The organism is Stenotrophomonas sp. GD04024 (assembly GCF_029837545.1).
GTDB classification, from domain to species: Bacteria; Pseudomonadota; Gammaproteobacteria; order Xanthomonadales; family Xanthomonadaceae; genus Stenotrophomonas; species Stenotrophomonas forensis.
Genome location: NZ_JAOEDV010000031.1, coordinates 1 through 46,760, shown reverse-complemented (window position 1 = coordinate 46,760; position 46,760 = coordinate 1). Strand labels below are relative to the sequence as shown.

40 protein-coding genes are annotated in these 46,760 nt (G+C 66.9%); 12 read left to right on the top strand and 28 right to left on the bottom strand.

The window, feature by feature from the left end; genetic code table 11:
• Positions 1-35: 35 nt before the first annotated feature.
• Genes N7590_RS11975 through N7590_RS11950 form a run of 6 tightly spaced genes read right to left on the bottom strand, consistent with a single transcriptional unit; the run spans position 36 to position 5,842 of the window.
• A complete protein-coding gene (locus N7590_RS11975) occupies positions 36-1,031 on the bottom strand; it encodes a phosphatidate cytidylyltransferase (RefSeq protein ID WP_164241341.1) in 996 nt (331 codons plus the stop codon).
• Positions 1,028-1,657 carry a lysophospholipid acyltransferase family protein gene (locus N7590_RS11970; protein WP_053450957.1) on the bottom strand — a complete coding sequence of 210 codons (630 nt, stop codon included), beginning with the start codon at positions 1,655-1,657 and terminating at the stop codon, positions 1,028-1,030. The genes N7590_RS11975 and N7590_RS11970 overlap by 4 nt, the downstream gene beginning before the upstream one ends.
• Before the next feature lie 13 nt (positions 1,658-1,670).
• Positions 1,671-2,108, bottom strand: coding sequence for a hypothetical protein (locus N7590_RS11965; protein WP_053450958.1), 438 nt, complete (start codon positions 2,106-2,108; stop codon positions 1,671-1,673).
• A complete protein-coding gene (locus tag N7590_RS11960; protein ID WP_164241340.1) occupies positions 2,105-3,439 on the bottom strand; it encodes a phosphatase PAP2/dual specificity phosphatase family protein in 1,335 nt (444 codons plus the stop codon). Before N7590_RS11960 ends, N7590_RS11965 begins: the two co-directional genes overlap by 4 nt.
• A complete protein-coding gene (locus tag N7590_RS11955) occupies positions 3,439-5,190 on the bottom strand; it encodes a bifunctional alpha/beta hydrolase/class I SAM-dependent methyltransferase (protein ID WP_164241339.1) in 1,752 nt (583 codons plus the stop codon). Before N7590_RS11955 ends, N7590_RS11960 begins: the two co-directional genes overlap by 1 nt.
• A 34-nt stretch (positions 5,191-5,224) precedes the next feature.
• The gene (locus N7590_RS11950; protein ID WP_164241338.1) at positions 5,225-5,842 is read right to left on the bottom strand and encodes a CDP-alcohol phosphatidyltransferase family protein; all 618 of its coding nucleotides are present in this window, start codon (positions 5,840-5,842) and stop codon (positions 5,225-5,227) included.
• Positions 5,843-6,051: 209 nt separating this feature from the next.
• Here N7590_RS11950 and purH point away from each other — a divergent pair, with 209 nt between their 5' ends.
• From purH to purD, 3 genes are read left to right on the top strand one after another with little or no spacing between them, the layout of a single operon-like run.
• Positions 6,052-7,635 carry a bifunctional phosphoribosylaminoimidazolecarboxamide formyltransferase/IMP cyclohydrolase gene (purH, locus tag N7590_RS11945; protein WP_053510962.1) on the top strand — a complete coding sequence of 528 codons (1,584 nt, stop codon included), beginning with the start codon at positions 6,052-6,054 and terminating at the stop codon, positions 7,633-7,635.
• 16 nt (positions 7,636-7,651) lie between these two features.
• A complete protein-coding gene (locus tag N7590_RS11940) occupies positions 7,652-8,530 on the top strand; it encodes a hypothetical protein (protein ID WP_164241337.1) in 879 nt (292 codons plus the stop codon).
• Between the two features lie 58 nt (positions 8,531-8,588).
• Positions 8,589-9,872, top strand: a complete 1,284-nt coding sequence (purD, locus tag N7590_RS11935) for a phosphoribosylamine--glycine ligase (protein ID WP_164241336.1) — start codon at positions 8,589-8,591, stop codon at positions 9,870-9,872.
• A gap of 85 nt (positions 9,873-9,957) precedes the next feature.
• Here purD and N7590_RS11930 read toward each other — a convergent pair whose 3' ends face one another.
• From N7590_RS11930 to rpoH, 3 genes are all read right to left on the bottom strand, one after another.
• Entirely contained in the window at positions 9,958-10,290 is a 333-nt protein-coding gene (locus N7590_RS11930; protein ID WP_164241335.1) for a DNA-binding transcriptional regulator, read from the bottom strand.
• A complete protein-coding gene (locus tag N7590_RS11925; protein WP_164086853.1) occupies positions 10,274-10,663 on the bottom strand; it encodes a type II toxin-antitoxin system RelE/ParE family toxin in 390 nt (129 codons plus the stop codon). The genes N7590_RS11930 and N7590_RS11925 overlap by 17 nt, the downstream gene beginning before the upstream one ends.
• A 166-nt stretch (positions 10,664-10,829) precedes the next feature.
• Positions 10,830-11,705 (bottom strand): RNA polymerase sigma factor RpoH, encoded by an 876-nt coding sequence (rpoH, locus tag N7590_RS11920; RefSeq protein WP_006473441.1) that lies wholly within the window; start codon positions 11,703-11,705, stop codon positions 10,830-10,832.
• Positions 11,706-12,062: 357 nt separating this feature from the next.
• On the opposite strand from rpoH, the gene N7590_RS11915 reads away from it, so the two are divergent.
• The 3 genes from N7590_RS11915 (at position 12,063) to N7590_RS11905 (ending at position 15,630) form a co-directional block, all read left to right on the top strand.
• Entirely contained in the window at positions 12,063-12,455 is a 393-nt protein-coding gene (locus N7590_RS11915) for a BlaI/MecI/CopY family transcriptional regulator (RefSeq protein WP_164241334.1), read from the top strand.
• Positions 12,452-13,972 carry a M56 family metallopeptidase gene (locus N7590_RS11910; protein WP_164241333.1) on the top strand — a complete coding sequence of 507 codons (1,521 nt, stop codon included), beginning with the start codon at positions 12,452-12,454 and terminating at the stop codon, positions 13,970-13,972. The genes N7590_RS11915 and N7590_RS11910 overlap by 4 nt, the downstream gene beginning before the upstream one ends.
• Before the next feature lie 122 nt (positions 13,973-14,094).
• Complete coding sequence (locus N7590_RS11905) at positions 14,095-15,630, top strand: serine hydrolase domain-containing protein (RefSeq protein WP_239544241.1); 1,536 nt, start codon at positions 14,095-14,097, stop codon at positions 15,628-15,630.
• Positions 15,631-15,667: 37 nt separating this feature from the next.
• Here N7590_RS11905 and ung read toward each other — a convergent pair whose 3' ends face one another.
• The 5 genes from ung to rhlB all read right to left on the bottom strand — a co-directional run bounded on the left by ung (position 15,668) and on the right by rhlB (position 20,750).
• Positions 15,668-16,381, bottom strand: coding sequence for a uracil-DNA glycosylase (ung, locus tag N7590_RS11900; RefSeq protein ID WP_005419723.1), 714 nt, complete (start codon positions 16,379-16,381; stop codon positions 15,668-15,670).
• Positions 16,378-17,220: a response regulator gene (locus N7590_RS11895; RefSeq protein ID WP_006473442.1), complete on the bottom strand. Its 843-nt coding sequence runs from the start codon at positions 17,218-17,220 to the stop codon at positions 16,378-16,380. Before N7590_RS11895 ends, ung begins: the two co-directional genes overlap by 4 nt.
• Positions 17,221-17,227: 7 nt before the next feature.
• On the bottom strand, positions 17,228-18,175 hold the full coding sequence (gene ftsX / locus N7590_RS11890) for a permease-like cell division protein FtsX (protein ID WP_164241331.1): 948 nt from the start codon (positions 18,173-18,175) through the stop codon (positions 17,228-17,230).
• Positions 18,176-18,178: 3 nt separating this feature from the next.
• A complete protein-coding gene (ftsE, locus tag N7590_RS11885; RefSeq protein WP_006473446.1) occupies positions 18,179-18,865 on the bottom strand; it encodes a cell division ATP-binding protein FtsE in 687 nt (228 codons plus the stop codon).
• 163 nt (positions 18,866-19,028) lie between these two features.
• A complete protein-coding gene (gene rhlB / locus N7590_RS11880) occupies positions 19,029-20,750 on the bottom strand; it encodes an ATP-dependent RNA helicase RhlB (RefSeq protein WP_164241330.1) in 1,722 nt (573 codons plus the stop codon).
• Positions 20,751-21,261: 511 nt separating this feature from the next.
• Between rhlB and trxA the strand changes: the two genes are divergently transcribed.
• Together trxA and rho are read left to right on the top strand one after the other, a co-directional pair.
• On the top strand, positions 21,262-21,591 hold the full coding sequence (gene trxA / locus N7590_RS11875; protein ID WP_005411275.1) for a thioredoxin: 330 nt from the start codon (positions 21,262-21,264) through the stop codon (positions 21,589-21,591).
• 228 nt (positions 21,592-21,819) lie between these two features.
• Positions 21,820-23,589, top strand: coding sequence for a transcription termination factor Rho (rho, locus tag N7590_RS11870; protein ID WP_279935530.1), 1,770 nt, complete (start codon positions 21,820-21,822; stop codon positions 23,587-23,589).
• Between the two features lie 112 nt (positions 23,590-23,701).
• On the opposite strand, the gene N7590_RS11865 is transcribed toward rho, so the two are convergent.
• A complete protein-coding gene (locus tag N7590_RS11865; RefSeq protein ID WP_164241328.1) occupies positions 23,702-26,233 on the bottom strand; it encodes a glycoside hydrolase family 3 protein in 2,532 nt (843 codons plus the stop codon).
• A gap of 341 nt (positions 26,234-26,574) precedes the next feature.
• Between N7590_RS11865 and N7590_RS11860 the strand changes: the two genes are divergently transcribed.
• Positions 26,575-27,582: a LacI family DNA-binding transcriptional regulator gene (locus tag N7590_RS11860; protein ID WP_053510646.1), complete on the top strand. Its 1,008-nt coding sequence runs from the start codon at positions 26,575-26,577 to the stop codon at positions 27,580-27,582.
• Positions 27,583-27,599: 17 nt separating this feature from the next.
• On the opposite strand, the gene N7590_RS11855 is transcribed toward N7590_RS11860, so the two are convergent.
• On the bottom strand, positions 27,600-28,796 hold the full coding sequence (locus tag N7590_RS11855; RefSeq protein WP_239544243.1) for a sugar MFS transporter: 1,197 nt from the start codon (positions 28,794-28,796) through the stop codon (positions 27,600-27,602).
• 488 nt (positions 28,797-29,284) lie between these two features.
• On the opposite strand from N7590_RS11855, the gene N7590_RS11850 reads away from it, so the two are divergent.
• The 3 genes from N7590_RS11850 (at position 29,285) to N7590_RS11840 (ending at position 35,045) form a co-directional block, all read left to right on the top strand.
• Positions 29,285-32,275, top strand: coding sequence for a TonB-dependent receptor (locus N7590_RS11850; RefSeq protein ID WP_040006978.1), 2,991 nt, complete (start codon positions 29,285-29,287; stop codon positions 32,273-32,275).
• A 64-nt stretch (positions 32,276-32,339) separates the two neighbouring features.
• Positions 32,340-33,356 carry a cupin-like domain-containing protein gene (locus N7590_RS11845; RefSeq protein WP_164241327.1) on the top strand — a complete coding sequence of 339 codons (1,017 nt, stop codon included), beginning with the start codon at positions 32,340-32,342 and terminating at the stop codon, positions 33,354-33,356.
• A 114-nt stretch (positions 33,357-33,470) separates the two neighbouring features.
• Positions 33,471-35,045: a sensor domain-containing diguanylate cyclase gene (locus N7590_RS11840; RefSeq protein ID WP_164241326.1), complete on the top strand. Its 1,575-nt coding sequence runs from the start codon at positions 33,471-33,473 to the stop codon at positions 35,043-35,045.
• A gap of 34 nt (positions 35,046-35,079) precedes the next feature.
• Here the strand turns inward: N7590_RS11840 and N7590_RS11835 are convergent, their stop codons facing one another.
• The 12 genes from N7590_RS11835 to queF form a co-directional block, all read right to left on the bottom strand.
• Positions 35,080-35,970 (bottom strand): TonB-dependent receptor, encoded by an 891-nt coding sequence (locus N7590_RS11835; RefSeq protein WP_053510637.1) that lies wholly within the window; start codon positions 35,968-35,970, stop codon positions 35,080-35,082.
• Positions 35,971-36,031: 61 nt separating this feature from the next.
• Entirely contained in the window at positions 36,032-37,762 is a 1,731-nt protein-coding gene (gene aceK, locus N7590_RS11830) for a bifunctional isocitrate dehydrogenase kinase/phosphatase (protein WP_164241325.1), read from the bottom strand.
• 146 nt (positions 37,763-37,908) lie between these two features.
• Positions 37,909-38,268, bottom strand: a complete 360-nt coding sequence (locus N7590_RS11825) for a hypothetical protein (protein WP_006473505.1) — start codon at positions 38,266-38,268, stop codon at positions 37,909-37,911.
• 54 nt (positions 38,269-38,322) lie between these two features.
• A complete protein-coding gene (locus N7590_RS11820) occupies positions 38,323-38,739 on the bottom strand; it encodes a roadblock/LC7 domain-containing protein (protein WP_164241324.1) in 417 nt (138 codons plus the stop codon).
• Positions 38,732-39,280 (bottom strand): ATP/GTP-binding protein, encoded by a 549-nt coding sequence (locus N7590_RS11815; protein ID WP_164241323.1) that lies wholly within the window; start codon positions 39,278-39,280, stop codon positions 38,732-38,734. Before N7590_RS11815 ends, N7590_RS11820 begins: the two co-directional genes overlap by 8 nt.
• Positions 39,273-40,238, bottom strand: a complete 966-nt coding sequence (locus tag N7590_RS11810; protein WP_164241322.1) for a hypothetical protein — start codon at positions 40,236-40,238, stop codon at positions 39,273-39,275. The genes N7590_RS11815 and N7590_RS11810 overlap by 8 nt, the downstream gene beginning before the upstream one ends.
• Before the next feature lie 282 nt (positions 40,239-40,520).
• On the bottom strand, positions 40,521-42,743 hold the full coding sequence (locus tag N7590_RS11805) for an NADP-dependent isocitrate dehydrogenase (protein ID WP_164241321.1): 2,223 nt from the start codon (positions 42,741-42,743) through the stop codon (positions 40,521-40,523).
• A gap of 230 nt (positions 42,744-42,973) precedes the next feature.
• Positions 42,974-43,399: a hypothetical protein gene (locus N7590_RS11800; RefSeq protein ID WP_239544236.1), complete on the bottom strand. Its 426-nt coding sequence runs from the start codon at positions 43,397-43,399 to the stop codon at positions 42,974-42,976.
• Positions 43,400-43,529: 130 nt separating this feature from the next.
• Positions 43,530-44,402: an RHS repeat-associated core domain-containing protein gene (locus N7590_RS11795; protein ID WP_080375990.1), complete on the bottom strand. Its 873-nt coding sequence runs from the start codon at positions 44,400-44,402 to the stop codon at positions 43,530-43,532.
• A gap of 134 nt (positions 44,403-44,536) precedes the next feature.
• Positions 44,537-45,049: a hypothetical protein gene (locus N7590_RS11790; protein ID WP_006473548.1), complete on the bottom strand. Its 513-nt coding sequence runs from the start codon at positions 45,047-45,049 to the stop codon at positions 44,537-44,539.
• Positions 45,050-45,095: 46 nt separating this feature from the next.
• Complete coding sequence (locus tag N7590_RS11785) at positions 45,096-45,389, bottom strand: LysM peptidoglycan-binding domain-containing protein (protein ID WP_006473550.1); 294 nt, start codon at positions 45,387-45,389, stop codon at positions 45,096-45,098.
• Between the two features lie 197 nt (positions 45,390-45,586).
• Positions 45,587-46,405 carry an NADPH-dependent 7-cyano-7-deazaguanine reductase QueF gene (queF, locus tag N7590_RS11780; RefSeq protein WP_164241320.1) on the bottom strand — a complete coding sequence of 273 codons (819 nt, stop codon included), beginning with the start codon at positions 46,403-46,405 and terminating at the stop codon, positions 45,587-45,589.
• Positions 46,406-46,760: the final 355 nt, after the last annotated feature.

Genomic DNA, 46,760 nt, shown 5'->3' with positions numbered 1-46,760 from the left:
AGATCCACGCCATGCGTGGACGGCGCGTCCCCGAATCAACCGCCGCCGCCCGCCTTCCAGTAGTAGCGGACCACATGGAAGAACACCGGCGCGGCGAAGCACACCGAATCCAGTCGGTCGAGCATGCCCCCGTGGCCCTCGATCATGTGGCCCCAGTCCTTGATGCCGCGGTCGCGCTTGATCGCCGACATCACCAGGCCGCCCCAGAACCCCATCAGGTTGATCAGCAGCGACAGGCCAAACGCCTGCAGCGGCGTGAACGGGGTGATCCACCACAACGCCGCGCCCAGCGCGCTCGCACTCAGCACACCCCCCACGAAGCCCTCCACCGTCTTCGACGGCGACAGCTTCGGTGCGATCAGGTGCTTGCCCAGCAGCTTGCCCCAGATGTACTGCAGCACGTCCGAGGACTGCACCACGATCACCAGGAAGGCAAACAACAGCACGTTGCGCGACGGGTCATGCCCCGGCACGTGCAGGTTCAGCAGCAGCGGGACGTGCGAGATGCAGAACACGCAGATCATCAATCCCCACTGCACCTTCGCCGTGCGCTCCAGGTAGTGGGTGGTGTCGCCGCCGATGGTCGACAGGATCGGCAGGAACAGGAACGCGTAGACCGGAATCAGCAGCGTGTACATGCCGTACCAGTCGATCCACACCAGGTAGTACTGCCAGGGCAGCACGATGTAGAACGCGGCCAACAGCGCGTAGTAGTCGCCCGAGCGGGTCGGCGCCAGGGTGATGAACTCGCGCAGCGCGAACAGCGAGATGATCGCGAACAGCACGATCACCCCGGCACGGCCGAAGAACAACGCCAGCCCGACCACGATCGCCATCACCCACCACGCGCGGATGCGCGAGACCAGGTTGGCGATCACCGCGCTGGGCTGCCCGCGCCGGCGCCAGCGCAGGGTCTCGGCCACCAGTGTGGCCAGCACCAGCACCGCGCCGACACCGGCAAACAGCAGGCCGGTCTGCTGGCCTACGCTCTGCGTTGCCAGATCGCCGGAGACATCCAGCACGAAGCTCATGCGCGGCCTCCATTCGGTGCCAGGTCCAGCAGCGCCTGCCGGCTGCGCGCCAGGAAAGCGGTCTTGTCCTCATCGGCCTGCAGCCGCAGCGGCGTACCGAAGGTCGCCGTGCACAGCAGCGGCAACGGCAGGAACCGGCCCTTGGGCATCACCCGCTTCAGGTTGTCGATCCACACCGGCACGAACTCCAGCTCCGGCCGTTGCCGCGCCAGGTGGTAAATGCCGCTCTTGAACGGCAGCAGCGGTTCGTCGCCGACATTGCGCGTGCCCTCCGGGAACAGGATCAGCGAACACCCTTCATCGACCGCTTCGCGCAGTACCTGCAACGGATCCTGCTGGCGATGCCCGGCCTCGCGCTCGACCAGCACGCCGTTGAACACCGCATCGATCAGGTAGCGGCGCAGGGCATCGCCCTGCCAGTACTCGGCCGCCGCCACCGGGCGCACCTGGCGGCGCAGCGCCGGTGGCATCGACGACCAGATCAGCACGAAGTCACCGTGGCTGGCATGGTTGCCGTAATAGACGCGGTGCTCACTGGATGGTGCACAGCCGATCCACAGCGCACGTGCGCCGGTCACCACATGGATCGCGCCACTGCAGGCGCGGGCAATCAGTCTGGCGAACATCGGTTCCTCCCGTTCACGTCTGCGGCCACAGCACCGCCAGCAGCAGCACCGAAAACTGCAGCAGGGTGGCCACGTACTGGCACACCAGCAGGCGCCGCATGCCGATCCAGCGCGCGTCCCAGCCACGCATTGGCGCCTGCGCATCGCGACGACGCAGGCCGGCGGTGTGGAGGGCGGCATCCACCCGTGCGGCGGCCGCATCCCCCTGCAGGTGTTCGCGCAGCAGCAGCTGCAGCAGGCTGGCATCAAGCTGCACGCGCACCGCGTAGTACGCCTGCACCACGCCCATCGCCACGCTCAGCAACAGCAGGCCGGCGGCCATCATCGCCAGCCCCGGCTCACTACCCAGCAACAGCAGCGCCACCAGCAGCAGGCCCAGTGACAGCACGGCTGGCAGGCGGCCCTGGCGCAGCAGCAGGTGCATCATCGGCAGATCGGCAGCGTTGCTCATGCTGTACTCTCCGGTGCTACGGCGGCCGCGATGGCCTGTAGATGACTGTCATGCAGGACGATCGACGGCCGTGCGGTGCGCACGATCGCCACCGCAGCGTCGACATCGGTGGCACGACCACTGCGCAGCAGCCACGTCGCGACGCTGGCGGCACTGCGCGAATAGCCCAGCGCACAGCACACGAGCAGCGGCCCCTGCGCACGCAGCCGCTCGATCGCCTCGGCCGCCTCGCGCAGCTGGGCCGGCGTGGGCACCACCAGGTCCAGCATCGGCACGCGGGCATACGCCGCCCCCGGTGCACGGCAGGACAATTCGGCACAGACGTCCACAACGCCCCGCAGCGGCGGCGGCAACGCGGCGCTGGGAATGCGGCCCAGCCACACGCCGTCCATCACCGCGACCGGCTGCGGCGCACGGCGCGTCCACGCCCGTGAGTTGATCCAGGCCGCGACCAGATACGGCGCCAGCAACCCGCGCGCCGCCATCGTCAGGCGCCCGTCGGCGCGCTTCTGGAACACGGCCGTGCCCAGCCCGGCGTAGGCCAGTGCCACCAGCAGCAACGATGCCACCGGCCACAACAGCCACAGCGCTGCACCGCGCAGCAGCACCACCGGCACCAGCAGCGCCGCCGCCCCCAGCAGATAGAACAGCGCCATGCGCCAGCGCCTGGGGTCGCATGCGGTGCGCCAGGCGCGCAGCGGCGGCGTGCCCTGCTCCGGCCACAGCCAGACGCACAGCCATCCCGCCAGCAGGCCGGTCGGGATGTCGATGAAATGGTGCTGGAACGTGGTCAGTACCGAAACGCCGATCAGCAGCGCCCACCCATGCAGCACCCAGCGCCAGGCACCGTGCAGGTACTGCGCGAACTTCACCCACAGCACGATCAGCAGCACGATGTGCAGCGACGGCGCCTGGTTGAACGGCCTGTCGAAGCCCAGCAGCACATCGAACAGCCAGCCGAACACACCGCCGATCTCCGGCCGTTCGAAGCTGAAACGCAACGGCCACAGCAGGAAACACGCCACCGCGATGACCTGCGCGCTGAACAGCCGCAGCGCGTGCCGGTCCAGTTCTAGCCGTTGCCGGCACAGGAAGAACGAGATCGCATAGAACAGATCGATCGACCAGTACGGCACGATCGTCCACGGCACGAACGGAATGCGTGTCTCCCAGGCGAACGCCATCACCGGCAGCGCAGCATGGCGGCTGGCCATCCAGTTGGCGAAGCCGTAGCTGGCGAAGAAGAACGGGCCCAACAGGGCCAGCCACAACAGGGCGCGCCGCCAGGGGCGCCCCTCTGCGGCCCGCGGGGCGGCGGCGAGCGTCGCCATCACGCGGTCCGGCGTGCCAGCGACACGGTGAAGATGCCGAAGTCATCAATGCGCTGCGCCACCTTCTCGAACCCGGCCAGTCGCACCAGCTCGTCCATCTCCTGCTGGGTACGACGCCGCATCACCCACGCCGCGCCACCGCGGTGGCTGGTCAGCGCGCGGGCGATGAACTCCAGCTGCGGGTGCCAGGGCTGGCCGGTGTAGGCCAGATAACCGCCGACCGGCACCGTCGCGGCGATGCCCTGCAGCGAGCGCAATACCGCATCGTTGTCGGGGAACAGTTCGTACAGGCCCGAGACCACGGCCAGCGTCGGCGCCGGGTCCACCCTGGCCAGCTGCGCCGGATCGAACGCATCGCCCTGCTCGAAGCGGGCGATGTCGGCCGCCCCGAGCCGCTCGATCAGCGCCTGGCCCTGGGTGACATTCAGGTCGCTGAAATCACGCAGCACGATGTGATCGGCGCGCTGTTCGCCCTGGCCCAGCGCTTCCAGCACGTAGCGGCCATGGCCGGCAGCCACGTCCAGCACGCGCACCGGCGTGCCCTGCCCGCGCAGGCGCTGGGCAGCATCGCGCAGCAGTTCCTGCAGGTGCTGGCCACGCACGCGGATGCCGCGCCAGCCGATCGCATCCAGATAGTTGCGATCGACCATGCGCCCCAGCGGGCCCTTGCCACGGGCTTCGTCGCGGTAGATGTAGTCCAGCGTGCTGCCCGAATCGAAACCGGTCTGCAGCCCCAGCGCGATGCCTTCGGACAACGTGCCGCCGAAGCGCAGGCCACCGCGCACCACGCGCCAGCGCAGGTCGGCCAGGCTGTTGCGCTCTGGCGGCCACGCCAGGATTTCCGATTCCTCGAAGGTCGGCCCATGGCGGTGCGCATCGCGTCGCGACAGCTCGCGCAGCGGTTCGGCGAAACGCGCCTGGATGAAGCTGCGGATGCGTGCCAGCGCAGGCGCGCGGTCGCGCTCGCCCAGCGTGTCGTGGAAGAAGCCCGGCAGGTGCACGCGCTCCTTGACCGGGCTGGACAGCCGCTCGTAGAAGCGGTCCTGCGGGCCGCGATGCACGACGAAATCCGAACCGGACACCAGCAGCTGCACCGGCACGCTGATCGCCTGTGCGTCGGCCACGACGCGGTCGGCGGCCTCGTACAGGCCCAGCAGCACGCGCACCGAGATCGGCCGGGTGATCAGCGGATCGGTGCGGTAGCTCTGCACCCGCGCCGGGTCGTGGGTCAGCCATTGCGGCTTGACGTAGCTGTTGACGAAGAAGTTGCCGCGCAGCTTCTGCATCAACGCCAGGCCCGGGCGTGCGAACGGCACGTACAGCTTCACCTTGAACGCCGGCGAGGCCATCACCAGCGCACGCAGGCGCGGCGCATAGTCATGCACCCAGGTGGCGGCGACCACGGCGCCCACGCTCTGCGCGATCACCACGATGTCTTCCACCGCGATGCCGTGCTCGGCACCGATATGGGCGATGAAGCTGTCGAGATCGCGCACCAGCGCCGGGAAGCCCGGTGCATCGCCACGCGCACCCGGCGAACGGCCGTTACCGCGCGCATCCCAGGCGAAGAAGGCGGTGTCGGGCAGGTCCAGCTCATCGACCAGGTGGGTGACGCGCCCGGAGTGCTCGTGGCCGCGGTGCAGCAGCACGATGGCCTTGGTGGCCGGCGTTGCGGTGGTGCCCGCCCAGTACCGGTAGAACAGCGCTACCTGGTCGAAGCTGTGGAATTCCCGTTCCTGCGCCTGACGCATGCAATCTCCTGATTGTCTTTTTGTATCTGCTTGATTAACTAGGCGAAACCGCCGCTTCCCGCAGTCCGCGACGGACGCGGTTGATCATGGTCAGCATGCACAGCGCCGCCATGGCCGCAGCCACGCCAGTGACCGCCATCGCGCCAACCCACTCAAACGCCAGCAGCAGGCCCAGCGCACCGATCACGAACGCGCGGTCGCTCTTGCCCATCGGGCCGTCGTAGCGGCGGCTGGCACCAACCATCAGCCCCAGCACGCCGGCGTACTCGCTCAGCGCCGCCGTCCAGGCCAGCAGCCACAGCGCTTCCGGGCGCACGCCCGGCACGCTGAGCAGGCTCAGGTACATCGCGGCGTCGGCGACCACATCGCACAGTTCGTTCAGATAGGCACCCAGCCGCGACTGCTGGCCGAACTCGCGGGCCAGCATGCCGTCCACCGCGTTGAGTGCCATGCGCAGCAGCATCCACAACGGCAGCAGCAGGTACAGCAGCGGCTGGGCCGGGGCGCAGCACCACACCGCAGCGGCCACCAGCAGCGAGACCACGGCAGCGGCCACGGTCACCGCGTTGGCGGTGACCCCCATGCGGTACAGGCCGCGTACGGCTGGACGCAACAGGTCCTGGAAACGTCCCTTCAATGCATAGATCGACATGATCCGAAGCCGCTGATCCTTGGCAGTTCGGGCACAGCCTACCCGATTGCGGCAGTGCGCCCCATCCAATTGCTTGCAGGCCGCCCCGGCCCAGGGTGTGCTGAAGGCGGCCGCAGGGCCGTCGGCGCCAGCCGATTTTGCCCGCCAGCGCCCGCCACCGGCCCCCACCGCCTACAATATCGGCCCCGCTCCGCTGCCGATTCTGTCCCATGACTGCTGATCTGTTGCCCGTCCGTCGGGCCCTCCTCTCCGTTTCCGACAAGACCGGCCTGGCCGAGTTGGCCACTGCGCTGGCTGCACGCGGCGTGGAGCTGCTGTCCACCGGCGGCACCGCCAAGGCCATTCGCGACATGGGCTTGGCCGTGAAGGACGTGGCCGACGTTACTGGCTTCCCGGAGATGATGGACGGCCGGGTCAAGACCCTGCACCCGATGGTGCACGGCGGCCTGCTCGGCCGATCCGGCCTGGATGATGCGGTGATGGCCGAGCACGGCATCGGCGCCATCGACCTGCTGGTGCTGAACCTGTACCCGTTCGAGTCGGTCACCGCCAAGGCCGACTGCACCCTGGCCGACGCGGTCGAGAACATCGACATCGGCGGCCCGGCGATGCTGCGTTCGGCAGCCAAGAACTTCGCCCGCGTGGCGGTGGCCACCGATCCGTCGCAGTACGCCGAACTGCTGGCCTCGCTGGACGCCAACGACGGCCAGCTGAGCGCCGCCACCCGCTTCGCGTTCTCGGTGGCCGCGTTCAACCGCGTCGCCCAGTACGACGCGGCAATCAGCAACTACCTGTCGGCGGTCACCGCCACCGACGCCGCGGTACCGGCGCGTGCCGAGTACCCGGCGCAGATGAACTCCACCTTCGTGAAGGTGATGGACCTGCGCTACGGCGAAAACCCGCACCAGAGCGGCGCGTTCTACCGCGACCTGTACCCGGTGCCGGGCACGCTGGCCACGTTCCAGCAGCTGCAGGGCAAGGAACTGAGCTACAACAACCTGGCCGATGCCGATGCAGCGTGGGAATGCGTGCGCCAGTTCGACGCGCCGGCCTGCGTCATCGTCAAGCACGCCAACCCGTGCGGCGTGGCCGTCGGTGCCGGCAACGGCGATGCCTACGAGCTGGCCTACGCCACCGACCCGACCAGCGCCTTCGGCGGCATCATCGCCTTCAACAAACCGCTGGACGCCGCCACCGCCAAGGTGATCCTGGACCGCCAGTTCGTCGAAGTGCTGATTGCCCCGGACTACGAGCCGGCCGCGCTGGAATACGCGCAGAAGAAGGCCAACGTGCGCGTGCTGCGCATCCCGCACGGCGATGGCCTGAACAACTTCGACAGCAAGCGCGTCGGCTCGGGCCTGCTGCTGCAGTCCTCGGACAACCGCGGCATGACCCGTGATGAACTGAAGGTGGTCAGCAAACTGGCGCCGACCGACAAGCAGTTCACCGACCTGCTGTTCGCCTGGAAGGTGGCCAAGTTCGTGAAGTCCAACGCGATCGTCTATGCCAGGGACAACCGCACGATCGGCGTGGGTGCCGGCCAGATGAGCCGTGTGTACTCGGCGCGCATCGCCGGCATCAAGGCCGCCGATGCGAACCTGGTGGTCGAGGGCTCGGTGATGGCCTCCGACGCGTTCTTCCCGTTCCGCGACGGCATCGACGCCGCCGCTGCCGCTGGCATCAAGGCGGTGATCCAGCCGGGCGGTTCGATGCGCGATGCCGAAGTGATCGCCGCCGCCGACGAACATGGCCTGGCCATGGTGTTCACCGGCGTGCGCCACTTCCGTCATTGATCCTGGAGCGACACGGATGTCCGCAGTTTCGATGAAATCGCTGGCCGCCCTCGCCCTCGCGGGTGCGGCCGTACTGGCGGGCTGCAAGCCTGCGGGCGAGCCCAGCGTGGCGCCGAAGGTGGATGCGCCTTCGGTCGCCCCCGCTTCACCGGCACAGCATGTCAGCCGCACCGCACGACTGCAGGCTTTCCTCGTCCAGCGTTACGGCAGCAACGCCAAGCTCTCCGGTGAATGGCGCGGCAGCTGGACCGACGATGGCGACACCCATGCGATGGACTGGCAGGTCTGCGCGGAACAACCGGTAGTGAGCGGTGACAGCTGGCAACAGCTGCTGGCCGTGTGCGGTGCGCTGGTCGATGGCGCGCACATCGACCCGGGAACCATCGAATTCTTCGTGCTGCGCCCCAAAGGCGAGGGCTTCGAAGTGAGCAGCGAACTGACCGGCGAGCGTTTCGGCAGCGGCGGCCAACCCGGCACCGCCAGCATCATCCGCGCCGGTAGCGACTTCTATGGCTTCCGTGTCGAGGACGGCTGGTTCGGCCAGGGCTTCTCGCTGCTCTCGCAATCGCTGATCCTGCCCGGCCCGAACGGCCTGGTCGCCAGTGGCAGCGTGCGCAACCATATCGACAATGACGCCCAGTACGAGTGCGACGACGTCGACGCCAATGCCGATCCTGAAACGTCGGAAGACTGCCGCAGCCGCCGCTTCAGCATCGATTTCGCACTGCGTTTCGACGACAGTGACCGCAGCGCGCGCACCTGGCCGCTGCTGATCGAGGAGACCGGCACCACCTGTGGCGGCAAACCAGTCCGCCAGCAGCACCGCTTCACCCTGGACAGCAAGACCTGGACCTATTCCCTCCCCGAAGCGCTGCGACGCGAAGGCTGCGAGTGAGCCACGCGCGCCGCCGGGGATACCGATCTTCCCTTCCCACGCAATCTGGAATCTCGTGATGAACGTACTTGTCATCGGCTCTGGCGGCCGCGAACACGCCCTGGCATGGAAGCTGGCCCAGTCCTCCCGTGTCACCGAAGTGATCGTGGCGCCCGGCAACGCCGGCACCGCCAACGAAGACAAGTGCCGCAACGTGGCGGTGAAGGTCACCGACATTGATGGCCTGCTCGCGCTGGCCCAGGCCGAAGGCGTGGCGCTGACCGTGGTCGGCCCGGAAGTGCCGCTGGTAGCCGGCGTGGTTGACCGCTTCCGCGCCGCCGACCTGCGCATCTTCGGGCCGACCGCCGCCGCCGCGCAGCTGGAAGGCAGCAAGGCCTACGCCAAGGACTTCCTGGCCCGCCACAACATTCCCACCGCGTTCTATGCCGTGCACACCGAGGTGGATGCCGCGCTGGCCTACATCCGCGAGAAGGGCGCACCGATCGTGGTCAAGGCCGATGGCCTGGCCGCCGGCAAGGGCGTGATCGTAGCAATGACGCTGGCCGAAGCCGAGGACGCGGTGCGTGACATGCTCTCGGGCAACGCGTTCGGTGATGCCGGTGCACGCGTGGTCATCGAGGAATTCCTCGACGGCGAGGAAGCCAGCTTCATTTCGATGGTGGACGGCGTGCATGCGCTGCCGATGGCCACCTCGCAGGACCACAAGCGCGTCGGCGACGGCGACACCGGCCCGAACACCGGCGGCATGGGCGCGTACTCGCCGGCCCCGGTGGTCACGCCGGAGGTACACGCACGGGTGATGCGCGAGGTGGTGAACCCGACCGTGCAGGGCATGATCGCCGACGGCATCCCGTTCACCGGCTTCCTCTATGCCGGCCTGATGATCGACGCCAGCGGCGCGCCGAAGGTGATCGAATTCAACGTGCGCTTTGGCGACCCGGAAACCCAGCCGGTGATGCTGCGCCTGCAGTCGGACCTGGTGGAGCTGGTGGAAGCGGCCATCGACGGCCGCCTGGACCAGATCGAAGCACAGTGGGATGCACGGCCGTCGCTGGGCGTTGTGATGGCCGCCAGGCCGTACCCGGAATCGCCGGTTACCGGTGACGTCATTTCCGGCCTCGGTGACGTGCCGGCCAGTGCCAAGGTGTTCCATGCCGGCACCACGCTGGACGCGCAGGGCCAGGTGCTCAGTGCCGGCGGTCGCGTGCTGTGCGTGGCGGCACTGGGCGACAGCGTGCGTGATGCACAGGTCAACGCCTATGCCGGCGTGGCCAAGGTGACCTGGGCGAACGAGTTCCACCGCAACGACATCGGCTGGCGCGCGATCGCACGCGAGGGCTGAGGCAGCCACGGCATCGGGACATCCACGCATGGCGTGGATTGAATAGCGCCGAAACGAACGGGCCCGGCGATGCCGGGCCCTTGCTTTACAGGACTGCTTCGAGTCCCTTCCGATCAATCAGGTTCAGCAGTTTCAATGAGGGCCCGCTGGGCTTCTTCTCGCCTTGCTCCCAACTGCGCACCGTGGAGACGCTGGTGTTCAGCACCCCGGCAAACACTGGCTGGCTGAGCTGCAACGATGTACGCAGCGCGCGGATCTGGGCACTGCTGTATTCGGGAACAGGCTCAAGGCACAGCGCCTCGTAGCTGCTCAACCGACGTTTGTCGATGAAGCCGTGCGCATGCAGATTCACGGCCGCATCGTGCACCGCCTCAAGCAGCAAACTTTTTGCGCGCCTTCGCTCAGGGGCCTTTGCCATGGCAGATCTCCTGTAGATCCCCGTACTCCACGGCACGCTTCAGCTGTGCCGGACTCATTTTCAGGAACTCCGATGCATACAACTGCAGTGCATCTCGTTCCGCATTCGTGATCGCGGCGCGTTCGTTCTTTTCATATCCGAAAAGAAAGAACCAATGCCCGCCTCGCTGTGTTGCGACGATGGTTCGAGCGCTTCCGCGCTTTCCTCGTCCCGGCAACGCGACGCGCTTCTTGAAGAGGCCTCCGCCAAGATCTGCATCCACCAGACCCGCTTCCATTTCCCTTACCGACTGACACAAGGCAGCGTCAGACAGCACGGTCCTGCGCATGCTGCGGTTGAAACTTCGGGTGCGGAAAACGCGTGGCATGATCATACCGTGCCACCCAGTGGTACGGCGTGAACATCAGGATCCAGCGCAGGACCCGGTCGGCGCAATCACCGTCCTGGCGTCAGGGCATCCACGCATGGCGTGGATGAGCCCCACAAACGTGAAAGGCCCGGCATTGCCGGGCCTTTCTGCATTCCAACGCCACCCCGCCTTACGCGGTGAACAGCGCCTTCATCTTCTTCAGCGCGTTCGCCTCAACCTGGCGGATGCGCTCGGCCGACACGCCGTACTCGTCGGCCAGCTCCTGCAGCGTCACCTTGCTGTCGGCATCCAGCCAGCGGCGGCGGATGATGTCGCGCGAACGGGCATCCAGCTCGGCCAGGCCTTCGCGCAGCAGCTGCATCTGGTTGTCTTCGCTGTCGGCACGTTCGTAGGCCATCGACGGGTCTTCGTCGTTGGCAACCAGGAACGCGGCCGGCGACGGCGGCGCGTGTTCGTTGTCCTCGTCGGTCGGCGCATCGAAACCGATATCGCGACCGGACAGGCGCGATTCCATTTCCATGACCTCACGCTCGGACACGTTCAGGTCCTTGGCCACCGCGCTGACTTCGGCCGCGTTCATCCAGCCCAGGCGCGTCTTCGACTTGCGCAGGTTGAAGAACAGCTTGCGCTGCGCCTTGGTGGTGGCGACCTTCACGATGCGCCAGTTCTTCAGGATGAACTCGTGCATCTCGGCACGGATCCAGTGCACGGCGAAGGACACCAGGCGCACGCCCATGTCCGGGTCGAAGCGCTTGACCGCCTTCATCAGGCCGATGTTGCCTTCCTGGATCAGGTCGCCCAGCGCAAGGCCGTAACCGTTGTAACCGCGGGCCACGTGCACCACGAAGCGCAGGTGCGAATGCACCAGCTCGCGGGCGGCGTCCAGATCGTTGCCGTCGCGGAAGCGACGGGCCAGGTCCTGTTCGTCATCGACCGACAGCACCGGGATCTGGTGCACGGCACCGATGTAGGCGTCCAGCGAACCGAGCGCACTGGGAATCGGGAGATTGTTTGCCACAAGGGCAGTAGAGGTGTTCTGGCTCATAGGCACCCATCTTAGCAGTCCGGGATTTGGACTGCTAAAGGAGGAAAAAGTTCCAGCATCCTATTGATGCAACACTGGTCCTAAACAGAGCCCTACCGTAGCGCGATTTGATGACAGTGGCGAGCACGCTTTTCGGGATTCACAATCCCTTGGAATTCAAGCAATTACCCACCAGAAACCGGCCGATTCCGGTCAAGCGGAGCTGAACGGGCTGCCCTGGAGGCCCACTCAGGGCCAGGGACGTTGCCCGGTGTTCAGGCCCGAGCGCCGAGGGCTCGATCCCATACTACTAAGAAACCCGTTGACAGCCTCCCGGCGACATGCTCCGATGCGTCAACTAATTCATACGTAGATGCCATGGCCCGTCCCGTCTCCCAGACCCCCACGCCGGCCGAGCAGGCCATCCTGGACATCCTCTGGGACAAGGGCGAGGCCTCCGTGCGTGAAGTGGCCGATGTGCTCGGCGAGCACAGGCCGGTCGCCTACACCACGGTGCTGACCATGTTCAACGTACTGGCGCGGAAAGGCTTCGTCAGCCATCGCCAGGAAGGCCGTGCCTATATCTATCACGCCACGCTCAGCCGCCAACAGGCCCGCCGGCAGGCACTGGACCATCTGCTGCAGCAGTTCTTCGATGGCTCGCCGAATGTGCTGGCGCAACACCTGGTGGACGAACGCGAAATCAACCGCAACGAACTGCAGGCACTGCAGCAGCGCATCAGCGATGCCAGGGCCGGGAGGAAGGAATGAACCTCATCGACCTGGCAATGGCGCTGGGCGTTCGACAGTTGCTGTTGTCTGCATGGGTACTGCTGCCAGCACTGTGGTTGGCGCGACGGCGAACCCTGAGCACCGAACAACGCTCCTGGTTGCTGACCGCCGCGATGGCGATTGCCCTGCTGTTGCCGCTCAGTGCCTTCCTGCCAGGCTGGTCGACCACGCTGTCCACGCCTGCGCCGACGGCTCCGGCGCTGCACCCCATGCCCGGCGAAGGGGCGACGATGGCCGAGGCCGTCTACGAGGCTGGACGACAGCCCGACATCTACTACGTTGAACTGCCGAAGACAATGTCGACCCTGCTGGCGGTGCTTTGGCTGCTGGGCACGCTGTGGCTGGGCATGCGCCTGGTCGATGCGATGTTGCAGGCACGCCGGCTGCTGCGGTTGGCGCAACCGGCAACCGACGAACTGCGTGCGGCACTGGCCGGGGTCGTACCCGACCGTGTGCCGATCGCCACCTGCGCCATCGATGGACCCATGGTCGTCGGTCTGTGGCGCCCGACGATCCTGCTGCCGCGACTGCTGCTGGCGCGGCTGGACAACGGCGTGCTGCGCGACATCGTCCGCCATGAGGTCGCACACCTGCAGCGCCGCGACCTGTGGGCAGCCACATTGCTGCGGGCAGGGGTTGCGTTGTTCTGGTGGAATCCGCTGCTGCACCTTGCCCAGGCGCGACTGGCTGTACTGCGCGAAATGGCCTGCGATGCACGTGCCGCGCTGCAGGCACGCGAACCGCTGGACTATGCAGGTTCCCTGCTGGCCAGTGTCGAACAGCTGCAGGCCTTGCGCGAGCAGGCGCCAACGCTGGCGCTGGGCATGTTCGGCGCGCGCAGCCAGTTGGCGCAGCGCATCGATCAGCTCGTCGACACCGCACCACCGGCATCCCGGCGCCGCAGCCTGCTGACGCTGGGGCTGACGCTTCTGCTGGGCTGCACCACGACGGCGGTGGCCGTCTCGCCGCGATTGGAGCCGCCGTCGGCGTCCCCGTCCTCCGATACACGCATCAGCGATCTTCTGCGCGCCGCCAGCACGCATGACATCGCCCAGGTACACGCGTTGGCTGCGGCAGGCATTGATCTCGATGCGCGCGTGCTCGGCGATGGCACGGCGCTGATCCAGGCCATCCGCGCTCGCGACCCGGCGATGGTCGACACCCTGCTGCGGCTGGGAGCCGACCCCGATCGCGCCGCCCTGGGCGAAGGCAATCCGCTGATCGTTGCATCCGCGCTGGGCCTGCAACCCATCGTCGAGCGGCTGGTGCAGGCCGGGGCCGACGTCAACCGGGTCGTGACCTATGACGAGACACCGCTGATCAATGCCTCGCGCGAAGGTCACCTGGTCACCGTGCAGTACCTGCTCGCGCAGGGCGCCGACATCAATCTGGGCGTGGAAGCCGACGGCTGGCTTGGACGCTGGCGAACACCGCTGAACCAGGCCGGCACCACCGCCGTGCGCGACTACCTGCTGGCGCAGGGCGCCCGCCGCTGACGCAATGCCTCCTGCATTGCGGCGAGACCCCGTTCCACCCGCAACGACCGGACGCGGCAGGCGTGCGTGGCAACGCGTGCGCCGCCCCAGCCCCTTCTTCCTCTCCAGCAAGGATGTCGATGATGAAACGCCTGTTGCTGTGTTCACTGCTGGTCGCCCTGGTGCCCTTCCAGGCGGTGGCCATTGATGCCACCGGCGAGGACACGGCGCGTTTTGCCCAGGCAATGGCCCATGGCCTGCGACCCGGCACAGCCGTGCTGGGCGCTGCGCCACCACGGTGGTCGATCACCGAGCGTCTCGCCCACTACAAGGTGCCGGGGGCGGCGGTTGCGGTGGTCCGCAACGGCCAGGTGGTGTACGCCGCTGGATTCGGCCTTCGCCAGGCCGGCACGCGCGATGCGGTGGACGCCGACACCGTGTTCTCGGTGGGCTCGGTCAGCAAGATGGGGACGGCAGCCACCGCCCTGAAACTGGTGGCTGCCGGCGAGGTCTCGCTGGAAGAAGACATCGACGCTCGGCTGCGTCGCTGGCATGTGCCTGCCGACGCGCAGGGTCAGCGCGCGCCGATCAATCTGCGCATGCTTCTCTCGCACACTGCCGGCTTCAATGTCCACGGCTTCCAGGACTATCAGCCCGCCGAACGCCTGCCGACGCTGCTGCAGACCTTGGAAGGACGGCCGCCTGCAAAGAACGAAGCGATCCGGCTGATCCACGCGCCAGGCCAGCAGGTCGACTACTCCGGTGGCGGCTACACCGTGGTGCAGCTGGCGATCGAAGATCTGACCGGGACCCCCTTCGCCGACGTTGCCCGCCGCGAAGTGTTCGCGCCGCTGGGCATGACGCGCAGCACCTACCAGAACCCGTTGCCAGCGCGCTACGGCAACGTCGCCCATGCGCACGACAGCAAGGGCCAGGCGGAGGCCCTGCCGCGCGGTTGGCAGAGTTTTCCCGAACAGGCTGCGTCGGGCATGTGGACCAGCGCCAACGATATGGGCCTGTTCGTCGCGGCCCTGCTGCGCAGCATCCGCACCCAGCAAGGATGGCTGCCACAGCCACTGGCCCTGCAGATGGTCAGCGAAGTGGCTCCGGCCAGCCGTGGCCTGGGCCCGGAGCTGGCCGGCGCTGGCGCCAGTCGCCGCTTCTTCCACAACGGCAGCAACGACAGCTATCACGCTGGCATCGAAGGCTATCCGGAGAGCGGCGACGGGTTTGTCATACTGACCAATGGAGACAACGGCTCCGCATTGCGCGGGGAGATCCGCAACGCCTTGTCCGATGCACTCGGCCATAACGCCAAGCCGCTCATCCGCACGCTGGATCCGGCACTGCTGGTGGACAGCTACGCGCGCTTCAGCGGCCGCTTCATGCTCGATGACGCCCTGCCGATGGATGTGCGCAGCGGCCTGGCCGACTGGTTCGAGGCCACCACCCTGGACGTGCAGGCAGTCGACGCGGGCTTGCAGTTGCGCCTGCCCGGGCGCGATGCGCCGGTCGCGCTGCTGCCGCTGACGCCGGTCCGCTTTCTGGCAGGCAGCGCGGGGGCGGAGCTGCTGTTCCACCGCGGCGGCGATGGCAGCGTACAGGCACTGAGCGTGATCGCCGAAGGCGCGCGCGCCTACTACCGGCGTGCGGACACTGCGCCAGCACCGGGGAACTGATTCATCGCCGACGGTGCCGGGCCTCTGCCCGGCCCGCTCAAAGCGCAGAACGAGGCGGCAGCGACCAGTCGATCGGGGCCTGGCCGCGGCGCTGCAGGTACTCGTTGGCCATCGAAAAATGCCGGCAGCCGAGGAAGCCGCGGTGGGCCGACAACGGCGACGGATGCGGCGACTTCAGCACGCGATGGCGGCGGGTGTCGATGACCTTGCCCTTCTGCTGCGCATAGGCGCCCCAGAGCATGAACACCAGGCCTTCGCGTTCGCGGTTGAGCACGTCCACCACGTGATCGGTGAAGCCTTCCCAGCCCCGCCCCTGGTGCGCGCCGGCCTTGCCCTCTTCCACCGTCAGCACCGCATTGAGCAGCAACACGCCGCGCTGCGCCCACGGGATCAGGCAGCCGTGGTCCGGACGCGGGATACCGAGATCGCTCTCGATCTCCTTGTAGATGTTCAGCAGCGACGGCGGCACCGGCACGCCCGGCGGCACCGAGAAGCTCAGGCCATGGGCCTGGCCACGGCCGTGATACGGGTCCTGGCCGAGGATGACCACCTTCACCTGCTCGAACGGCGTGGCGTCGAACGCAGCGAAGATCTGCGGGCCGGGCGGGAATACCGCGGCACCACTCGCCTTGCGCTGGCGCAGGAAGCTGGACAGCTCGCGCATCTGCGGTTGCAGCAGGTAATCACCGACGTGCTGCTTCCAGCTCGGTTCCAGCTGGATCGTCGGGGTGTCGGCTACTTCATCCATCATCGAATCAGGGGTCCATCGTTCAATCGGGCCAGCCGCAGCTGGAACAGCACCTTGGTAACCAGCAGCCGTTCTTCGATCGGCTTGAGCACCAGGTCGTTGGCGCCGGACTGCAGCAGCCCGGTCTGGTTGTGGGGATTGCCGTCGCCGGTCATCACCAGCACCGGCAGGCGGCGCTTGCCGTAGCCGAAGTCCACGCGCACACGCTGCACCACGTCGCGGCCGCTCAGTTCACCTTTCAGGGTGACGTCGGTCAGCACCAGGTCGATGCGGTGGCGGCTGCGGCCCAGCGACTCGGCGGTGAGCAGGGTGAACGCCTCTTCCGCGCTGACCACGTGCAGCACGTTCAACTGCTGGCGTTCGAGCATGCGCTTGGTGGCCTCGGCCACCACGCGGCTGTCCTCGATGTAGAGGATGGTCGCGCCGGGAATGGTCTGCGGCTGCACGTAGCCGCGGATGAAGGTCGCCAGCGCCTCGTGGCCCAGCGCCTTGTCGAAATAGTCGGTGACGTATTCGGTGAAGCGGCGCTGCTCCAGGTGCTGCTGGGCATCACCGGACACCACGATCACCGGCACGTAGGCCTGGCCCACGGCGTCGCGGACCATCCGCGCCAGCGCCAGGCCATCCCCGTCGCGCAGGGTCAGCGACGTGGTCACCAGGTCCACCGGGCCCTGCGCCAGCGCCTGCTGTGCATCCTCAATGCTGTCGCAGCCGATCACCTCCACGCCCGGCAGCTCACGGGTCAGGACGTCGGCAATCAGCTTGCGCACCAGCTTCGAGCCATCGACCACCATCACCCGCGTCGCGGGCCCATCAAGGTGCTTCAGCGCTTGCGGTTGCATGCCGGTCTCAGGTGTCGGTCGGACGGGTCTGGCGGAGGAAGTGGCCGGTGACCAGCCAGGCCCCCAGCCAGCCCAGCAGCAGCGTGCCGAGCAGGACCAGGCCCCCATGCAGCAGGTCCAGGCCATGCAGCACGAACGGGCTGCCGTAGCTGCGCGAGAGTTCGGCCAGCGGCATGCGCAGTGCGGCGCCGGCGGCGGCGATCAGGGCCAGCGCCACCGCACCGGCACCGAGGCCGTACCAGGCGCCCAGGTACAGGAACGGACGGCGGATGAAGCCGTCGCTGGCACCAAGCAACTGCAGCACACCGATCTCTTCGCGGCGGGCCTGGATATCCAGGCGCACGGTGTTGCCGACCACCAGCGCGGCGCCGGCGCCGAGCAGCACTGACAGCACCTGTACCAGCCGTGCCCCGAACGCCAGCCAGGCATCCAGGCGCTGGCGCCACAGCGCGTCGTGCTGCACCAGATCGGCCTCGGGCAGGCTTTCCAGCGCGCGCGCCAGGCGCGCATCGTCCTTGCCCTGGCCCGGGGTGATCACCAGCAGCGACGGCAACGGGTTGTCGTTGAGCGCGTCGATCGCCTCGCCCAGGCCGGCATCGCGCAGTTCCTGCAGGCCCTGTTCGGGCGTGCGCACATTCACTTCGGCGACGTCGTCGCGGTCGCGTAGCTGGCCGGCCAGGCGCAGCGCGCCGGGGCCATCTACATTGCCTTTCAGGAACACATTGATATCGCGCGACTGCTGCACGCTGCCGGCGAACTGCTTGAGGTTGTCCAGCGCGATCGACAACCCCAGCGGCAGGGCCAGCGCCAGCGCCATGACCATCACCGTCAGCAGCGTCGCCCACGGCTTGCGGCAGGCGCGCCCCAGGCTGAACACCACGCTGTGCACGTGATGCTGGAACCAGACGCCCACCCGCGAGGGGGCGGCGGTTTCGCTGTTTTCGTTCTTCGCCATGCGTTACTCCGCCAGGTCCTGCGGCGAGATGTCGTCCGCCAGCCGGCCGTGGTCGAGGATCAGCACGCGCTTGCGCATGCGGCGCAGCAGCGGCAGGTCATGGCTGACCACCAGCACGCTGGTGCCGCGCGAGGGCAGCTCGGCGAACAGGGCCATGATCTCCGCCGCCAGGGTCGGGTCGAGGTTGCCGGTCGGCTCGTCGGCGACCAGCAGCTTGGGCTCGCCGACGATGGCGCGGGCGATGCCGACGCGCTGCTGCTCGCCGGCCGACAGCTGCGAGGGCAGCGCCTTCTCGCGGTGGCCCAGGCCCATCCGTTCCAGAACCGAGCGCACGCGCTTGCTGATGTCGCCGCGGCGGGTGCCGCGCAGGATCAGCGGCAGCGCCACGTTCTCGGCGATCGACCGATCCATCAGCAACCGGTGGTCCTGGTAGACCGCACCGACGGCGCGACGGTGGCGCGGCACGTCGCCGCCGCGCACCTTCAGCAGGTTGCGCTCGTCGAACACCACCGCGCCGCGGCTGGGCCGCTCGTCGAGGTGGATCAACTTGAGCAGGGTGCTTTTGCCCGCACCGGAATGGCCGGTGACGAACAGCATCTCGCCCGGCGCGACCTCGAAGCTGACATCGATCAGCGCCTCGTGGCCACCGGCGTACTGTTTGCTGACATTGTCGAAGCGCAGGACACTCATGCCCCGATTATGCAGGAGCGGCGCGACGACGTGGAGATGGCCACATGATCGGTCGTGCCGGCCGCTGGCCGGCACCTGCGTAGATTGCCGGCCAGCGGCCGGCACTACCTTTCAAAGCCACCCGACCAACGGTCGGGTGCTACCCGCTGATCGGCAGCGCCGATCAGCTGCCCGACAGCATCCGGCGGATCTTGCGGCCGATGCGGGTCAGGAACGAATCGCCGGTATCGGCGGCGGTTCGCACCGGCTTGGCCACTACCTGCACCGGGGTGACCGGGCTGGCGCCATTGCCGGCGGTGTTCTGCGCGCCCTCGGCACCCTCGACCGGACGGCCGTGGCGACGACGACGGCGCTTGCGCGGCTTGCGCTCGCCCTCCACCGCCCCTTCCGGTGCGCCTTCGGCACGCGGTGGGCGCGGCGGACGCGGTGCCTGTGCCACGGCGGCCTCGGCACCTTCAACCGGCGCGGCGGACGCCTGCTCGCCTTCCACGCGCGGCTTGCGCGGGCCACGCGAACGGCGCTCGCCGCTGCGCTCACCGTCGCGACGCTCGCCACGACCACCGCCGGAGCGGCCGCCACTGCGGCCACCACCACGACGCTCTTCCTCGGCGGCGCGGGCTTCGCGCGCTTCACGGAAGATCTGGCCGACGCTCTCGTTCTCTTCGCCTTCCTCGCCAGCGGCCGGGGCCGGGCGTTCCGGGCGCGGCAGCGGGGTCAACAGTTCCTTGGTCACCGGCTCGGACGGAATCTTCTGCTCGATGTAGGCTTCGATGTCCGGCAGGCCCATGGCGTAGCGTTCGCAGGCGAAGCTGATCGCATCACCCTCTTCGCCCAGGCGCGCGGTACGGCCGATGCGGTGCACGTAGTCTTCGGCATCGAACGGCAGGTCGTAGTTGTAGACGTACTTGATGCCATCGATATGCAGGCCGCGCGCGGCCACGTCAGTGGCCACCAGGATTTCCAGCTGGCCCTTCTGGAAGCGGTTGAGCAGGCTCTCACGCTTCTTCTGCGGCACGTCGCCGGACAGCACGCCGACACGGTAGCCGCCCTTTTCCAGCGAACGGGCGACGCGCTCGACGAACACCTTGGTATTGACGAACACCATGGTGCGCGCGCCTTCGCTGCGCGACAGCAGGCCCAGCAGCAGCGGGATCTTCTCGTCGTCGGCCGGGAAGTAGATGCGCTGGCGCACGCGCGCGGCGGTGATGGTCTCGGCTTCGACCACCAGCTTCTGCGGCTCGTTCATGTGCTCGTAGGCCAGCTCCAGCACGCGGTGGCTGAGGGTGGCGCTGAACAGCAGGGTCTGGCGGATGGTGCGCTCGGGCATGCGGCGCAGCAGGAAACGGATGTCCTTGATGAAGCCCAGGTCGAACATGCGGTCGGCTTCGTCCAGCACGCAGATCTCGCAGGCGTGCAGCGAAACCACCTTGTGCTGCTTGACGTAGTCGATCAGGCGACCCGGGGTGGCGATGATCACGTCCACGCCCTGCTGCAGCAGTTCGCGCTGCTTGTCGTAATCCACGCCGCCGTAGACCAGCGCGAAGCGCAGGCCGAGGTCGGAACCGAACTTCACCGCATCCTTGTGGATCTGGATGGCCAGTTCGCGGGTCGGGGCCAGGATCAGCGCGCGCGGATCTTCCGGCTTGCGGTCGGCCAGGGCCGGGCGGGTCAGCAGGCGGTTCACGACAGCGACCAGGAAGGCCAGGGTCTTGCCGGTGCCGGTCTGGGCCTGGCCGGCGACGTCACCACCGGGAAGCGCGACGGGCAGGGTCAGCGCCTGGATCGGCGTGCAGCGGGTGAATCCGGCTCCTTCAAGACCAGCCTGCAGGGCCGGATGCAGCTCGAAGGAGGAGAAGGTCAAATCGGTCAGCGGTTTGTCGCTCATGTGTCCGTCTTGGTATGGCCGCCGGCCCGTGGGGCGGCTGGCACTTCAGCGTCTAGGGGCACCGTCGCAAACTGCGGCCCCTGCGGCGGGTTGGCAGGCTGGGACCACCCGGTCCGCGCGCCGCACAATGCCCCAGTTTAACGCACTCGGGCGGGCAAACCGGAATGCGCAGTCTCAACAGACTGAGAGACGGCCGGCCTTCACCCAGCCACACCGGACTTGAACGGCCTGGCCAGGGCCGTTGGTGTCGCCCGCTGCCAGCCCCATGTACAGGAAGACAGTGAAATACGACACATACCAGGCATCGAACCGATCACGATACGCTGGGTTCCAGCCGGCGCCTGTCCCTGCCCTGCGATAGGGGTACACTGCCGGCCGTGAGCGTCCAGGCATTCCGCCGAACGCACCGCGGCAGTGCGCCGCGAGGCAACGACGAGGGTCGCGCCACCGGGCATGGCCCAGTTCACCCACCTCCGGCATGGCCGGGTGCAATCCAAGACGAGAAACCAAGATGAGCGACAAGGTTGTACATGTCGGCGACGCCGACTTTGATAGCGCAGTGCTGAATTCCAAGGAACCGGTGCTGGTCGATTTCTGGGCCGAGTGGTGTGGCCCGTGCAAGATGATCGCCCCGGCGCTGGACGAACTGGCCGATGCCTACCAGGGCCGCGCCAAGATCGCCAAGGTCAACGTCGACCACAATCGTGCGCTGGCCGCCAAGTACCACGTGCGTTCGATTCCGTACCTGGTCGTGTTCAAGGACGGCGAAAAGGTCGGCGAGCAGATCGGTGCGGTCGGCAAGGCCCAGTTGGCCGGCCTGCTGGACAAGGCCCTGGCCTGATCCTGTGGTTCCCCGGCAGCCGCCGCCCGCGGCTGCCGGCGGGCGCCACGCGCCCATGATGAATGCTGTTCCCGGCGACCCTTGCACGGCGCCGCTGGCCGATGATAGTGTCGGCATATCCGGCCGCGTTCGCGTGCCGCACCTTCTGGACGCAGTGTCTTCCAGACCCATTCCCAACGTTCGCCGCCCCAGCCGGGCGCTCGCACCTTCAAGCGAGGAATAACGCTCTTGTCCGATAACACTTCCGAAACCGGCAGCGCCGATGCGCCCGCCGAAAAGCGCGTGCGCAAGCCCCGCGTAGCCAAGGCTGCCGCTCCGGCCGCCGCCGAAACCAGCGCCGCTCCGGCGCAGCCGACCCTGCCGCTGGCCGCCGCGCCGGAAGCGCCAGCGCCGGCGCCGGCAGCCCCTGCGCCGAGCGCGCCCGCCGCCGAGGCCCCCGCCAGCAGTGGCGGCGGCGAAGGTGGTGAGGGCCGCGAATCCGGCCAGCCGCGCCAGCAGAATCACCAGGGGGGCGGCCAGAACCAGGGCCAGAACCCGTACAACCAGAACGGCCAGCAGGGCCAGCAGGGCCAGCAGGGCCAGGGACAGGGTCAGGGCAACCGCCGCGACCGCTTCCGCAACCGCCGCGACCGTGACCGCAACAACCGCTTCCGCGACGATGGCATGCCCAACGACGGCGGCGAGCAGCAGCCCTTCGTGCCGCGCCCGCATGCCAACGTGCCCGAGGGCTTCCCGGTCTACTCGCTGAGCGACCTCAAGCGCATGCCGGCGCAGAAGCTGCTGGAAATCGCCGAGCAGCTGCAGATCTCCGAAGGCGTCGCCCGCGCCCGCAAGCAGGACGTCATCTTTGCCCTGCTGAAGGTGCTGACCCGCCACGGTGACGGCGTCGCCGCCGACGGCGTGCTGGAAATCCTGCCTGACGGCTTCGGCTTCCTGCGCGCGGCCGAAGCCAGCTATCTGGCCGGCCCGGACGACACCTACATCTCGCCCAGCCAGATCCGCCGCTTCAACCTGCGTACCGGCGACCACATCTCCGGCCGCATCCGCTTCCCGAAGGATGGCGAACGCTACTTCGCGCTGAACATCGTCGACACCATCAACGGTGAGCCGATCGAAGCATCGAAGAACAAGGTGCTGTTCGAGAACCTGACCGCCCTGTTCCCGCGTCGCCGTTTCACCCTGGAGCGTGGCAACGGTTCGTCGGAAGACATCACCGGCCGCATCCTCGACCTGATGGCACCGCAGGGCAAGGGCCAGCGCTCGCTCATCGTCTCCCAGCCGAAGGCGGGCAAGACGATGATGATGCAGCAGGTCGCCACGGCCATCACCACCAACCATCCGGACGTGCACCTGATCGTGCTGCTGATCGACGAGCGCCCGGAAGAAGTGACCGAAATGCAGCGCACCGTGCGCGGCGAAGTCATCAGTTCGACCTTCGACGAGCCGGCCGCGCGCCACGTGCAGGTGGCCGAAATGGTCATCGAGCGTGCCAAGCGCCTGGTCGAGCACAAGAAGGACGTGGTGATCCTGCTCGACTCGATCACCCGCCTGGCCCGCGCCTACAACAACGTGGTGCCGAGCTCGGGCAAGGTGCTGACCGGTGGTGTCGACGCCAACGCCCTGCACCGCCCGAAGCGCTTCTTCGGTGCCGCGCGCAACGTGGAAGAAGGCGGCAGCCTGACCATCATCGCCACCGCGCTGGTCGACACCGGCTCGAAGATGGACGAGGTGATCTACGAAGAGTTCAAGGGCACCGGCAACAGCGAAGTGCACCTGAGCCGTCGTATCGCTGAGAAGCGCGTGTTCCCGGCCATCGACATCAACCGTTCGGGCACCCGCCGCGAAGACCTGCTGATCGAACCGGAACTGCTGCAGAAGATCTGGATCCTGCGCAAGCTGCTGCATCCGATGGATGAAATGGCGGCGATGGAATTCCTGCTGGACAAGATGAAGAACACCAAGTCCAACGACGAGTTCTTCGGTTCCATGAAGCGCTAAGAGAAAAGCCCCGCACTGCGGGGCTTTTTTTTTTGCCGCCGGGATAGGCAGCATCCACGCATGGCGTGGATCTACTGGCCGCACCGGGCGTGGCCTGGCGCGGCCGCGCGGCTTACGGGCAGGCCACCGCTCCCTCGGCATTGGCCGTATTGGCGGTCAGCTTGACCTGGGTGAAGGCCGCGGCGAACGGCGTGTCGGCAGTCACCACGAACGGGGCTTCCACCGCGCCCAATGCCACGCCCTGCTTGGCAAAGCACGCCAGCGGCACGGTCACCGTCTGCTTCTGGCCGGGCGAGAGCTTGCCCAGCAACGGGGCGATATCCACCCCGCCCTCGCAGCCACTGCCGCACTGCATCGTCACCTTCACCGGCGAGGCCGGGCGCTTCACCAGCTGCACGTCGAACTGCAGCGCGCCGTCGCTGCGCGCCAGTGCGCCCAGGTTGCGGCGCGAGGTGCTGCGTGCGATCAGTTGCGCGGGGGCCAGCCAGGTCACTTCCTTGGCGTCCTGCTGGGTGTTTACCTGCACGGTGCGCACCTGCACCACCGGCTTGGCAGCCGGCCAGCGCAGCGTGGCATTCAGATCATTGCCCAGCGGTTGCGTTGCGCCAGCGGCGGCCACGTGCAGCGCGAACGGCGGCGTGTCGGCGCGGTTGAAGATCGGCAGCACCGTCACTTCGCCGCAGCTGTCCGGGTTGGCTTCGTCCAGCCGCGCGACCTTGCCGCCCTTGGCGTAGCTGAGGCCATAGCCCAGCGCGAACAACGACGGCTTCTTCGCATCGGGCCGGTCGATCGGCGCCGGGCATGGCACGCCCGGCCACGGGAAGCTGAGGCGGCCGCGGAAGTCGTGCGCGGGCTTGCCACCCTTGCCGGCCACCAGCACATCGGTGACGCCCTTGCCTTCGGTGCCCGGCAGCCAGGCCGCAACGAACGCACTGGACAGGTTGAGCAGGTCGTTGGTGTACATCGGCCGACCGGACAGGTAGACCGTCACCACCGGCTTGCCGCTCGCTGCGGCGGCCTTCAGCACGGCCAGGTCCTGCGGGTAGGCGCGGCTGTGGCTGACCGTGTCCGAAGCAAGGATGTCACCGTTGGTTTCCGCATACGGCGTTTCCCCGATCACCGCCAGCACCACATCGAAGGTGTTCGGGTCGATGCCCTGGCCGTCGGCGCTGAAGCTGACCTTGTCCGCGCCCAGTTCGGCCCGCAACGCACCCAGCACCGAATCGGCGTTGGGGAAGTCGGCGTTGCTATTCTCGGTGCCCTGCCAGGTCAGCGACCAGCCGCCGGACTGGTCGCCGATGTCGTCGGCGCCCTTGCCCACCACCAGCACGCGCGCGTCGCGGCGCAGCGGCAGTACCTTGCCTTCGTTCTTCAGCAGCACCAGTGATTCGCGCACCGCACGGCGCGCAAGCTCGCGGTGTTGTACGGCGCTGGCATCACCTGCGTAGCGGCTGTCGGACGGCTTGTGTTCGAACAGCCCGGCGCGCAGCTTCACCCGCAGGATGCGCGTCACCGCATCGTCGATGCGCGCCATCGGGATCTCTCCCTTCTGCACCTGCGCGGTGGTGTTATCGATGAAGGCCTTCCAGTCATCAGGCACCATCACCATGTCGATGCCGGCGTTGATGGCCTGCGCGCAGCTGTCGTTGCGGCAGCCCGGCACCTGGGCGATGCCGTTCCAGTCGGAGACGACGAAGCCGTCGAAACCCATCCTGTCTTTCAGCGCATCGGTCAGCAGTGCCTTGCTGCCGTGCATCTTGCCGTAGTCGACACCACCCGCGCGGTCGTTCCAGCTGTTGAACGAGGCCATCACGGTCTGCGCACCTTCAGCCAGCGCGCCGTAATAGCCCTGCGCGTGGACGTTGATCATGGTGGCCTTGTCGACCAGCGCCTCACCCTGGTCACGGCCGTTGTCGGTAGCGCCATCGCCCAGGTAGTGCTTGGCGGTGGTGACCACGTTGCCGTCATTCTTGAAGGCGCCCTGCGCGCCCTTGACGTAAGCGTGGGCGAAGCTGCGGATCACCGCCGGGTCGGACGAATAGCTTTCGTAGGTGCGGCCCCAGCGCGGGTCGTGGGCCACAGCCAGGGTGGGCGCGAACACCCAACCGATGCCGGTGGCACGCACCGAGCGTGCAGTCGCCTCGCCGATGCGCTCGATCAGTTCGGCATCACCGGCCGCGCCCAGGCCGATGTTGTGCGGGAACAGCGTGGCACCCAGCACATTGTTGTGGCCATGCACCGCGTCGGTACCCCAGATCACCGGCACCGGCGTCTTCGCATCGGTCGCCAATGAAGCCGCGTGGTAGGCATCGGCCAGTTTCAGCCAGTCCTGCACGCTGGCGTGCTTGTCCATGCCCGGCCAGGAGCCGCCGCCGTTGAGCACCGAGCCGATGTAGTACTGGCGCACCTGTTCCGGCGTGATCGTCTTGATCTCGGCCTGGGTCATCTGCCCGATCTTCTGCGCCAGCGTCATCTGCGAAAGGATCTGCTGCACGCGGCGTTCGATGCCTGCGTCGGTGGCGATCGCGCTGTGCACGCGCGGCCAGTCCTGCAGGCGTTCGCCCTCGGCCTGTGCGGCACCGGCCGGTGCCGCAAGCGCGGCCAGCAGGCAGCTGGCAAGAAGGGTCTGGGTGGGGCGATTCACTGGGCTCTACCTCCGTGGATGAAGTTCCTGGCGTGCGCGGCGGCGATGGCACGCCGGCATGGGTGCCTGCGCACCGCTCCTGACAGCGCTGTCATATAAGTCCGCTCACGTGCTGTCAATCGTTGTTCGCGCGCAATGCGGTGATGGCCGCGCAACGACGGGCTCCGGCGCGTTGGTGGCGCACCACAGTCACGCCCGGGTGCTGCATCGCGACAAGGAATCCGGACGTGCCAGCGGGCCTCCTGTCGTGGCAACATCCGCCTGCTTCGGCAACATCGACCCGGCGGGCACGCTCTACCATCGCCGCGTGCCCGCCGCCTTCCAGGAGGATCCATCGCACCATGCGCAGTCGAATCGAGGATGTCGCCGCCGTCGCCGGGGTTTCGATCAAGACCGTGTCCCGCGTACTCAACCACGAGCCGAACGTGCGCGAGCAGACGCGCGAACGCGTGCTGGCGGCAGTGGCGCGGCTGGGCTACAAGCCCAACCTGTCGGCGCGCAGCCTGGCCGGCCAGCGCTCGTATGCACTGGCGCTGGTCTACAACAATCCTTCGCGCAACTACCTGATGGAAATCCAGAGCGGCATGCTGGAAGCCTGCCATGCGCAGCACTACAACCTGATCCTGGGGCCGGTCGGTACCGGCCGCCGCACCCTGCCCGACCTGGCCGCGCTGTTCGAGAACTCGCGCCCGGACGGCGTGGTGCTGATTCCACCACTGACCGACGATGAGGTGGTGCTGTCCTGGCTGGAAGAGCAGGACATTCCCTTCGCCTGCATCGCGCCACGCCACCCGGAAGGCCGCATCGGCGTGCGCATGGACGAGACCACCGCGGTGGTCGAACTGATCGGCCACCTGGTCGCGCAGGGCCATCGCCGCATCGGACACATCAAGGGGCCCCGCGCACACGGTGCCTGCCAGTGGCGCCACGCCGGATACCGCCAGGCGCTGCGCGGCGCCGGTATCGCCTACGACCCGCAGCTGGTGGTCAACGGCCAGTTCTCGTTTGAATCGGGCGTGGATGCCGCCAACATCCTGCTGGACCTGGACGATCCGCCAACGGCAATCTTCGCGGCCAACGACGACATGGCAGCGGCGGTATACCGCGTGGCCGGCGAGCGTGGCCTGCGTGTCCCGCGCGATCTGTCGGTATGCGGCTTCGACGATACCCCGATCGCCGGGCACATCTATCCGGCGCTGACCACGGTGCGCCAGCCGACCGCGCACATGGGCCGGCTGGCGACCGAGCAGTTGATCGAGCACATCCGCACCGAGACCGCAGGACGCATGATCACGGTCGGGCATGCGGTGCTGGATCGCGAGTCGACCGCAGCGCCCCGGCGGCGTTGACGGCGGCGGAACCGGACTCATGGCGCTGGCAGCCGTGAGCCCTTCCACGCATAGAAGGCGATGTAGACGTAGCACAGCACCGGCAGCAGGAAGGACAGCTGCAGGCCATGGCGGTCGGCCAGCCAGCCCATTGCCAGCGGAATCACCGCGCCACCGACGATGGCCATCACCAGCAGGCTGGACGCCTTTCCGGTGAGTGCACCAAGGCGGGCGATGGCCAGGGCGAAGATGGTCGGGAACATGATGGAGTTGAACAGGCCGATGCTGACTACGGCCCACTTGGCCAGGCCGCCGCTTGCGGTGACCGTGATGCCCAGCAGGATCATCACCGCCACCGCGAACAGGCCCAGCAGATGGCGCGCGTCCAGCCGTGCCAGCAGCGCCGCCCCCACCAGGCGGCCGGCCAGCGCGCCGCCCCAGTACAGCGAAACATAGCCGGTGGCTTCCTGCTCGGTCAGGCCCTGGCCGATGCCCGGCGAGGACAGGAAATTGACCAGCACGCTGCCGATGGACACCTCGGCCCCGACGTAGCAGAAGATGGCCAGCACGCCCAGGCGCACGTGGCGATGGCGCAGCACGTCCCACACGCGGCCTTCGCTGCTGGCGCGCCCCTCCACGCCCGGAATGGTGGGCAGGCGGAACATCCAGATCGCGACGGCCAGCAGGAACAGCGCCACTGCCAGGCCGAAGTACGGCAGCTGCACCGACTGCGCTTCGGCCGCGCGATAGGCCAGTGCTTCGGCCTGCGGCAGCAGGGCCAGCTCATCCTCGCTGCGTGGCTTCGCCGAGAGGATCAGCAGGCCGCCGAACAGCGGCGCCAGCGTGGTGCCCAGCGAGTTCATCGCCTGCGCCAGGGTCAGCCGGCTGGAGCTGGTGCGCTCGTCACCGAGCAGCGCGACATAGGGATTGGCCGCCACCTGCAGCACGGTGATGGCGGTGGCCAGCACGAACAGCGCCGCCAGGAACAGGCCGTACACGTGCGCGGCAGCGGCCGGCCAGAACATCAGCGCACCCACGCAGGCGATGGCCAGGCCGGCGACGATGCCGCGCTTGTAGCCAAGCGCCGCGACCAGCCGTCCGGCCGGCAGTGACATCAGGAAGTACGCGCCGAAGAAGGTGAACTGGATCAGCATCGCCTGCACCCAGGTGAGCGCGAAGGCGGCCTTCAGGTGGGGAATGAGGATGTCGTTGAGGCAGGTGAGAAAGCCCCACATGAAGAAGATCGCGGTCACCACGGCCAACGCGCGGGTATTGCCCTGCACGTGTTGTCCGCTGACGGTCGTTGCTGTGTCCAAAGCCTGTCCTCCCGGTCAGTGTTTCAAGCCATCCATCGGTCATGCGCGGCACGCGAAGGCCAACTGGATTGTCCAGCGCTGTCAACGCGCCGCACAGCCTCCCCGGCACGCCCCCGCAGCGTCATCCGCGCAGTTTCGTTCTGCACCGCACAACGCTTCTCCGCATCCGGATTGGCAGCGCTGTCATCCCTGAAAAACCGCTGAAAACGCCTTCAATAAAGGCAATTCGCAGATGCGAGCGGCTTCCTGGCAACGGTTACATCCCGACCTGCACGGCCGCTGGTCAGGCGCACTTGATGGCAGTTTGTTGACAACGCTGTCAACCGTCGCTCCAATCCGGCCACGTGCAGTAACCGCGATCAGAACAACGCAACGACACCACCGGATTCCCTGGGGAGGGAGCTTGCATGAAGACGTACAGGGCAGTACCTCGCAAGACGATGCTCACTTCCGCGCTGCTCGCAGCGCTGGCTGCACCGGCCTGGGCACAGGACGCACCCGCCGCCGGCCCGGCCGATCCGGCCACGCTGGATACCGTGCAGGTCACCGGTATCCGGGGCAGCCTGCAGTCTTCAATGAACCTCAAGCGCGACAGCCAGGGCGTGGTCGATGGCATCGTCGCCGAGGACATCGGCAAATTCCCGGATACCAACCTGGCCGAATCGCTGCAGCGCATCAGCGGCGTGTCGATCGACCGTACCTCCAGCGGCGAAGGCTCCAAGGTGACCGTGCGCGGCATCGGCCCGGACTACAACCTGGTGTTGTTGAACGGTCGCCAGATGCCCGCCTCCAACCTTGGCAACGGTGGTGGCGGCCTGAATGGCTCGCGCTCGTTCGATTTCGCCAACCTTGCCTCCGAATCGGTTTCGGCGGTGGAGGTGTACAAGACCAGCCGTGCCGACAACCCGGCTGGCGGTATCGGCGCCACCATCAACATCAGGACGATGCGCCCGCTGGAATCGGAGCCGGTGATCAGCCTGGGCCTGAAGGCGGTCAATGATTCGTCCAACGACAACCTGCCGCGCACGCTGCAGGGCTCGAACATCACCGGCGAGCTGTCGGGCATCTTCAGCCAGCGCTACGCCGATGACCGCTTCGGCGTGACCCTCAGTGCCAGCCATCAGGAACGCGATTCGGGCTTCAACCAGGCCACGGTGGCCGAAGGCTGGGCGACGCTGTACGGCAACAACACCACCGACTGGCGCGCGCTGCCGCAGCCGGGCCAGGGCTATGCCGATCGCATCACCAACCGGCCCGGGCCGAACGATGTGTACGCACGCCCGCAGAACACCGCGTACAACGTCAACGGCGTGCAGCGCCAGCGCACCAATGCGCAGGCCACGTTCCAGTGGAAGCCGGCCGACAACGTGACGACCACGCTGGACTACACCTATGTCGAGAACAAGGTGCAGCAGCAACGCAGTGAACTGTCCGTGTGGTTCAACTACGGACCGGGCGACAGCACCTGGACCAACGGGCCGGTGGCCGCACCGATCATCTACAGCGAGGACATGACCAATTCGGACGTGTCGATGGGCGGCGCCAAGCTGGCCACCAGGACCGGCATGCACTCGCTGGGCTTCAACGTGGACTGGGAAGTGAACGACGCGCTGGACCTCTCGTTCGATGCCCACAACTCCACCGCCGAATCGAAGCCGGACAGTCCGTATGGCTCGGCCGGCGTGCTGGGCGTGGCCGCCTTCGTGCGTGGCAAGACCACGGTGGACTACAGCGGCGACCTGCCGATCATCAACATCGCGCTGCCGCCCGGCGGCGTGCAGGCGTCCGATGCGCTGGTGACCGGTTCGGTGTTCCAGAACAGCTACAACAAGTCCAAAGTGCAGCAGTACCAGGGTCGCGGTACGTTCCGCTTTGCCGACTACTCGGCGCTGGACTTCGGCATCGGCCACGCCCAGGTGGAGAATCGTTCGGCGTCGGCGATCATGCAGCGCAATACCTGGGGTGGCCTGGGAACACCGTCCGACTACGCCGATGACATCTGGTATGCGGACAACATGGCCAAGTACTTCAAGGCGTTCTCCGGCCACAGCGATCCGCGCCTGACCGGCCAGTTCCTGGTCTTCGACTTCGACCGCCTGATCGATCGTGCTGCGCAGGTCGGCAGCGCCTCCGATCCTGCCTGCCCCAGCTGCTACTACGCGCCCAGCCAGTATTCAGAGGACATCCGCACCACCGAGAAGACCCGCAGCGCCTACCTGCAGTACCGCACCAGCTTCGACTGGTCGATGCCGCTGCACGTGGCCGCCGGCGTGCGCTACGAGCGCACCGAAGTGGAATCCAACGCGATGGTTCGCGTACCCACCGGCATCAGCTGGGGCTCGGCCAACGAGCTGAACATCGTCTACGCGGCCGACAGCAGTTTCATCGGTGGCCGTGGCAAGTACGACTACATGCTGCCCAACGTCGACCTGAAGCTGGACCTGAGCGAATCGCTGGCGCTGCGCGGCAGCTACAGCCGCACGCTGGGCCGCCCCAGCTGGACCCAGATCCAGAGCGGCCAGTCGCTGGCCGACATCGTGCGCACCCAGGGCGGCACCGCCAGTCGTGGCAACCCGGGGCTGGAGCCGCTGATCTCGGACAACTTCGACCTGTCGCTGGAGTGGTACTACGGCGAGGCCAGCTATGCCTCGGTCGGCTTCTTCCGCAAGAACATCAAGAACTTCATCAGCGACACCATCGTGCGCGAGAACACCGGCACGCTGCACACCCCGGTGGGAGGTGCGTACTGGAACGAAGCACTGGCCTCCGGCTGCGGCACCACCGACATGCCCTGCATCCGCGACTACATCTTCACCAACCATGCCGGCGATCCGGGCGTGACCTACACCGGCACCAATTCAGCGGGGCAGAAGACCGGCACCATCACCGGCCTGCCGGGAGATCCGATCGCCGGCTTCGACGTCACCGTGCCCGCCAACCAGCACTCGGACCATCTCGATGGCTGGGAAGTGGCGGTACAGCACCTGTTCGGCCAGTCCGGCTTCGGCGTCGCGGCCAACTACACCAAGGTGAAGTCGGGGCTGACCTTCAACAACCTGAGCCTGGGTGACCAGTACCCGATGATCGGCCTGAGCGACTCGGCCAACGTTGTCGCCTTCTATGACAAGAACGCCTGGCAGATCCGTGCGGCGTACAACTGGCGCGACAAGTTCCTCAACGGCATCGGCGGCCAGGGTCCCAATCCGAACTACACCGCCGCCTACGGCCAGCTCGATCTGAACATCAGCTACGCGGTGAGCGAACAGCTGACCCTGAGCCTGGAAGCGATCAACCTCACCGACGAAACCATGCGCACGTACTCGCGCCATACCAACATGCTGCGCTACGCCACCCAGACCGGCCCACGCTACATGTTCGGCGTGCGCTACAAGTTCTGACCGGCCACGGTATCGTGGAGCCGGGCGCAGGCCCGGCTCCACACACCCCACCGGACATCCGCGCATGCTGCAGCCTCTCCGCCCCATCGATGAAATACATGGCCTGGACCCTGCACAGCTGCACCAGCAGCTGCCGGGATGGACCACGCCGAAGGTGATCCGCGGGCTGGTCTCGCATTGGCCGCTGGCGGCCGCCGCACGCACCTCCGATGCCGCTGCAGTCGCCCATCTGGCCAGCTTCGATCCCGGCCGGATGCCGGTGACTGCCACCACTGCAGCGCCCGAAGCGCAGGGGCGGTTGTTCTACAACGAGGACATGAGCGGCTTCAACTTCCGCCGCGAACAGGTGCCGCTGAAGGTCGTGCTGGCCACGCTGCTGAAGTACGCACGCGACCCGTCGCCGCCGTCGATCTACGTCGCCTCGACCACGCTGGACAGCTTCCTGCCCGGCCTGGCCGAAGCGAATCCGCTGCATCTGGGCATGGCCGACCCGCTGACCAGCATCTGGATCGGCAACCGCTCGCGCATCGCCGCCCACCAGGATGTACCGGACAATCTTGCCTGCGTGGCTGCGGGGCGCCGCCGGGTCACCCTGTTCGCCCCCGATCAGGTGCGCAATCTTTACGTCGGCCCGCTGGATTTCACCCCGGCCGGCCAGGCGATCAGCCTGGTTGACTTCCATGCACCGGATTTCGAGCGCTTCCCACGCTTCCGCGAGGCGCTGGCACAGGCGCAGGTGGCGGAGCTGGCGCCGGGCGACGCCGTCTTCATTCCTTCGCTCTGGTGGCACCACATGGAAGGACTGGACGCGTTCAACGTGCTGATCAACAGCTGGTGGCGCCCGGTGCCGGCCTGGATGGATTCCCCGATGAACGCACTGATGCTGGCGATCCTGGCGGTGCGCGACCTGCCCGAACCCCAGCGCGCGCACTGGCGCGCGATGTTCGATCACTACGTGTTCGACGCCGATGCGTCGACCAGCGCGCATATTCCTGCGCATGCGCGTGGCGTGCTGGCCCCGCTGCACGCCGACGGCGCCGCGCAGATACGGCAGATCCTGCGCCAGCGACTGCAACGGTGAATCCCCTGGCGGGCGCGTGCTTCACCCGCGCCCGGCCCTTTTGTGGCGATAATGCAGCCCCGCCTCCGCCGGTACCTGGCCGCGCCGAGCGCCCTCTGCCCCCGTTTGCCCCGCATGCGCCTGATTTCGCCCCGCCTCAACCTGGGCAAGCTGATCCTCGCCCTGGCCCTGCTCAGCGCCATCATCGCGCTGGCCAATACCCTGCTGGCCAGCTACCGGGTGCAGCGCGACCAGCTGGTCGGCAATACCCTGGAAGCCAATCGTGTCTATGCCACCAAGCTGGCCGAGACCACCCAGAACTTCCTGCTGGCCGCACAGCAGGAGCTGGCCTATGCGGCCACCCGGCTCGGCCAGGACGATCTGGATCCGCAGCGGGCGCAGGATGAGGCCAGCCGCCTGCAACTGCAGACCAACAGCTTCAACTCCTCGCTGGTGGTGGATGCCGATGGCCTGGTGATCGCCACTTCGCCGCAGACCCTGCAGCTGCAGGGTGAGGTGCTGCACAGCGTCGGCAACAACGCGGCTCTGGCGGCACGCCAGCCGATGATCAGCGATCCGTACCAGTCGGCCACCGGCAAGCTACTGGTGTCGCTGTCGCACCCGATCTTCAACCGCCAGGGCCAGTACCGCGGCTACGTCAGCGGGACCCTGTACCTGCGCCAGCGCAGCGCACTGCATACGCTGCTGGGCAAGCACTACTACCGCGACGGTTCCTACCTGTACGTGGTCGACCGTCATGGTCGCCTGCTCTATCACGCCGATGGCAAGCGGGTCGGCGACTACGTGGTCGGCAATCCGGCGGTAAAGGCGGTGGTGCGTGGCGAGCGCGGCGCCCAGCAGGTGCGCAACAACCTGGGCGTGTCGATGCTGGCCGGGTATGCACCGGTTCCGGCGACCGGCTGGGGCATCATCGCCCAGCGTCCGACCGAGGCCACCCTGCAGCCGCTGTCACGGTTGATGACCGCAGTAATCTGGAACGCGATTCCGCTCGGCCTGCTGTCGCTGCTGGTCACCTGGTGGTTCGCCCGCCGCATTTCGATGCCGCTGTGGCAGCTGGCGCGCAACGTGCAGGGCGGCGAGGATACCGGTAATGCGATCAACCACGTCAACGGCATCCGCGCCTGGTACTTCGAGGTCGCACAGCTGAAACACGCGGTGCTGCACAGCTTCAACGCACTGCAGGACCGGATCGGCACGCTCAACCGGGCCAGCCGCACCGACCCGCTGACCGGCCTGCTCAACCGTCGTGGCCTGCAGCAGGCCCTGGATGCGCTGCAGGTGCAGGGCATCCCGTTCGCGATCCTGGCGTTGGACATCGATCGCTTCAAATCGATCAACGATGCCCACGGCCACGACGTCGGCGACGCCGCCATCGTCCATATCGCCGATCAGATGCGCCGCTATTCGCGCGACAGCGACATCCTCTGCCGCGCCGGCGGCGAGGAATTCCTGCTGCTGTTGCCGGGCATCAACGCCGAGCCGGCACGCCAGGCCGGCGAACGCCTGCGCCAGCATATCGCCGACCACCCGTTCGAGCCGGTGGGCACCATCACCGTGTCGCTGGGCGTGGCCCACTTCCCGAGCTTCCATGTCGATGCCGAGCAGGCGTTGCGGCTGGCCGACAAGGCGCTGTACATGGCCAAGGAGCAGGGCCGCAACCGGGTAGTGGTCTACCCCTACGCCGACTGATGCGGAGCCGGCCTGGCCGGCCCCGCCACCACCCTCAGCCCTGTTCCAGCGGGGTCAGCAGGCGCACGCCGCGCCTGGCGCCATCCACCATGTAGACGCCGCCCTCCTGCAGCAGGTCAGTGCCGGCCTGCTCGATCGGGTCCGCCCTGCGCCACGGCACGGCCTGCCGCGGCCCCGGAATGAAGACGCGCCAGCGCCCCAGACGCTCCGGCCCGGCATTGCGATCATTGTTCAGGGCGAAGTTCACCGGCACGCGTACCGTCCAGCTGTCCCGGGTGCTGTCCTCGCCGGTGGTCGGCGGGGTGAAGGTCCATTTGCGGGCGCTGCTGACACTGGCCTTGGCCAGGCTGTCGCGCATCTTGGCCAGGGTTCGCTCGGGCCCGATCACGGCCATGTTGACCTGCTCGGCAACGACATCGGCCACCGTACCGTCGCGGGCCACCTTGACCATCAGCACCACCTCGCCCTGGCCACCGTTCCGATAGACCTCTTCCGGGTAACGCGGCGGCGTCATGCGCCGGTCAGTCACCGAGTCGGTCGCCTTCGGATCGTATTCGCTGAAGTTGACGCTGGTCATGCTGACTTCGTAACCGCCATCTGCCATCGACTTGCCGCGCAGGCGCACGCGCATGGGAGCACGCGTCGCCACCGCCTTGCCATCACGCAGCGTCGGCTCGAAGCGCCAACCAGCAATGGTGCCCTCGACGAAGGACGCGATGCTCGGAGACAGCATCGACTTCTGGTCCAGTACCAGCGTGCTGACCGAACCATCGGCGGTGATCTCGACATGGCCGGAAAGCACCATGCTCATTTCCGCCGTGGCGCGCACGGCGCGTGCGGTCTGTGCACTGGCATCGCCGGCCAGCAAGGGGGCGCCGCAGCCTACGGCCAGCGCGAGGGCGAGAAACAGGGGGGAACGCATCATTGCCGGATCCTTGGTGATGAGTGCCGAGCGTACCCCAGTCGGCGCCGCCACGGCAGCCCATTCACGCCAGCCGATGGACGCCCGCGTAAGGAGGGGTATCGGGATAGTCACCACGCGCGAACCGCTCCTGCAACTGCTGCCACCACTGCGGATCGAACAGGTGCCGGAAATGCTCGCGCACCGCGGCCAGTTCACCGGCCGGCAGGCCCATGAACGGGCCGAAGCGTTCGGGGAAAACATCTCGTGGGCCTACATGGAACCACGGCTCATCGGCCATTGCCTCTTCCGGGCTGCGCGGCTGCGGCCAGGCGCGGAACACGCAGTCGCTGACCAGGCACAGTTCGTCATAATCGTAGAACACGGCGCGGCCATGCCGCGACACACCGAAGTTCTTCGGCAGCATGTCACCGGGAAAAATGTTGTTGCGCGCCATGTCGGTGATGGCCTGCGCATAGTCGAGCGCTGCCGCGCGCACCGCCTCCCCACCCTGCTCGCGCAGGTACAGATTCAACGGACGGAAGCGACGCTGCACGTAACACAGTGCAACTTCCACCTGGTCTCCATCGACGCGAACGCTCTGTGCGCACTGCTGCAGCAGCTCGTCCAGCAGCGCCGGCGCGAAGCGGTCACGCGGGAAGCGCAGATGGCGATACGGCTGTGCGTCAAGCAGGCGGCCGACACGGTCAAGGTTGAACACCAGCGCGTACTTCTCTTCCACCTGCTGCCGCGACATTGCCTTGGGCCAGGCAAAGCGGTCGCGGATCAGCTTGAACACCAGCGGATAGCTGGGCAGGGTGAACACCGCCATGACCATGCCCGGCGTGCCTTCGGCAGGCACCAGCCGCTCCTGCGGATGCTCGTTGAAGTGGCGGAAGAAGGTGCGGTAGCGCTCGGTCTTGCCCTGCTTGGCGCGGCCCAGCACGGTGTAGATCTCGTCGATCGGCTTGCCCGGCAACAGGCTGCGCAGGAACACCACCGCATCCCCCACCGTGGCAAGGTCGGCCTGGAAGTAGCTGCGCGACACGCCGAACAGGTGGGCGACATCGCGGCGCCGGGTCAGCACGGCATCGGCGCGCAGCCCGCGCTCATCGTTGACCAGGGCGATCACGCACGGCGAGAAGCGATGCTCGCCGAACACGCGGCCGACCAGATAGGCGCGGCGCTCGCGATAGAACACGGTGTCGAGCAGCTCGATGCTGCGTACCGGCGTGTCACCCCAATGGGCCAGATCGTCCTGCAGGCGCACCGCGATCGCCGCCGCGCAGCGCAGCTGGTGGGCATAGGGAATGTCGAAGCGGTAGTCGGCCAGCACCCGCTGCAGCGCCTCCACCGGCCGCGTGGGCGAGACCGCATAGGTATGCCTTGCGACCGGATGGGTGATGGCATCGGAAGGTTCAACGTCGAAGGCGATGAACTCCAGCGCCGGATCCACGCCACGGGTGGCGAACAGGCGCCGCGACAAGGTGTTGTAGAAGGTCTTGTACAGCTCGGCATCGATCAGCTCCTGCAGCAGGGCGCTGTAGCGCGCGTGCACCTGCAGCCACAGCGCGCGCGCGCCGATCGCCTCACCGGCGAGGCGACGCAGGGCATCCATCTGCTCGGCGATGCACAGGTCGTACAGGGCGATGCGCTCGACGGCATCCTGGCGGGCGCCGGCCCAGTCGCGCTGCTCGAAGCGCTGCCGCGCACGCGCGGTGATCGCCGCGAAGCGGGCGTGATACTGCTCGAAACCATCACGGATGGCGCCCGCGATGCGCGACGCCAGCTCGGCGGCGATGTCAGGCTCGGACATGCAGGGCTCACCGGAGAGGACCGGCTTCACCATACGCTGGCGTGTGTGGCGCCGTCGAGCGCGCAGGTAGTGCCGGCCGCTGGCCGGCAGCCCCTGGACCGCCGGTGGATCGACGCAGTTGCCGGCCAGCGGCCGGCACTACCGGCTCAGATCGCCAGTTCGGCCTCCACGTCCTGCACCTTGCGCCGCGCCAGTGCCAGGTTGGACTTGGTGCGGTCCAGCACGATGTAGAAGAACAGCCCCTTCTTCTTCGCCACCGGACGCATGATGTGGTACGCCTTGCCCAGCGAGATCAGGATGTCCTCGATGGTGTCGTTGAGGTTCAGCGACGCGGCAGTCTTCATCTTGGCGCGGATCACTTCTGTGTTGCCGGCCGCGGCCACTTCCATGTCCATGCCGGCACCGGCTTCGCCCAGCAGCATGCCGCTTTCATAATCGACCAGCGCCACCGCCTGTGCGCCATCGATGCCCATCAGTGCGTTCAACGATTCAGTCAATCCAGCCACGTCGTATCCCCTTGTCAGTGTTGGTTCGAGCCCCTTGTTCCCCTGCGGCCGGGCTCACGATCCGCTGAGTTCGGCCAGGATCGCCTGGCCACATTCCCTGCTCTGCCACAGCACCTGGCCGATCACGCTGCGCTGGTCGCAGGCTGCCATCAGCAGCAGCGGCGCGCGCCCTTCGGCCTGGATCGCCAGCATCAGCACCTTGCCCCCCGCGGCTTCCAGCATCAGCGTCTGCAGATCGCCCAGCACCAGCTCGCGCCCCACCGCCGCGGCCAGCGCCAGCATCGCGCTGATCATCGCCGCCAACCGTTCGCCGCGACCGTCAGCACCGGCGCTGACCAGCGCGAAACCATCCACGCTGGCCAGCACGACCGTGCGCACACCTTCGACCCGCTGCTGCAGGTCGTGCAGCAGGGGCTGCAGGCGCTCGCGCTGACCGGCATCGGGCAGGACCGCCACCTGCCCGTCAGCCATGCGCGGCCACCAGTGCATGCGCTTCCATTTCGCCCATCAACACATCCATCAGCAGCAGTCCCTGCTCGCGGTCACGGGCATCCACCGCCAGCAGCGGCAATGGCTGGCCATCGAGGCAGGCACGCGTGGCCCAGTCATCCAGCGCGGCATGGGGCGCCTGATCGAGATGGGTGACCGCCACCACCAGCGCCAGCGCCGATGCGAACGGCCGCAGCACCTGCAGGTAGTCCTCCAGCTCGGCGGCCATGCCGGCGCGACGCGCATCCAGCAGCAACACCGCACCGCGCGCACCCTGCAGCAGGATCGGCCACAGGAAGTCGAAGCGCTGCTGGCCCGGGGTGCCGTACAGGCGCAGCCGTTCGCCGTTGGGCAGGTCGATGTCGGCGTAGTCCAGCGCGACGGTGGTGGAGGCCTTGTCGGCGCCAAGGCGATCACTGTTGGCCACATCCGTATCGATCACCGCGCCGGCCGCGATGCTGCGCACCAGGGTCGACTTGCCACTGCCCATCCCGCCCAGCACCACCACCTTGTGCTCACGCATTGCGCTCGCTCCCGCGCAGGTGCCGCCACAGGCGGGCGAGCAGGCCGTGATCGGCACCCACGCTGCGCGCCGTCGCTACCGACGACGTCGGTGCAGCCTGCAGCTGCGCATAGCCACACAGATAGGCGGCATGGATGAAGTCGCGCACCGCCGCCGCCGGCAGTTCCAGCAGCTCCGCGCACTCGTCCACGGTGCAGGCCCGCTTGAGCAGCAGCGAGCACAGGCGGAAGCCATCGTGATCGTGGCCCAGCACGCGGAAATCGGGCCAGCGCAGCAGCTTCACCGAAGCACCGCGCAGGCGCTCGTCCAGCGCCTGCCAGTGACGACTGCGCTGCGCCCACTGCCACAGCAACGGCCGCAGTGGCTGGCGTGCACGGTCGCCGGCCAACGCCTGCAGTCGTGCCGGTGTCAGCGCATCCAGCTGCAGTCGCTCGAAGGCGTCGGCCAGGCGCTCTACCAGTGCGGCGGAAGGCTCCTGCAGCAGCACCGCCTGGTCATGCTCCAGATCCATCAGCAGCAACGGCTCGCCCGCATCACTCAACAGGGCCTGGCCCTGGCGCAGCGGCAGCCGTTCGCGCAGCAGTCGGGTGATGGCGTGCGCACCATCGGCCAGGCGGATCGGAGCGGGTGCGTGCATGGCCAGGGGCTCCACGGCCACCTGCATGCCGCGCAAGGCGCGGGCGATGGCACCGTCATCCAGTACGTCCTGATGGCCATCGCCATCACGCAGCTGGCCTCCCAGGTCCTCGATCCAGCACTGCAGTCGCGGGCGTTGCTGGCGCATGCGCTGGGCCGCATTGCGCAGCGCCGGGGTATCACGGATGACCAGCAGGTCGCAGTCGTCCAGGTCCTGGCTGCGCCGCACCTGCCCATCGGGCAGTGCAGAGGCCAGGCGCAACCGTTGCAGCAGGGCCTGCTCGCCCTGGATGTCGGTTCCCACTACCAGCACGCGTGCCATCGGTGTTCCCCGTGCGACCACCTCCCCGGTGGCCTCGCGTCGCCAAGGCTAGGGCATCGCCTGCGGCGACCGTCGTGATCGATTGCTCAGATTGGAAGTGATCGCGAACGCAGCCCGTTCCGTTCTGCGACAACCATCGTGGGCAAGTTTCATGCCCTCTTGACGGCGTTACGACAGCCGACGGATTTCACGGTTCTGGCCGAAGATCGGACGCGGCCGGCCACGCAAAAAGAAACCCGCGCCGAAGCGCGGGTTCCGGGGTCGCAACGGGACGGCGATGGATCAGCCGCGCAGCTGCTCCAGTGCGGCATTGAAGGTCGCGCTCGGGCGCATCGCCTTGCTGGCCTTGGCCACGTCCGGGCGGTAGTAGCCGCCGATATCCACGGTCTTGCCCTGCACGGCGATCAGCTCGTCGACGATCTTCTGCTCGTTGTCGGTCAGCGCCTTGGCCAGCGGGGCGAAGCGTGCCTTCAGCGCGGCATCTTCATTCTGCGCGGCCAGGGCCTGGGCCCAGTACAGCGCGATGTAGAAGTGGCTGCCGCGATTGTCGATGCCACCCAGCTTGCGCGACGGCGACTTGTCGTTGTCCAGGAACTGGCCGTTGGCCTCGTCCAGGGCCTTGGCCAGCACGCGGGCGGCGGCGTTGTCGTAACGGTTGCCCAGGTGTTCCAACGACGCGGCCAGCGCCAGGAATTCACCCAGCGAATCCCAGCGCAGGTAGTCCTCTTCGACGAACTGCTGCACGTGCTTCGGCGCCGAGCCGCCGGCGCCGGTCTCGAACAGGCCGCCACCGGCCATCAGCGGCACGATCGACAGCATCTTGGCGCTGGTGCCCAGCTCCATGATCGGGAACAGGTCGGTCAGGTAGTCGCGCAGCACGTTGCCGGTCACCGAGATGGTGTCCTCACCCTTGCGGATGCGGTCCAGCGAGAACGCGGTGGCTTCCACCGGCGGCAGGATGCGGATATCCAGGCCGGCGGTGTCGTGGTTCTTCAGATAGGTCTCAACCTTGGCGATGACCTGCGCATCGTGGGCACGGGCAGCGTCCAGCCAGAACACGGCCGGAGTGCTGCTCAGGCGGGCGCGTTCGACGGCCAGCTTCACCCAGTCCTGGATCGGCGCATCCTTGGTCTGGCACATGCGCCAGATGTCACCGGCTTCCACGGCGTGCTCGAACACCACGTTGCCGGCATCGTCGGTGACCTTGACCACGCCATCGGCGGCGATCTGGAAGGTCTTGTCGTGCGAGCCGTACTCTTCGGCCTTCTGCGCCATCAGGCCGACATTCGGCACCGAGCCCATGGTGGCCGGGTCGAAGGCGCCGTGCGCCTTGCAGTCGTCGATGACGGCCTGGTACACGCCGGCGTAGCAGCGGTCCGGAATGACCGCCTTGGTGTCCTGCAGCTTGCCTTCGGCATTCCACATCTTGCCGGAGTCGCGGATCATCGCCGGCATCGAGGCGTCGACGATGACGTCGCTGGGCACGTGCAGGTTGGTGATGCCCTTGTCCGAGTTGACCATGGCCACGCCCGGACGCTGCGCGTACTCGGCAACCAGGTCGGCTTCGATCGCGGCACGGGTGGCTTCGGGCAGCGAAGGCAGGCGCGCGGCCAGGTCGCCGATGCCGTTGTTGGCATCGAAACCGGCCTGCTTGAGCACGTCGGCATGCTTGGCCAGCACGTCCTTGTAGAACTCGTTGACCGCCACGCCGAACATGATCGGGTCGGAGACCTTCATCATGGTTGCCTTCAGGTGCAGCGAGAACAGCACGCCCTGGGCCTTGGCATCGGCGATCTGCTCACCGATGAATGCGGCCAGCGCCTTGCGGCTCATCACCGCGGCATCGACGATCTCGCCGGCCTTGACCGCGGTCTTTTCCTTCAGCACGACGGCGCTGCCGTCCTTGCCGTGGAAGGTGATCTTCAGCGAACCGGCGTTGGCCAGGGTGGCCGACTTCTCGCTGCCGTAGAAGTCACCGGCAGCCATGTGCGCAACGTGCGACTTCGAATCGGCGGCCCAGGCGCCCATGCGGTGCGGATGCTTGCGCGCGTAGTTCTTCACCGACAGCGGTGCGCGGCGGTCGGAGTTGCCTTCGCGCAGCACCGGGTTCACCGCACTGCCCTTGACCTTGTCATAGCGCGCCTTGTAGTCGCGCTGCTGGTCGTCGGCCGGGGTTTCCGGGTAGTCCGGCAGCGGATAGCCCTGGTCCTGCAGTTCCTTGATGGCCGCCTTCAGCTGCGGCACCGACGCCGAAATGTTCGGCAGCTTGATGATGTTGGCGTCCGGGGTGGTCGCCAGCTGGCCCAGCTCGGCCAGGTCGTCGCTGACCTTCTGTGCATCGGACAGCAGTTCCGGGAACTGCGACAGGATGCGACCGGACAGCGAGATGTCACGGGTTTCGACCACGATGCCGGCAGTGGCGGTGTAGGCATCGACGATCGGCAGCAGCGACTGGGTGGCCAGGAACGGGGCTTCGTCGGTCAGCGTGTAGAGGATCTTGGACATGGGGGACTTGGACTCTGTAGCAGTGCTCAGGGGAAGGCCGGCGCCAGCGCCGGGCCACGTGCAACCGTGTCGCTTTTCCCTGCCGCCGTCAGGGTGGGCGCGCGGCGGGGAAACCCCTGCATTGTCGCGTTTTCAGCCGCGCGGGGCAAAGCCACGCCATACGCGGCGGTACTGCACCACTGTGTTGCGCGGCTGGTTAGCTTCCCGCCTGGAACCTGAGGCTTGGTCGGCTAGTTCGACTTCTCGCTCGTGGAGGCACGCACGACCCACTCCGACAATCGCTGCCCCCACTCGGCGCCCATCGGACAGGTCAACGTCTGTGCGCGTTTGCTTCGCCGGAAGCTGCAGACGCGGAATCCTCCAACGACGGCGGCCAGGCTGGCGACTTCATCTGCCGTCGCAGCAGCACCTCGGATGTGCAGCGAACCGGCGCCAGACACGCTGGGTCGAACGTAGACGTCGTACCGGGTGGAACCTCCATCCGCGCTTGCGTACCCCGACACGGCATATCCGCTGTCCGTGAAGCGCAGATCCGGCGTGCTTCCGGGCGCAGGCTTTTCAGGTGCATCGCCCTCGTAGATCAAGGCGACCTCCCGACCATCTCGCCTGACGCGGTGCAGGCCGAAGTCGACAGGTGCCTCATAGGTCACGGACATGCCCGTAGGCACGCGAAGACAGGCACCGTATAGAAAGTGGTCGCAGCTGTAGGCCCAAAGATTTGACTCTTGGGCACTCAAAGTAAACGAACATAAGAGGACGGAGAAAGCCACGATGCGTGCAAGCATTTCAACGCTCCCGCCTTTGAACTGCAGAATCCCCCGTGATGATTCCACCGATGGCATGGCTGTCAACCACACCCGGAACCCTATTCATGATTCCGACGCCGCGAGCAGGATTTGGCAGCCCCGTCGACTTGTCATAAAGATCGTCCACACCGCCAAGATGTGACACTTCATGAGGAACAACACCCTTGTCAAATCTATCCAGGACATTGATCTCGCCCTTCTTTCCGCCCAACTCCGCGAAACTCCGTCCGCTGCGGTGGGAGGTTGCCCCGTTGACAAGCTTTATCTCATTACGGGCGGCCCGCGGGGTACTTTTATCAATGTCAGTGACCTCGACCGTCACGCGCGTCTCCTTCCCGCCAATATCATAGGTTCCTGACATTGACGCCACCTGCTCTTTGAAGGTCGCTATGTTCTTGGGAGTCGCACCATCCCCTGAAAACTTTGTTGGGAAGCTGATCTTCACCGAACCGTCCTTCATGCGCGTAACCACAGGAACTCTGCCATCCGGATCGACAAAGTTGTAGGGACTGCTATTGGCGTATCGGTACCTGTTGAAGAGGGAAGGCTTCCCACCATAGGCAGTGACGGGATCTACACTGAGAAAAGCACCGATTTCGGGGGAGTAATATCGTTGCTGCATGTAATTGAGACCTGTCGTGGAGTCAAACACATGACCTGAGTAACCAGGACCATCTGCCCCGGCGATTCCAACGACAGAGCCATAAGGTTCGTATTCGAATCTCTCGACAACGTTTCCGTTTGAGTCCGTAATAGCCACGGGGCTCCCAAGTGCATCCGTATGAACATAGGTGACTACTTCACCGTCCGCCGACGCCATTGCCAGCGTCGTGAGAACAATCCAGTTGAGCATCCCATCCCTCCCACAATTCCATATTCCGTTCAGCGTACCTGAGATCTTTCATGATCGAGAGTCAACCAATAAAAAAGGACGCAGCCTCGCGGCTGCGCCCATCGTGAGTCCTGCCGGGAGAGAGTCGGCAGGACTTACTTGACCTCGAACTCCTGCGGCGTTCCGGCCGCCTTGCCATCGACCATGACCTCGGCGCGGTACTTGCCGGCCGGCCAGCCCTTTGCATTCTTGAACGTGACGTTGGTGGTTTCCGCGCCGCTGGCGTTCAGGGTCGCGGTCTGTTCGCCGGCCACCTGGCCGTCCTGGTAGGTCAGCTTGGCGCCGACATTGACATTGTTGGCGGCGCCGTCGGTCTTGATCGAGACGATGACGTCATCCTTCGGTGCGAACAGGGCAGCCGGTGCAACCGACTTGTCGGCGGCGGCCGTCTTGCCCACGGTAACGGTGGAGACGCTGACCGCAGCGGCTTCGGCCATCGGCGGCGGTGCGCCGGTCATCGGCGCCGGCGCTGCCGGTTCAGCCGGCGCGGTTGCTGCCGGTGCGGCGTTGCTGTCGGTCGACTCTTCCTTCTTCTTGCAACCGACCAGGGCAACGCTGCCCAGCAGGGCGGCGATCAGGGCGGTCTGGAGCGGGGTGGTCTTGATCATTCGGGGTTCCTCCCAGGGGATTGTCGGACGGCGTTCGATCGCCGGCTTACTTCGGCGGCAGCTTCAGGGTCTGGCCCGGGAATATCTTGTCCGGGTCGTCGAGCACATCGCGGTTGGCTTCGAAGATCTTCTTCCAGGCATTGGCGTCGCCCAGGTGCTGCTTGGCGATCTTCGACAGCGAATCTCCCTTCTGCACGGTGTAGGTGCCGCCGCTGACAACCTCGGCGGTGCTGTCCACCGAAGCGCTGACGCCGGAGAAGTCCGCCTTCGGCACCTGCTCGGCGGTACTGTCGACGCTGGCACTGACGCCGGAGAAATCGGCTTTCTTCTCGGTACTCATCCACAACTCCCGTCTGCATGACTACGTGGTTCGCACGTTGCCATGGAGGTTGTTAAATGGGGATGGTGCAGATGTGAAGCCGCCCCCCGGGGCGGCTGAACAATCGGGAGAGCGGGTGCCTGGTAGTGCCGGCCGCTGGCCGGCCTGCCCTGGATGCGGGTTGCGCGCGGTTGCCGGCCAGCGGCCGGCACTACCGGTTACTGGCGCAGTTCGCGGTAGGTCGCGGCCGGGGCGGCGATGCCGGGACTGGCCCGCCAGGGATTGATGTCCAGGCCACCACGGCGCGTATAGCGCGCTTCCACTTCCAGCCACTCCGGCTGGCAGCGCGTGGACACCTCGCTGAAGATCCGCTCAACGCACTGCTCGTGGAACTCGGCGTGCTCGCGATAGCTGACCAGATAGCGCAGCAGGCCGGCGCGGTCGATCTTCGGCCCGCGGTAGCGCAGGCTGACCGTGGCCCAGTCCGGCTGGCCGGTGACCGGGCAGTTGGACTTCAGCAGCGCCGAGACCAGGGTCTCTTCCACCACCTGGCCGGCATCAGCGGCAAGGAAGTCCGCCTGCGGGGGGCCATAGCAGTCGATCTCCACCTCCAGCCCGTCGATCGACTCGCCGAGCGGCGTCTCGCGCAGGCCCGGCAGGCCGAACTCCACATGGACCGGCGCACCGGCACAGGCCGACAGGTCGGCGACGATGCGTGCGCGCAGCGCTTCGGCGGTGTCGATGCGGGTGCTGTTGAGGGAGTTGAGGTACAGCTTGAACGACTTCGATTCGATCAGCCGCGGCGAGGTGCACGGCACCTGCACGGTGGCGACGGCGACCTGTGGCTTGCCGCGCAGGTCGAGCCAGCTCAGTTCGAAGGCATGCCAGCGGTCATGGCCGACGAACGGCAGCGCCGCATCATCGAGGCCGATCTCGGCGCGGGCGCCGCTGCGGGGGATGGGAAACAGCAGGCCGGGATCGTACTGCGACGGGTAACTGACCTCGCGACCGAGGCTGGAATCCTGTGGGGTGTTCATGGGCGTCATTGTATCGCGCCAGAAGCGGGCCTTCGGCCGGGCCGGCCAACGGCGGAGCCCCTCCGTGGTGGTTCAAGGAAGGATCTCGGGTTGGCCGGGAGGGTGGGTTGGCTGGGGGACGCCGTGAATCCGTCCATGGAGGCTCGGTCGCCGCATCCATGCGGCTCACGCCCCCAGCCAACCCACCCTCCCGGCCACGGACAGTTTCCCGCGCCACCACGGGAAAGATCAGGAGAATCAAAATCAAAAGCCGATGCTTCAGACATTCATGACGTCCGCCGTGTCGACCAAGGTCGACACCTACCAACAGCTGCGTGAACCTGTCGGGGGTGGGGCGGTGTGGGCCTGCAGGACC

What these genes read in the sequence shown, in the direction of transcription:
- N7590_RS11975 (WP_164241341.1), bottom strand. Translation starts at nt 1,031, where the DNA reads ATGAGCTTCGTGCTGGATGTCTCCGGCGATCTGGCAACGCAGAGCGTA.
- N7590_RS11970 (WP_053450957.1), bottom strand. Translation starts at nt 1,657, where the DNA reads ATGTTCGCCAGACTGATTGCCCGCGCCTGCAGTGGCGCGATCCATGTG.
- N7590_RS11965 (WP_053450958.1), bottom strand. Translation starts at nt 2,108, where the DNA reads ATGAGCAACGCTGCCGATCTGCCGATGATGCACCTGCTGCTGCGCCAG.
- N7590_RS11960 (WP_164241340.1), bottom strand. Translation starts at nt 3,439, where the DNA reads ATGGCGACGCTCGCCGCCGCCCCGCGGGCCGCAGAGGGGCGCCCCTGG.
- N7590_RS11955 (WP_164241339.1), bottom strand. Translation starts at nt 5,190, where the DNA reads ATGCGTCAGGCGCAGGAACGGGAATTCCACAGCTTCGACCAGGTAGCG.
- N7590_RS11950 (WP_164241338.1), bottom strand. Translation starts at nt 5,842, where the DNA reads ATGTCGATCTATGCATTGAAGGGACGTTTCCAGGACCTGTTGCGTCCA.
- purH (WP_053510962.1), top strand. Translation starts at nt 6,052, where the DNA reads ATGACTGCTGATCTGTTGCCCGTCCGTCGGGCCCTCCTCTCCGTTTCC.
- N7590_RS11940 (WP_164241337.1), top strand. Translation starts at nt 7,652, where the DNA reads ATGTCCGCAGTTTCGATGAAATCGCTGGCCGCCCTCGCCCTCGCGGGT.
- purD (WP_164241336.1), top strand. Translation starts at nt 8,589, where the DNA reads ATGAACGTACTTGTCATCGGCTCTGGCGGCCGCGAACACGCCCTGGCA.
- N7590_RS11930 (WP_164241335.1), bottom strand. Translation starts at nt 10,290, where the DNA reads ATGGCAAAGGCCCCTGAGCGAAGGCGCGCAAAAAGTTTGCTGCTTGAG.
- N7590_RS11925 (WP_164086853.1), bottom strand. Translation starts at nt 10,663, where the DNA reads ATGATCATGCCACGCGTTTTCCGCACCCGAAGTTTCAACCGCAGCATG.
- rpoH (WP_006473441.1), bottom strand. Translation starts at nt 11,705, where the DNA reads ATGAGCCAGAACACCTCTACTGCCCTTGTGGCAAACAATCTCCCGATT.
- N7590_RS11915 (WP_164241334.1), top strand. Translation starts at nt 12,063, where the DNA reads ATGGCCCGTCCCGTCTCCCAGACCCCCACGCCGGCCGAGCAGGCCATC.
- N7590_RS11910 (WP_164241333.1), top strand. Translation starts at nt 12,452, where the DNA reads ATGAACCTCATCGACCTGGCAATGGCGCTGGGCGTTCGACAGTTGCTG.
- N7590_RS11905 (WP_239544241.1), top strand. Translation starts at nt 14,095, where the DNA reads ATGAAACGCCTGTTGCTGTGTTCACTGCTGGTCGCCCTGGTGCCCTTC.
- ung (WP_005419723.1), bottom strand. Translation starts at nt 16,381, where the DNA reads ATGATGGATGAAGTAGCCGACACCCCGACGATCCAGCTGGAACCGAGC.
- N7590_RS11895 (WP_006473442.1), bottom strand. Translation starts at nt 17,220, where the DNA reads ATGCAACCGCAAGCGCTGAAGCACCTTGATGGGCCCGCGACGCGGGTG.
- ftsX (WP_164241331.1), bottom strand. Translation starts at nt 18,175, where the DNA reads ATGGCGAAGAACGAAAACAGCGAAACCGCCGCCCCCTCGCGGGTGGGC.
- ftsE (WP_006473446.1), bottom strand. Translation starts at nt 18,865, where the DNA reads ATGAGTGTCCTGCGCTTCGACAATGTCAGCAAACAGTACGCCGGTGGC.
- rhlB (WP_164241330.1), bottom strand. Translation starts at nt 20,750, where the DNA reads ATGAGCGACAAACCGCTGACCGATTTGACCTTCTCCTCCTTCGAGCTG.
- trxA (WP_005411275.1), top strand. Translation starts at nt 21,262, where the DNA reads ATGAGCGACAAGGTTGTACATGTCGGCGACGCCGACTTTGATAGCGCA.
- N7590_RS11860 (WP_053510646.1), top strand. Translation starts at nt 26,575, where the DNA reads ATGCGCAGTCGAATCGAGGATGTCGCCGCCGTCGCCGGGGTTTCGATC.
- N7590_RS11855 (WP_239544243.1), bottom strand. Translation starts at nt 28,796, where the DNA reads ATGTGGGGCTTTCTCACCTGCCTCAACGACATCCTCATTCCCCACCTG.
- N7590_RS11850 (WP_040006978.1), top strand. Translation starts at nt 29,285, where the DNA reads ATGAAGACGTACAGGGCAGTACCTCGCAAGACGATGCTCACTTCCGCG.
- N7590_RS11845 (WP_164241327.1), top strand. Translation starts at nt 32,340, where the DNA reads ATGCTGCAGCCTCTCCGCCCCATCGATGAAATACATGGCCTGGACCCT.
- N7590_RS11840 (WP_164241326.1), top strand. Translation starts at nt 33,471, where the DNA reads ATGCGCCTGATTTCGCCCCGCCTCAACCTGGGCAAGCTGATCCTCGCC.
- N7590_RS11835 (WP_053510637.1), bottom strand. Translation starts at nt 35,970, where the DNA reads ATGATGCGTTCCCCCCTGTTTCTCGCCCTCGCGCTGGCCGTAGGCTGC.
- aceK (WP_164241325.1), bottom strand. Translation starts at nt 37,762, where the DNA reads ATGTCCGAGCCTGACATCGCCGCCGAGCTGGCGTCGCGCATCGCGGGC.
- N7590_RS11820 (WP_164241324.1), bottom strand. Translation starts at nt 38,739, where the DNA reads ATGGCTGACGGGCAGGTGGCGGTCCTGCCCGATGCCGGTCAGCGCGAG.
- N7590_RS11815 (WP_164241323.1), bottom strand. Translation starts at nt 39,280, where the DNA reads ATGCGTGAGCACAAGGTGGTGGTGCTGGGCGGGATGGGCAGTGGCAAG.
- N7590_RS11810 (WP_164241322.1), bottom strand. Translation starts at nt 40,238, where the DNA reads ATGGCACGCGTGCTGGTAGTGGGAACCGACATCCAGGGCGAGCAGGCC.
- N7590_RS11805 (WP_164241321.1), bottom strand. Translation starts at nt 42,743, where the DNA reads ATGTCCAAGATCCTCTACACGCTGACCGACGAAGCCCCGTTCCTGGCC.
- N7590_RS11800 (WP_239544236.1), bottom strand. Translation starts at nt 43,399, where the DNA reads ATGTCCGTGACCTATGAGGCACCTGTCGACTTCGGCCTGCACCGCGTC.
- N7590_RS11795 (WP_080375990.1), bottom strand. Translation starts at nt 44,402, where the DNA reads ATGCTCAACTGGATTGTTCTCACGACGCTGGCAATGGCGTCGGCGGAC.
- N7590_RS11790 (WP_006473548.1), bottom strand. Translation starts at nt 45,049, where the DNA reads ATGATCAAGACCACCCCGCTCCAGACCGCCCTGATCGCCGCCCTGCTG.
- N7590_RS11785 (WP_006473550.1), bottom strand. Translation starts at nt 45,389, where the DNA reads ATGAGTACCGAGAAGAAAGCCGATTTCTCCGGCGTCAGTGCCAGCGTC.
- queF (WP_164241320.1), bottom strand. Translation starts at nt 46,405, where the DNA reads ATGAACACCCCACAGGATTCCAGCCTCGGTCGCGAGGTCAGTTACCCG.